Origin of the sequence: Arachnia propionica (assembly GCF_003859805.1) — a bacterium.
In the GTDB taxonomy this organism is placed as follows: Bacteria; Actinomycetota; Actinomycetes; order Propionibacteriales; family Propionibacteriaceae; genus Arachnia; species Arachnia propionica_C.
Window position 1 is genome coordinate 1 of the sequence record NZ_RQZG01000020.1, and the last position, 54,674, is coordinate 54,674.

A 54,674-nucleotide genomic window follows, 5' to 3' on the forward strand; every position below is an offset into this window, starting at 1 on the left:
AAGGTGAGCACGATCCCGGCGGCGAACAGGCCTCGTCCGGCTGCTCGGCCCCAGCCGGAGGTGCCGATCTTGGTGGTGACCGTGCTCTGGATGCCGGCACCGAGCTTCCCCTTGAAGAAAGTCTTGACCTCTGAGGAGAAGACATGGGGTCGGCCGTACTGGCCCGGTTTGGGGCCGAGGATCGTCTCGAAGAAGCCAGTGCGGATCTTCGTTCCGAAGTCCCCGGGGCCCACACGTCCAGCGTCGGTTCGGGAACATCTGACGTGTTTGGTGGCTTGGAGCGCTCCCCGGCCACCGACCACCCATCGGGCAGATCACAGCAGAACGACGAACCGTTCAGGCGCATCACGGACATCCTCGTTTTCACGGACTGGACAGCAGAGTACAAGCGGGGACTGGCGACGAACGTGGCCGAAGGAAGTCGGACATGGTCAAAGTGGTCCTCCAGATGGACGACGCAGCTGTGGCGTGAGGTCGTGATCTCAGGTCCACGTCAGCACGTGCGCTGATAAGCTCAAATTCATGGAGAAAATTCGTGTCTCCGCCGCTGCTGTGCTGCTCGGGGTCAGCGATGACACCGTGCGCCGGTGGATCGATGCGGGGCGTCTCGGTGTTGAGCGCGACAAGTCCGGACGACAGGTGATCGACGGTGCCCAACTGGCCCAGCTGGCGATGGAGCTGGCCGATGACTCCCTGGACGCCATGGATCAGGGCCTCGGGCACCGCTCGGCACGCAATCACCTCACCGGCCTGGTCACCAAGGTCACCTCGGACCAGGTGATGAGCCAGGTGGAGCTGCAGTGCGGCCGCTACCGGATCGTCTCCCTGATCTCCACCGAAGCGGTGGGTGAACTCGGGCTCGAGCCCGGGTGCATCGCCACGGCGGTCATCAAGGCCACCAACGTCACCATCGAGGGCGGACGCAGATGAGGGGTCTCGCCGTGCTGGTGGCGTCGTTGCTGGCCTGTGCCTGCAGTTCCCAGGACTCGTCGGTGGTCTCCAGCGCCTCGAAGACGGACACCACCGAGGTCGTCGTGTTCGCGGCCGCCTCCTTGAACAAGGTGTTCCCCGAGATCGCCCCGGCCACCTACTCCTTCGACGGCTCCTCCTCGCTGGTGGACCAGATCTCCGCCGGGGCCCCGGCGGACGTGTTCGCCTCGGCCGACCGGAGGACCATGGACAAGGCGGTCGGAGCCGGACTGATCGACGGCGAGCCCGTCATGTTCGCCACCAACCATCTGGTTCTCATCACCCCGGCCAACAACCCTGGTGGGATCACCGGGCTCGACACCTCACTGGAGGGGCGCAAGCTCGTGACCTGTGCCCCCGAGGTGCCGTGTGGTGCCGCGACGGTGAAGCTGGCGGAGAAGGCCGGGATCACCCTCCATCCGGTCTCGGAGGAGTCCAAGGTCACCGATGTGCTCGGCAAGGTCTCCTCGGGGGAGGCCGATGCAGGGCTGGTCTACGCCACCGATGCGGTCACCGCCGGGGCCGCGGTGGCAACCTTCGAGATCCCCGGGGCGGCTGCGGATCCCAACACCTACTGGATCGCGAGGGTCAAAGGGACCAGGAACGCATCCGGTGCGGACGCCTTCATCGCGCGGATCACCCAGGAAGGTACTGCTGTGCTGGCCGAACACGGATTCGGTCCCGCCCGGTGAACCGGTTCCCACGGTGGGCGTGGCTGCCCTTCGGCATCGGGGTGCTGCTGCTGGTCAGCCCACTGTTGGGGATGCTCACCCGGATCTCCTGGACCCGCCTGCCCGAGCTGCTCACCACACCGGGAGCTCGGGATGCGCTCAGGTTGAGCCTGGTCACCTGCTCACTGGCCACGGTGCTGGTCGTCGTCATCGGCACCCCGATCGCCCTGGTGCTGGCCCGCAGTCGGGCCTGGTGGACCTCGGTGGTGCGCACCCTGGTGACGGTTCCGATGGTGCTGCCACCGGTCGTCGCCGGTCTGGCCCTGCTGGTCACCTTCGGGCGACGCGGTCTGATCGGGACGTCCCTGGCGTTGCTGGGGGTCGAGATCGGGTTCACCACCCTCGCCGTCGTCATCGCACAGACCTTCGTCTCCCTGCCCTTCCTCGTGATCTCCCTGGAGGGAGCGTTGCGCTCCACCTCAGGACGCCACGAACGGGTGGCAGCCAACCTGGGGGCCACACCCAACCGGGTGTTCTGGCGGATCACCCTTCCCCTCCTGTCCCCCGCCCTGGCCTCAGGGGTTGCGTTGTCGTTCGCCCGTGCACTCGGCGAGTTCGGGGCCACCCTCACCTTCGCCGGATCACTGCAGGGCGTCAGCCGCACGTTGCCGTTGGAGATCTACCTGCTGCGGGAGTCCGACCCCGAGATCGCGCTGGCCCTGTCCCTGGTGCTGATCGCCGTCGCGGTGCTCATCGTGCTGCTCTCGACGAGGTTGCGTACCTGGGGGAACCATGACTGATCTGCTGCGGGTGGCTGCTGAGCTCCGGCAGCGCGACATCCGGTTGGAGCTCAACCTGTCTGAGGGGCAACGGGTGGCCGTGATCGGCCCCAACGGGGCGGGGAAGTCGACGCTTCTGGACCTCATCGCCGGGGTGCTGCGGCCCACCGCGGGGGCGGTGTGGCTACGGGGTGAGGAGATCTCCGGTCCGCACCGGCACCTGCCGCCGCACCGCCGTCGCATCTCCTACGTCGAGCAACACTCCCTGCTGTTCCCGCACCTCGACGTGTTGGGCAACGTCGCCTTCGGTCCACGGTCCCGAGGCGCATCGGTGAAGCAGGCGCGACGGCGTGCCCTGACGGAGCTGGCGGCCGTGCAGTGCGAGGACCTGGTCGGCTGCAGGGCCGACCAGCTCTCCGGCGGGCAGGCCCAACGGGTGGCCCTGGCCCGGGCGCTGGCCGTCGATCCTGACATCGTCCTGCTGGATGAACCATTCGCCGCCCTGGATGCCAGAGTGGCCCCCGAGCTGCGACGTCTGCTCCGGGAACGTCTCGCCGGACAGGCGACGGTGCTGGTCACCCACGATCTGATGGATGTGGTGGCACTGGCGGACCAGGTGGTGGAGCTGTCACGGGGCAGGGTGGTGGCCGACGGTGTGGTGGATGAGCTCATCCAGGCACCATCGACCCCGTTCCTGGCGGATTTTGTCGGGGTGAACCTGCTGCACGGCCGAGGTGATGGCAACCGGGTGTGGTTGACGGAGGGAGTCGCCGTCGTCGGGAGCGGGGACGTGGGGATGGGTCCGGCACGGGCGGTGTTCGCCCCCGCCGCGGTGGCGCTGTTCCCCCATGCCCCGCACGGCAGCCCGCGCAACCAGCTGACGGCCGAGGTCGTGGCGGTGGAGGACCGTCACCTCGGGCAACGCGTGACCCTGGAACTGGCGGGGCAACGATTCACCGCCGATGTCACGGCTGCAGCCGCGGCTGAACTGGGCCTGGCACCGGGTGGACGGGTGGTGGCGGTGATCAAGGCCACCGAGGTCACCGTCCACCCGGGCGGCGGGCCTTCGCGGCCTGCTCCCGGAAGTTGTGGTTGATGAGGTGGCCGAAGCCCTGCGCATCCATCCTGGCGACGAGGGAGGGCACGTCGATGCCGAGGGCCTGGGCGGCGGAGTCCAGGTGCCACTGGTGCTCGCCCAGCACCGACAGCAGGTGGGCGCGTCGGGTCTGCGCGGCGGACAGGCGCAGGGTGTTGAGGTGCAGCAGCTCGCCGTCGTCGCGCACGATCCGCTCCCCGATGTGGTTCGCCTGCAACAGTTCCAGCGAGGTGATGAACCGCTCCAGCCGCATCCCGGGCAGCGAGTAGACGGTCTCGGTGCGAAGTTCCCGGTCCCGCCAGTCGCCGAGCAGCACGTCGGTGGTGGCTGCCGCCCAGTCGCGCCGCAGGCTTTCCAGGCCACGCCGCAGCTCGGCGACGGTGGTCGCGTCCTGGAAGTGTGGAGTGGGGTCGATGATCCACCGCGTGGGCTGGTTGCACGCGTAGGCGAGCACGAGATCACCGTAGAGGCTGCTCAGCAGGGTGTGGTGCAGCGCCCGGTAGTCACGTGGTGAGGGCACGACGAAGGCTGCGGCGAGGGCGTCGGAGACGAGGACCAGCATCCCCACCTGGCGATCATGGATCTCGAAGGTCCGAAGTGCGGTGTCGAGGCCGGGGACGTCATGGCCGTCGATGAAGCTCTCCGCCCGGCATCCCAGACCGTTCCGCATGAAGCTCTCCGACAACTCCGGCCAGGCGATCGCCGGTGGGTTGAAGTGCATGGTGAGCAGGGCCTCGATGGCCATCTGCTGCGGCAGGAACCGCAACCGGTTCGAATCGAGCCGTTTGCGCTGCCGGTGGACGAGGACACCCTCACGGCCATGGTCCCTACGGCCCTTCAGCTGGGTGCCGAGGGTCACCCCCCACTCCAGGTGGAAGGCGTGGGGAACGAAGCCGACGTACACGGCATCCTTGTCGGGCACGAGCCGAGTGCCCGGCTCCCAGCCGGCATCCACCAGACGGAGGTCGTCGCAGTCGTGGTCCCGGAGCAACGGGATCAGACGAAACACCCCGCACACCTGCGACGGGGCTGGGGTCAACCCGGTCAGCTCCAGGGGTGCACCGAACTCAGGCATCCGACCCTCCTCGGATGAAGTGGTGGACCCGCTTGGCCAGGTAGGTCTCCAGCTCGATCAGGGAACCCTCCCCGATCACGTACCGGGCGAAACCGAGCGCGGTGGGCAGGTCCTCCGCACGGTGCAGGCCGATGGCGCGGGAATGTGCGGTGAGATTGGCCACCTCCAGTTCCTCGGGGTCGAAGACGGGATTGAGGTGCAGCACCTGGACGCCGGAGGGCAACCGCTTGGTGATGTGTTGGAACGCTCCGGCGGGGTCGTTCTCGATGCCGTCGGAGATCACCAGCACCGTCGTCGCACCCCATTCCAGTGCATCCAGCAGCCGCTCCGAGAGGTTTGACTGCCCACGCGGCCGGGGCAGCCCCTCCTGCGGCGAGGTCCAGAACCCCCGGTAGTCGGAGTGCCCGAGCCGGAGCAGCTGATCGGCGGCGAAGGCGACGGCGAGCGGACGGCCCCGTCGCTGTCTGGACGAGGTGGCGGAGAAGGAGTTGTCCAGCACGGCTGCGACCCGCCCGCTCAGGGCGAGGGGGCCGGAACGCTCCAGCACGGCCCTGGCGGAACGCTCCAGCCACTGCTGTTCCTGTTCCCCGAACTCCTCGCGGCTGAGCAGCCACGAGGTGAGCTCGGTCAGGGACAACCGTTCGGGCCGGAGCTCGACGCTGCTGTTGTGCCCGGCGGCCCGCAGGCGTTCCTTCTCGGTGAGGCGGTCCTTCATCCGTTCCACCAGCTTGTCGGGGTCCATGCCGTGCTTGGCCGCCAGGCCACGTGCGACGGAGTACGGCAGCCGGGTCACGGCCTGCTGGCTGTGGCGAGCCCCCCGGTAGGTCTCGAACAGTTCGGTGGCGAAGGGACGCCGGTGGTCGCCGAACAGGAAGTCGGGCATCTCGCCTGTGGGGTGGAGGTGGATGTGGCGGAGCGCCCCGGCCACCTTGCGGCGGTACTTGACGGCCTGGAACACCGGGTCGGGGTGTCGGGCCAGCCAGTCGCGGATCACGGCCCGGGTGCGGCGGTTGTTGACGCCGTCGCGGCGCAGCCTCGCGGTGAGCTTCCAGAACCGTTGCGGTGGCAGCCGTCGTACCCCCGCCCGGATCAGGGCGTTCTCCTCCTGCTGGAAGTCGGGTGGGGTCTCGCCTCCGGTGGACAGCAACCCGTGGATGATCTCGGCCAGGTTGTGGTCGTTGACGCCGAGCGCCAACAGGCGGGCGTAGAGCCGACGGTAGTTGCCACGCACGTACTCGTGCAGGAAGCCCAGACCGAGACGTTGCTCATCGGCGGTGGAGGAGAACTCCGCCTGTCCGGTGGAGACGAAGGCGGCGTTGAGAAAGGTCAGCAGGTCATCACGTGCCACCTCGTCGGCGGTGCGCATCCATCCTCCTTGCTGTGTGGGGTACCCGGGGAGGAGCAGGGTGATGTGGAAGTGGTTCCTGCATAGGGAAATTTCGGGAGTCACCCAGAAGTCCCACGGGTACCGCCGGTGATCGTAACAGCTGACGTGTGAAGCGCTGCACCTGTGCGGCGTGTTCTGGTTGGGAGCACTCCCAACGGCAACGCGTCGCACAGGTACGGCGCCGTGGGGCCGGACAGCAGGTGGGGCTCAGCCGTTCAGGAAGGTGACGGCCTCCCGGGCCGTGGCGACCGTGGGGAAGCCCTCGGGGGTGGGGCAACGTCGCACGACGATCACCGTCACGTCCAGCTCGGCGGCGGCCCAGAGCTTCGGCTCGGTCAGACGACCGCCGGAGTCCTTCGTCACCAACGCCGTGACCCCGGCCTCACGCAACAGGGTTCGCTCGGAGTCGATGTCGAAGGGGCCACGCCCCAGGTGCACCTCCCAGCTGGGGGGCAGGGGGGTCGATGGGAGCTCCACCATCCGGGCCAGGACCCGGGGAAGGGCCCGGTAGTGGTCGAGGGACTGGCGCCCCACCGTCAGCAGCACCCGGTCATGTCCGGCGGCTGCCCGCGCGGCCTCGTCGTGATCGGCCACCCACAGCCAACGGTTCGCCAGCCGGTGCTCGCTCCAGCTGGGACGTTCGATGCGCAGCAGGGGCACCCCGGCGGCCTGGCTCGCCGCGACGGCGTTCGCGCTGATCCGCTCCGCGAAGGGATGGGTGGCATCCACCACCAGGTCGACGCCCTCGGTCGTCAGGTGGGCGGTCAATCCCGGGATGCCGCCGAACCCACCGATCCGCACCGCACCGGCGATCTCAGCGGGTCGGGTGACCCTTCCCGCCAAGGAGGTGGTGACGTCGTGACCGGCCCGGTGCAGCAGCGCCGCCAGCTCCCGCCCCTCCCGGGTGCCACCAAGGATGAGAACCTTCATGATCGCCATTCAACCGCACCGTCCCAAGGACAGTAGTCTGGGGCCCATGAGTGTGAGCCTCGGCATGCCTGCCCCCGTCGCCAAGGTCCTGGCGCCCCGCCGCAAGACCCGCAAGATCAAGGTGGGCACCACCTGGGTGGGCGGCGACGCCCCCATCTCGGTCCAGTCGATGACCACCACCAAGACCACCGACATCAACGGCACCCTCCAGCAGATCGCGGAGCTCACCGCGACCGGCTGCGACATCGTGAGGGTGGCGGTGCCGTCGGCCGATGACGCCGAGGCCCTCCCGATCATCGCCATGAAGGCGAAGATCCCGGTCATCGCGGACATCCACTTCCAGCCCAAGTACGTCTTCGCCGCCATCGACGCGGGATGCGCGGCGGTCAGGGTCAACCCCGGGAACATCAAGCAGTTCGACGACAAGGTGGCCGAGATCGCCAAGGCGGCCTCGGAGGCCGGGGTGAGTCTGCGCATCGGGGTCAATGCGGGCTCACTCGACAAGCGGTTGCTGGCCAAGTACGGGTCACCCACCCCGGAGGCGCTCGTCGAGTCGGCGTTGTGGGAGGCCTCGCTGTTCGAGGAGGTCGGTTTCCACGACTTCAAGATCTCCGTGAAGCACAACGACCCCGTCGTCATGGTCCAGGCCTACGAACTGCTGGCGGAGAAGTGCGAGTACCCCCTCCACCTCGGGGTCACCGAGGCGGGACCCGCCTTCCAGGGCACGATCAAGTCGTCGGTGGCCTTCGGTGCGCTGCTCAGCCAGGGGATCGGGGACACCATCCGGGTCTCCCTGTCCGCCCCTCCCGCGGAGGAGGTCAAGGTGGGCAACAAGATCCTGGAGTCGCTCAACCTCAGGCCCCGCAAGCTGGACATCGTCTCCTGCCCGTCGTGCGGTCGCGCCCAGGTGGACGTCTACACCCTCGCCGAGCAGGTCACCAAGGGACTGGAGGGCATGACCGCGCCGCTCCGTGTCGCCGTGATGGGCTGTGTGGTCAACGGTCCGGGGGAGGCCCGTGAGGCGGACCTCGGGGTGGCCTCCGGCAACGGGAAGGGCCAGATCTTCGTCAAGGGTGAGGTCATCAAGACGGTGCCGGAGGATCAGATCGTGGAGACCCTGTTGGCCGAGGCCCACCGGATCGCCGCTGAGATGGACGAGGTCGGCGATCCCCAGGTGTCGGTTTCCTGACATGGGGGTCCGGGTCCGGGTGCTCGGCCCACAGGATGTCGGCCACCTCCAGGAGTTCCTGGCCGAACGCCCCGTCGAGAACCTGTTCTTCGCCTCGAAGATCGCGCAGAGCGGGATGAGTCGGCGCTCGTTGGGGCTGATCCACGGCTTCGAGCGTGACGGTGTCCTGACGGCTGCCTGCCTCGACGGCGGCACCCTGTTCCCGGCAGGGGCGGACCCGGAGGCCATCGCCCACTTCGTCGAGGCGGTCGGGAAGGAACGTTCCTGCGCGTCCATCCTGGGCAACTGCATCATGGCGCTCGGCGTGTACCTGGGGTTGTCCACCCGGTTCCGTGGGTCCTGGACCCGGGTGGTCAACGTGCGGCGACGACAGCCGCTCATGGTGCTGACCGGGCCTCCCCGGGTGGCCCCGGATCCTCGCGTGAGGCTGCTCGGGATGCGTGACTTCGAGTCCTATCTCGCTGCGTCGGTGGCGATGTACACCGACGAGATCGGGGTCTCCCCGTTCAAGTACGGCCCAGGCTACGGCTCCTTCGTCCGCAGCCGGCTGGAGCTGGGGGACGCCTGGGGGGTGGTGGAGAACGGCAGGGTGATCTTCAAGGCCGACATCGGACCGCGTTTCGGCAACCAGACCCAGCTGCAAGGTGTCTGGCTCGACCCGTCGCTGCGGGGCCAGGGCCACTCCGCCGCGTTGCTCTCCGGGATGCTCCTCCAGGTCCAGCAGCAGTTCCCCGTGGTCAGCCTCTACGTCAACGACTTCAACACCCCCGCCATCCGGGTCTATGAAAAACTGGGCTTCCAGGAGGTCGGCTCCTTGGCGACGGTGCACTACTGACCCGCCCCGGGGCCGCAGAAAGGGGTTGCCATGGAGGTCTATGAAGACGAGCAATCGAGCAAGGAGGACTTTTTTCCGGAGGCGACACTGGGACGCGGAATGTGGGTGGCGTCCATCTTGGCCCTCGTGATGTTCGCGTTGGAGGTCCTCTTCATATTCCATATGCGGCAGCTTCATGGAGTGGATGTGAAGTATGCGCGTGTCGGCGGTTCAAGTTTTGTATTCGGGGTATTCGTTGCCGGCTCGACTTTTTTTGCCGGGGTGGCCTTCGCTGGTTTGGTGCCTCGGCGCGGTATTGCCGGATGGGTCGCGGCTGAGATCATTGAGATTTCGCGAGATGTTTTCTTTGCCCTTGTGGTGCTCATCTTGTGGGTGGGTGTCGGGGAGTTCGCCCTTTCTCTCCCTTGGGTCTCGCGGAACCTCGTCGGTGTTGAAGCAGGATATTCATTTGGCATGATTCTTCCGATTATGTCCATCTTTGGTGCCTATTTTGTTCTCAAGCTGAGTTCTCGTCTGGTGGTTGGCCTTGAGGTTGCCAGGGGGAGGATTCAGCTCGAGGAGTTGCGATGTGAACGGCTGGCTCTTGCGGCGGCGTGGCTGGGATTCTCTGTTGGATCCTCCTCGAGGAGTGTTGCGGGGCATGTGGTGCCTTCCGGAGTGCGGGGGGCTGAGGGTAGGGAGGTTCGATCGTGGCTCGTGGTCCTGGGGCGATGGGCATGGTGGGGGCAGATGGTTCTCGCCCTGATGGGGGCACTCCTGGCTCTTTCGGCGAAGGCGTTCTATCCCGCGTTAATGTTCTTTCTTTCTGGGCTTTTGGGCTACTTCCAGCGTTTGGATCTCTCGGATGTGGTGGCGCACCGTGCGAGGCGTTTCATAGGGCTGCTTGGATTTGGAAGTGGTCCGCAAGCGACGGGTATTTTTGTGTTGCTCTCTATTGCACTCGGAATGGGTGGTGGAGTTTTGTTCTACGATCGAGCTGATGTCGGTAAGGGTCAGTATCAGTATCAGCCGTGGGGGTGGGGCGGTCCGGGCTGGGTGTATTGGGTCTTCGCTTTCCTGGCAATTGTTGTTGCCGTGTTGCAGCTCCTCTATGTGAGTTTGATCAAGGGCATTTGGTGTCGTGAGTCCGAGCTTGACCGTGTCGCCAAAGTTTGCGAAAACTGGCCTGTTGAGGGAAAAGTGAATGTGTCCCTAACGCGGGGTCAATTGCGTCATCTGGTTGCTCTGGCAAGGCTGTGTGACGGGGCCTTCTTGAAGCCCGAGAGGCTTGAGAAACAGTTGCAGTCCGTCTGGAAATCCTTGGATTCGTCGATTCAGGCTTGGGAGAGAGAGGCGAGATTCGCGATTGAACTCGAGGGAAAGAAGGCCAAGGAGCGAGAAGAAGAGCCGCCAGCAGCTACGCAGTCGCCCGATGCTTCGGCCGAGGTCACGAGGAAGAAGGGTGCATGGCCGGGACTCCTGGTGTCCGGTGCAGTTCTGGCGCTCGCTGCCCTCGTCCGGGCGTGGAGGTTCTGTCTTCGTCGTAGGTGAAGGGGCTGTCGCGAGTAGGATGCGGTGCAGCCGTCAGGAAGGACCTCCGCAGTGATCACTCGTCTCAGCCAGCTGTTCGTCCGGACCCTCCGCGACGACCCGGCCGACGCCGAAGTTGCCAGCCACCGCTGGCTCGTGCGCGCCGGGTACATCCGTCGCGTGGCCCCGGGGGTGTACTCGTGGCTGCCTCTCGGACTGAAGGTGCTGCAGAAGGTCGAGGCCGTCGTCCGCGAGGAGATGGACGCGATGGGGGCCCAGGAGGTGCGGTTCCCGGCCCTGCTGCCGCGCGACCCCTACGAGGCCACCCAGCGGTGGACCGAGTACGGCGACAACCTGTTCCGTCTCAAGGATCGCAAGGGCACCGACATGCTGCTCGGCCCCACCCACGAGGAGATGTTCACCCTCATGGTCAAGGACATGTACAGCTCCTACAAGGACCTGCCGCTGTCGCTCTACCAGATCCAGACCAAGTACCGCGATGAGGCCCGGCCCCGCGCGGGCATCCTCCGCGGCCGCGAGTTCATCATGAAGGACTCCTACTCCTTCGACGTCGACGACGCCGGTCTGCAGGCCAGCTACGACGCCCACCGCGAGGCCTACATCCGCATCTTCGACCGTCTCGGTCTCGACTACGTCATCGTCCAGGCCACATCCGGGGCCATGGGCGGTTCGGCCTCCGAGGAGTTCCTCGCCGTGCTGCCGGCCGGTGAGGACACCTTCGTGCGTTCCCCGGGCGGTTACGCGGCCAACGTCGAGGCCGTCGTGACCCCCGCCCCCGAACCGGTGGACCACTCGGATGAGCCCGAGGCCGTCGTCCTGGACACCCCGGACAGCCCGACCATCGCGAGTCTGGTCGACGTGTTCAACGCGCGACATCCCCGCCCTGACCGTGCCTGGAACGCCGCTGACACCCTGAAGAACGTGGTGCTCAAGGTCACCGACCCGGACGGCTCCAGCTGGCCGCTGGTCATCGGACTGCCCGGTGACCGTGAGGTCGACCCCAAGCGCCTGGAGGCCGCTCTGGCGCCCGCGGAGGCCGCCCCGTTCGAGGAGAAGGACTTCAATGAGCACCCGAGCCTGGTGAAGGGGTACATCGGTCCTCGGGTGCTGGGAGAGAAGTCGGTCTCCAAGGTGAGGTACCTCGTCGACCCGCGCGTCGTCACCGGGACCGCCTGGGTCACCGGGGCCGATGAGGTGAACCGGCACGTCGCCCATCTCGTCTGCGGTCGTGACTTCACCCCCGACGGGACCATCGACGTCGCGGAGGTCCGCGAGGGCGACCCGGCTCCGGACGGTTCCGGTCCTCTCACCCTCGCCAGGGGCATCGAGATGGGCCACATCTTCCAGCTCGGCCGCAAGTACGCCGAGGCCCTGGACCTCAAGGTGCTGGACAGCAACGGCAAGCTCGTCACGGTGACGATGGGCTCCTACGGGATCGGGGTCTCGCGTGCGGTGGCCGCCGTCGCCGAGGCCACCTGCGACGACAAGGGCCTCGCCTGGCCCGTTGACCTGGCGCCGTTCCAGGTCCACCTCGTGGTCACGGGCAAGGGAGAGGAGCTGTTCGGGGCGGCCGAGGAACTCGCCGGCCAGCTCTCCGAGGCCGGACTCGACGTCCTCCTCGACGACCGAAAGGCCAGCCCCGGCGTGAAGTTCGCCGATGCCGAACTGCTGGGCATGCCCATCACCGTCGTCGTGGGGCGTGGTCTCGCCGAAGGCGTCGTCGAGGTGCGCAACCGGGCGACGGGGGAGCGGCGGGATCTCCCGGTCGCGGAGGTCGTCGGCGCGGTGAGGGAACTCGCCGGGCGATGACCTCCCCAGGGCCTAACCTTGGGAGTCATGAACGCTGAACCCGTCGCGACGAGGACCTCGGGGCCGAAGAAGTCACGGCCGCACCGATTTCCCCTCGTCGTCGGTGCGATGTCCGTGGGGGTTGCCTCACTCCTCGTGGTGTGGTCCGGCTTTCATCCCCACGGGAACTTCGAGGCCTCCCTGCTCGGGCTGGGCGCCCTCGCCGTGGCTGCGCTCGCGTGGCTGTGGTTGCTCATTCAGTGCATCCGACGGGCACGCTTCCATCCCGGCCTGGTTGCCCTGCCGCTGACCCTTCTCCTCGCCCTCGGGGCGACCCGGCTCGGCGTGGTGAGGAACCTCGGCTGGGAGCTGGCCCGTCCGAGCCTGGAACATGCGGTCGCGGAGGGCACCTGCCCCGGCTGGGCAGGTCCGCTCCCCGTGAGCCGCTGCGTCTCCCTCGGCGACGGGGGCACCGCCTTCCACATCAGGAATGACGGCTTCCTGGTATCCGGGGGTTGGGCCCACATCGCGGACCCTAAGGTCGCCGCGGAGCTGTTGACCCGCTCACACTTGCAGAATGAGGGGTACCGGTTCAAGGAGATCGGGGACAGCTGGTACCTCTTCGAAGTGGTGTGGTGACTCCCACGTCGTGATCCCTGTTCGACTCCGGGTCGTCACTGACGATCGTCAGGATGCGATCCAGTGCGGCGTCCGCAGTCGAGGGTCGCGATCTCGGCCATGTCCCGGTCGTCGAGGACGAAACCTTCGATCTGCCGGTTGCTCCGCAGCCGATCCGGGTTCGTCGAGCGGGGGAGCACCGCCCCGCCGAGCTGGACATGCCATCTCACGATGACCTGGGCGGTGGACACCCCGTGACGTCTCGCCACGGCCCCAAGGACGGGGTCCTCCAACAGCCGACCACGACCCAGCGGACTCCAGGCCTGCGTGACGATGCCGTGCCTCGCGTGGAAGGCCCGCAGCTCGTGCTGGGGCAGCCACGGGTGGGTCTCCACCTGGTTGATCGCCGGAACCACCCCGGTCTCATCGATGAGGCGCTGCAGGTGGGCCTCGGTGAAGTTGCTCACACCGATGGTGCGCACTCGGCCACCGTCCCGCAGCTCGATGAGGGTGCGCCACACATCGACGTACTGGTTCCTGCTGGCCCGCGGCCAGTGGATGAGATAGATGTCCAGTCCGTCCAGGGCCCGTTCCGAGGCGTCGAAGGATCGCAGCACCGCGTCGCGGTCCTGGCTCTCCTCGCCCCAGAACTTCGACGCCACCCGGAGATCGCTGCGGTCCACCTGCGCCAGCGCCCGCCCGGCCTCCACCTCGTTGGTGTAGAACTCGGCCCCGTCCAGCAGCCGGTACCCGGCGGCCACCCCGTCGAGCACCACCTGCTCGGTGATCTCCGGTGGCACCTGGAACAGGCCGAACCCGACGGCGGGCAGCAGGGACGAGTCATTGAGCACGAGATCAGCGGTCATGGCCCGATTCTTCCATCCCACGACTTCCGGGGTGGCGGTTTCAGGCGACGGCGCGGAGCAGCCCGGACAGGTCCTCCACCGTGACCGCCACAGGATTCGGGGGAGTGCAGCCGTCGGCGAGGGCGGCCGCGGCGAGGGCGGGGATCTCCCGGTGCAGGTCCGCCGTCGCAACCCCGGCCTCACCCAGCCTGGTGGGCAGCCGGAGCTGTTCGGAGAGCCGCCGCACCCCAGCGATGAGGGTCATCACCGCTGCCCGCCCTGTCGACGACGGTGACAGGCGACGCCCCAGCCGGGCGTAGCGTTCGAACGCGTGACGGGAACGTTCCGCGTTGAACTCGATGACGTGCGGCAGCAGCATGGCGTTCAACCTGCCATGGGCGATGGGGTAGTGCCCGCCCAGGGCATGGGCCAGGGAGTGGGTGATCCCGAGCCCGACGTTGTCGAAGGCCATCGCCGCCATGCAGGCGGCATTGTGCATGTGGGTGCGGGCCTCCAGGTCGTCACCGTGGCTGTGGCATCGCGCCAGGTGGGCGAAGATCAACTCCGCGGCCTTCTCCACCAGGGCATCGGAGAAGTCGCAGGCGTCACGGGCGACGTAGGCCTCGACGGCGTGGGTCAGGGCGTCCATGCCCGAGTCGGCGGTGATGTGGGCCGGGGCCCCGATCACGGCGTGAGGATCGAGGATGGCCAGGCGCGCCACCATGTCGTCGGAGACGATGGGCACCTTGACGTGGGTCTCCTCGTCGGTGACCACGGCGAAGGAGGTCACCTCGGAACCGGACCCGCTGGTGGTGGGGATGGCGACGATCCCGGCCGGGGCACCGAAACCGGCATCGAGGGCCGCCTTGTGCATCACCTTCGCCGCATCCATCACCGAACCGCCACCGTAGGCCACCACCACGTGGGGTCTCGTGTCGACGTACTCGCGGACGCCGAGCCCGATCTCCTTGGTGGCGGGGTTCGGCAGCACCCCGGTGAACACGGTGACCCGGCTCCCCAGGTGCTCCAGCACCCGCGCGAAGACGGGGGTGCCGGTGAGGAACTCGTCGGTGACGAGGAACACCGGCTCGTCCCGGAACTGGTCCAGTGCGGTGAGGGCCTCCGGGCCCAACCTCACCGTCGTCATCAGCCGGAACTCCTTCACGGTCTGCTCCTTCCTTCTGGTGCTTCTGACATCCTCAGGTGGTCGCGCACAACGCCTCCGCCACCTCGTCGAACCCATCCCCCGTGATCGAGTCCACGGTCAGGATCGGTGTCGCCCCGGCCCGCTGCAGATGCGCGACGGCCTGCTCGATCTGTGCCGGTGAGGCGAGTCCTGTCTTGGTGACGACCCCCAGCACCTCACGGTTGAACGATGAGGCGAAGCCGGGTGGGTAGCGGGTGTCGTCGTTGTCGGCGGCCTGGATCAGGACCACGGTGTCCACGTCGTAGGAGGCCAGCATGAGGGCGTGCTTGTATCGGCCCACCTCGAGGTACTCACCCGGGGTGTCGACGGTGCTGCCGAAGGTCTCGATGGCCTGCGTCTTCGCGTACTCGATGGGCAGGCCCTGCAGGCGCTGTCGGAACGTGGTCTTGCCGGCCCCGATGCTGCCGACCAGCAGGATGTTCCTCATGTCCGGGTCAGCGGTGCCGGGGTGAAGGACAGGATCTCCTGCATTGTCGCGACGATCCCGGTCACCGCGGATTCGACATCGGCCAGCTGTCCGGTGATGAGGAGGGAGCCGGAGAAACGGTCGACGAAGGCCAGTTCGACACCCGCTGCCTTCGTGGCGATGTCCGCTGCGATGACGGCTGCCTCCCCGGGGGTGAGGGTGAGCACCCCGATCGCTCCTCGGGTCCCGGCGGGCAGTCCGATCTTCGGGTACAGGCCCTGGTCGGGATTCGCGATGACATGGGCGAGCGTGACCTGTTTGCCAGGCACGAATTCCTGGATGATCCGCTGCTTGTCGGTCCACTCGGTCATTGACCACTCCGTCTCGAGAAGGCTCTGATGTCCCGCCTCCAGCCACGATAGGCCCCGCCTCGTTCCCTGCGCAATGGTGCTGGGAGCCCGTGGCAACGGCTTTCGTGGTGGTCATGGTTTTCGTCGCAAAGTGGTCCACCACCGAGGTGGTGGACCGTCGTTACAGTTGAGCCGGAGGCAGCCAGCGACGACGAGGGGGCCCGCGACCATGAGTTCGACACCGAGCACGGCACACGGTTCACGGCCCCATGTGCTGGTGCTGTTCTCCGGTGGGCTGCTGGGTTTCGACGACGCCGTCAGGAGTCTTCGTCGGCTCACCTGTGCTGGTTGGCCACTCGACTGGATCCAGACACCGTCCGCCGGCCGCATCCTGGACCAGGAACTGATCGCCTCGATCGGCATGACCGCTGCCGGACCGGAGCTGGTCCGCACCCACGAGGCCCTGCTGCTGCCGACCATGACCGTCAACCTCGCCGCCAAGGTCGCTCACGGCATCGGGGACTGCCTCGCCTCCAACGTGATGGCCGAGTTCATCATGATGGGCAAACCGGTGGTTGCGGCTGTCGACGGCTCCTGCCCTGATTCGGCCGCCAAACGCAGCTGGTTCCCCGACATGCCTGCCGGGTACGCGACGATGTTGCGTGAGAACCTGGGGGGACTCGCCTCCTTCGGGGTGAGCCTCGTTCCGGCCGACCGACTCGATGAGGCGCTGTGTCGGGCCTTGCCCGGGGCGGCCGGGACGACTCCGGGCCCTGGGCATGTCGAGTACCACGATCAGGTGCTCACCGAGGCCGCGGTGACAAGACTCCCGAGGGGCGTGACGGTTCGACTCGCCCGGGGCACCCGAGTCACCGCACTGGCCCAGGATGCCGCACATGAGCGCGGCATCACGCTCAGCCGGTCGGACCGCTGACCCAGCCCGGCCAGGTCGGCAGCTGGGCCCCGGCGGCCTGCGCCTTCGACACCTGGGAGACGGCTGGGTCCACCCAGGAGTCCTGTGTCGCGGCCAATCCCAGCAGACCGCCGAGGACCGCCAGTTCCAGCCCGGCCCAGACGGGGCCGAACGTCGTCGCATCGATGGGTGGTAGCTCGTAGTGGGCGTCCTGGAGTGGCCGGTTCGAACCGATGGCCTCGGTGATCCGGTTCCGCAGCAGACGTACCTCACCACGCCGTGTGGCGACCTGCTCCTTGGCCGGGTCGTCCCGGCCCAGCAGTCCGAGGCCACGTTCCAGTCCCTGCAGCAGGGCCAGCACATGGCTCAAGGTCACGGGGAGCACCTGTGAGGTCGGGACGTCGACGAAACGGGCCGGGGCAGCACCATCGGTCACCGGGGGGAGCGCGGTGTTCCCCAGCCCCGTCGCCCCGGCCAGGATCGACAGGTGGAGCAACCGCATCGCCTGTCCCTCGGCACTCTCCGCAGCACGCAGCGCGGCTGTGGTCGTCGCGGTGAGTGCCTCTGCCAGGCCCTCGGTCGTCCCCGCGGTGGGGGCTGGGAAATGGGGGTCGCCTCCTTCCAACGGCTCGAGCAGGCGTAGTCGCTCCCCCCATTCCTCCACCTGGGCGGTCGCGGCGCCACGCCACGGGTCGGGTTCGTCACCGATGGCCCGTTGCAGTCCCGCCAGGGCGGTGGCGAGCTCGACCACGGCGGGGCCCTGGGTCGGCTCCGCGGGCGCGACGTGCGCCGGGTCGCCGTGGATCGTCGGATCAGGGGCGCATCCGGCGAGGGATGCGATGCCGAGCACGGTGAGCAGTTGGCGACGGTCTAGCGGCATGATCCGCAGTCTAACCACGTTGCGACGTAGGATTGTCGGAAAACCTGACCCACAACCGAATCGGAGTGCGACATGCAAGACAAAGAACTCGTGGCTCTCGTCGAGCCCATCCTGGCGTCTGCCGGGCTGGAGCTCGACAGCCTCGAAGTCACGCCCATCGGAAAGCGGCGCCTCCTGAGGATCACCGTCGACGGTGACGGCCCGATCGGCCGCGGTCCCCTGCTCGATGACATCTCGGCGGCCTCGGCCCAGATCTCGGCCGCCCTGGATGCCACCGACGCCGTCGGTGCTGCTCCCTACACCCTGGAGGTCTCCAGCCGGGGGGTCGGCAAGCCACTCACCGAACCCAAGCACTACCGCCGCAACCATGGACGTCTGGTGAAGCTGACCCTCGCCGATGAGGGGATCACCGGACGGATCGTCGGTGCCAGCGACGACGCCGTCCGACTCCGGGTCGACGGTGCAGAACGTGAGATCCCCCTGGACGACATCCGCAGGGCCGTGGTCCAGGTGGAGATGAATCCGCCGAAGGAATTCGCCCTGCCCGGGGACGACAACGAGGAAGAGGAGGTCTGACATGGACATCGACATGGCTGCGTTGCGCATCATCGAGCGTGACAAGGAGATCCCGATGGACTACCTGGTCAAGACGCTCGAGGACGCACTGCTGAACGCCTACCAGAAGACGGAACATCCGCTCAAGGGCGTCAAGGTCGAGGTGGAGCGCAAGTCCGGGAAGGTGGCCGTGCTCGCCCCGGAGTTCGATGACGACGACAACGTCATCGGTTACTACGACTGCACACCGGAGGACTTCGGTCGGGTTGCGGCCTCCACGGCCAGGCAGGTCATCTTCCAGCGGATCCGTGAGGCCGAGGACGACCAGAAGTACGGACACTTCTCAGGCTCGGAGGGAGACATCCTCACCGGTGTCATCCAGGCCGACCGGGACTCCCGCGCGGTGCGCGTCGACCTGGGAGCACTCGAGGCGATCATGCCGTTGGCCGAGCAGGTGCCCGGTGAGGACTACTCCCACGGGCGAAGGATCCGGGTCTACGTCGTCAGTGTCCGTCGCGAGGCCCGTGGACCACAGGTGGTGGTCTCCCGGACCCACCCGAACCTGGTCCGCAAGTTGTTCGCCCTCGAGGTGCCTGAGATCGCCCAGGGGGTCGTCGAGATCAAGGAGGTCGCACGGGAGGCCGGTCACCGTTCGAAGATCGCGGTGGTCAGTCACAACCCTGACGTCTCCGCGAAGGGGGCCTGCATCGGTCCGATGGGCCAGCGGGTCCGTGCCGTCACCAATGAGTTGAACGACGAGAAGATCGACATCGTGGACTGGTCGGAGGACCCGACGAAGTTCGTCGCTGCCGCACTGTCACCGGCGAAGGTGCTCTCGGTCACGGTCGTCGATCGGACCGCCAACACCTGCCGGGCCATCGTGCCGGACTACCAGCTGTCACTGGCCATCGGTCGGGAAGGCCAGAACGCCCGGCTCGCGGCGCGGTTGACGGGGTGGCGGATCGACATCCAGCCGGACGTCACGACCTGAGGTGAGTCGTGGGGACGCCGGCAGGGGGTGAACCGGCGTCCCCACGAGGTCTCCCAGGGGTCAGCGACGACCACCTCCTCGCACCTCGACGAGGCCGGCCTCGGCCGCCTTCGCGACGGCATCGGCCTCAGCCTGGGTCAAGGTGCCGCCCGTGACGGCCTCGTCGAGGGTCTGCTTCACCCGAGCGGCGCGATCGGCGTCGGCGGCAGCCCGGAGTTCGGACAGTGCCGAGGAGACGGTGGCCTCATCGAGGCCGAGCTTCTCGGCCAGGCCTTTCGCCAGGGCCGTCTCGCGGGTGCTCCTGTCCTCCTGCTGCGGCGGGGTGCCCTGCTCGCTCTTGTCCTGCTTCGTGGGTCTCAGGGATTCCAGGGCCTCCTGGACTGCCTGCTCCTCGACACCGAGCTTCTCGGCCAGGGCCTTGGTGTCGAGACCGCCCCGGTGACCACCTGGGTGGCCCTGTCGGTCACCGCCCTTGACCTGCGGTTTTCCGGGGGCGCTCGACTCCGTGGTGCCGGAGACGCTCGGTTCAGGTGTCGTGGTGGTGTCGGCACTGGCCAGCTGGGCTGCGCCGAGTCCGATCCCGGCGGTTGCCAGGACGGCGGCTCCGGTCATGACGAGCTTCTTCATGGTCGACATACCTCTTTCCTTCCATCAGGCGGTCTCTCCGACTGATGGTTCAACTCTTGACGGCGTTGTTGTGCGGAAGCTGTGCCCGAGCTGCAGAGGAGGTGTGAGATCCTGAGGGGGTGGAACCTCAACGCACCTGCATCGGATGTCGACGACGTGACGACCAGTCCGCGCTGGTGCGCATCGTGCGTGTCGGTGAGGAACTCGTTGACGCCACGCGGCCACGCCTGGAGGGGCGTGGCGCCTATCTGCACCGGGGCTGTCTCCCGGTGGCGCTCAAGCGGCAGGCCTTCCGGCGCTGCTTCGGTGGGGGAGTGAGGCTGTCGACCGCCTTGGAGCAGATGCTCCAGCAGGCCCCTCCGGTTGGCCTTTGACGCCCTTCGCGCGGTAGAATACCCGCTGGCCCTCGTCAAACTCCGCAGGGCCAGTCGTATGTGCAGCCCTGCTGCGCTCCCAGAAAGTGAGTTAACGCTCATGACCACTCGATGAAGTACATGAGATGACCCAGCAAACCAACTAGTGGGCCCTTGGACGTGTGTTCGGCGGCCCTGACACAAGGAGACAAGTGGCCAAGCCCCGCGTCCACGAGATCGCAAAAGAGATCGGGATCACCAGCAAGGAACTTCTCGGGAAGCTCAAGGAGATGGGCGAATTCGTCAGCAGCCCGTCATCGACCCTTGAGGCTCCCGTCGTGCGCAGGATCCGTGAGGCCTACGCCCCGGAGCCCGCGTCCGCCCCCACTCCGGAACCGGCGAAGCCGACGGCTGCCCAGAAGCCCGTTCCCACCCCGAAGGCACCCAAACCGTCAGCCCCTGCGAAGCAGGCTGCCAAGCCGTCGCCCCGTCCGGCTGCCCCGAAACCCGGGGTCGGCGCGGACCCCAGCGCTCCCGCCAAGCCGGTCGCCACACCCGGTGCACCGACGGTGAGTCAGACCGCCGACACCTCGCGACCCACCCCGGCCCCCCGGCCAGGGGCGAACCGTCCCGGTGGCAACCGCCCGGCGACCCCGGGACCGCGACCGACCCCGGGTGCGCCGCGTCAGGAGGAGGCCACCCCTCGTCCCGCGGAGACGGAGAAGACCCCCGCACCCCGTCCGGCGGCGCGTCCCGGACCGCGTCCGGGCCAGGCTCCCGGAGCAGGTGCACGTCGTCCCGGTACCCCACGGCCCGGGAACAACCCCTTCTCCGCGTCCCAGGGCATGGGGGTCGGGCGACCCGGTGCCCAGCGTCGACCTGAGGGCGGTGCGGCAGGCACGGCACCCCGTCCCGGTGAGCAGCAGCGGATGCCACGCCCCGGTGGGACCGGTGGTCTGCCACGCCCGAACCCGGCCATGATGCCGAAGACCCAGAACTCGAACCTCGGGCAGGCTGCCGTGCGGGGTTCCAACCGTCCGGCACCGGGGCGCGGTCGTCCCGGCGGTGGGGGCGGCGGTCGTCCCGGCGGTGGCGGTGGCTTCGGTGGTCCCCCGATGGGCGGCGGCGCGGGTCGTCCCGGTGGCGGCGGCCGTGGCCGTGGTGGATCCACCCAGGGTGCGTTCGGCCGCGGTGGTGCCGGTGGCAGGCGTGGCCGCAAGTCGAAGAAGCAGCGCAGGCAGGAGTTCGATCAGATGGAGGCACCGTCGATCGGCGGTGTGCGCGTCCGCAAGGGCGACGGCCAGACGGTTCGGCTGCGCCGCGGTGCCTCGCTGACGGACCTCGCGGAGAAGATCGGTGTCGAGCCGGCCTCCCTGGTCCAGGTGTTGTTCCACCTGGGTGAGATGGTCACCGCCACCCAGTCGGTCGCCGATGACACCCTGGAGGTGCTGGGGGCGGAACTCGACTACAACATCGAGGTCGTCTCGCCGGAGGACGAGGACCGCGAGCTGCTGGAGTCGTTCGACCTGGAGTTCGGCGAGAACATCGGTGATGAGGACGACCTCCGGGCCCGGCCGCCGGTCGTGACCGTCATGGGTCACGTCGACCACGGCAAGACGAAGCTGCTGGATGCGCTGCGTCACACCAACGTGGTGGCAGGGGAGGCAGGTGGCATCACCCAGGCCATCGGCGCCTACCAGGTGGAGACCGAGGTCGACGGCGAGGAGCGCGCCATCACCTTCATCGACACCCCGGGCCACGAGGCGTTCACCGCGATGCGTGCCCGTGGTGCGAAGTCCACCGACATCGCGGTGCTCGTCGTGGCAGCCGATGACGGTGTGATGCCCCAGACCATCGAGGCCCTCAACCACGCGAAGGCGGCCGACGTGCCGATCGTCGTGGCGGTCAACAAGGTGGACAAGCCGACTGCTGACCCGGTCCGGGTGCGCGGCCAGTTGTCCGAGTTCGGGGTCGTGCCCGAGGAGTACGGCGGCGACACCCAGTTCGTCGATGTCTCCGCGGTCACGAAACAGGGCCTGGACAACCTCCTGGAGGCCATCGTGCTCACCGCCGACGCGGCCCTCGACCTGCGGGCCAACCCGGACATGCCCGCCCAGGGCGTGGCCATCGAGGCCCACCTCGACAAGGGACGCGGCCCTGTGGCCACGGTCCTGGTGCATCGTGGGACCCTGCGGATCGGCGACTCCATCGTCGCCGGTTCGGCCCATGGCCGGGTCCGTGCCCTCATCGACGACCAGGGTGACAACGTCACCGAGGCCCCGCCGTCGATGCCCGTCCAGGTGCTCGGTCTGACCGCGGTTCCGGGAGCCGGTGACAACTTCCTGGTCGTCGAGGACGACCGCAAGGCCCGTCAGATCGCGGACAAGCGTGAGGCACGGATGCGGGCGGCCCAGCAGGCCAAGACGAGCCGTCGCAAGACCCTCGACCAGCTGTTCGACGAACTTCAGAAGGGCGAGACCCAGGAGCTGCTGCTCATCCTCAAGGGTGACGGCGCCGGTTCCGTCGAGGCCCTGGAGGACGCGCTGTCCCAGATCGACGTCGGCGACGAGGTCAGCCTCAGGGTCATCGACCGCGGTGTCGGTGCGATCACCGAGACCAACGTGTCGTTGGCTGCTGCGTCGAAGGCCGTCATCATCGGCTTCAACGTCCGTGCGACGGCCCATGCGGCCCAGCTGGCGGACCGCGAGAACGTGGACATCCGCTACCACTCGGTCATCTACGCCGCCATCGACGAGATCGAGGCAGCCCTCAAGGGCATGCTCAAGCCGATCTTCGCCGAGGAGATCCGTGGTCAGGCCGAGATCCGGGAGATCTTCCGCTCCTCCAAGTTCGGCAACATCGCGGGCTGCATGGTCCTCAGTGGTGCCATCAAGAGGAACCAGAAGGCCAGGCTGCTGCGCGACGGCATCGTCGTGGCGGAGACCTCCATCGCCTCGCTCCGGCGTGAGAAGGACGACGTCACCGAGGTCCGTGAGGGCTTCGAGTGCGGTATGACGCTGGGCGGATACGGCGACATCAAGATCGGGGATGTCGTCGAGACCTTCGAGATGGTCGAGCGCGAGCGCTCCTGACGGAAAGGATGAGATGCCCAATCCAAGGAATGCCAAACTTGCTGACCAGATCAAGGTGATCCTCGCCTCCGCCATCGAGCGGCGGGTGAAGGACCCGAGGCTCGGTTTCGTCACCCTCACCGATGTCAGGCTGACCGGTGACAACCGGGAGGCGACGGTGTTCTACACGGTGATGGGGGATGACTCCGACCGTGCTGGAACGGCTGCCGCGTTGACCTCGGCGACGGGGATGCTGCGATCGACCCTCGGCTCCCAGCTGGGTCTGCGACACACGCCGTCGCTCACCTTCGTGATGGATGCCACCCCTGAGGCGGCGCGCAGCATCGAGGACCTGCTGGCCCGGGCGGCCGCCCAGGATGCGGAGGTGGCCGCGCAGGCCGTCGGCAAGTCCTTCGCGGGTGAGGCGGACCCCTACCAGAGGCCACGCGAGACCGACGAGGACGAGTGACCTCGGCCTCCGGGATCGTCGTCGTCGACAAACCGGCGGGGTTGACCTCACACCAGGTGGTGGGGAGGCTCCGCCGGTTGCTCGGCACGCGGAGGATCGGTCATGCCGGTACCCTCGACCCGATGGCGACCGGGGTGCTGATCCTGGGGGTGAACCGGGCCACCCGGTTGCTCGGTCACCTGGCGCTCCATGACAAGCGGTACCTGGCCACCATCCGTCTGGGGGAGTCATCAACCACCGATGACGCCGACGGTGAGGTGCAGGTCGTCGCCGATGCCAGCGGGCTGGCACCGCAGGAGGTCGAACAGGCCCTGCAGCCGCTCAGGGGGGTCATCTCCCAGGTGCCTTCCGCGGTCTCTGCGATCAAGGTGCGGGGCAGGCGGGCCTACGACCTGGTGCGGCAGGGGGTGGAGGTGGAGCTGAAGGCCCGTGAGGTCGAGGTCTCACGTCTGGAGGTCCTGGCGTCCCGCCCCGGTGACGGTGTGCTGGAGCTGGACGTCGACGTGGAGTGCAGCTCCGGCACCTACATCCGGGCCATCGCCCGTGACCTGGGCGCCTCGCTCGGGGTGGGTGGTCACCTCACCTCGCTGCGTCGTACCCGCATCGGGGCCTATGACCTGTCGCTCGCCGTGGAGCTGGGGGAGGAACCCCCGGAGCTGATGGCGATGGCGACCGCCGCGCGGTTGAGTTTCCCCTGCCTGGATCTGGATGAGGCCACCTCGGCGGATGTCCGGTTCGGCCGTCGCATCACTCGATCGGTTCCGGCGGCCGTCACGGGACTGGTCTCACCGGAAGGTGAGCTGCTGGGGCTCTACCGTCCCGACGGCGAGGGTGCGCGCCCCATCGCGGTGCTGGTGTGACTCACAGTTCAGGTCTGAGGATCGCGTAGGCGCTGCGGATGTGTTCGTCCATCCGTTCAGCGGCGGTTTCCTGGTCACCATCACTGATGGCCTCCAGGATGCCGCGATGCTGACTGCAGAGCGTCGAGCGCAGGTCCTGCCAGTTGGGCATGGCGACGGAGGCGCGGTGGATGGGGTCCCGGAGGGCCAATCTGATGGCGCAGGTGAGATCGCCGATGAAGGAGTGCCGGGCGGCCTGTGCGATCTCGAGGTGGAACTCGGTGTCCAGCAGGTTGAACGGGGTGAGTTCGCACTCGTCGTCCATGCGTGCCATCAGCTCTGACATGCGTTTCAGGGCGGTGGTGTCCCGGTGCCGGGCTGCGAGGGACGCGGTGGCGCGTTCCAGGGCGCTGCGGGTCTCGGTGAGGTCGGCAGCCGAGGTGGTGGTGACCGCCAGGTGGAGGCGGAGGAGCCTGCCCAGGGCCTCGGTGTGGCCGGCGATGATGCGGGTGCCTCGGCCGGGGCCGGGCAGGGACTCGAGGATGCCCTGGGCCTGCAGCACCCGGATGGCCTCACGCACGGCACCACGGCTGACTCCCAGCTGTTCGGCGAGTTCCCGTTCCGAAGGCAGTTTCGTGCCGACGGGGTAGTTCCCCGTCAGCAGCTCGCTCTCGATGTGGTCGAGGGCGAGCTGGTGGGCCTTGCGTTCGTCAATGGACACGCTCTCATTCTGGCACCTCCGAGGTGCCTGATGCAGGCATGTGCGCAGGTCGGTCGGACCTTTTGCCACCCCGACAGCGTGTCGCGAAGCTGGAGATGTTAAGGTCGGACCAATTCGGGTCCGCGGTGGGCCCGGCGGACGATGGAGTTCAACCCATGTGGATCCTGCTGGAGGGCTTCCAACCCTCACTGAACCCGCTGGGGGCCCAATGGCTCTCGGCACTGGTGGCGCTCATCCCGATCGCCTGCATGCTCATCACGCTGGGCGCGCTCAGGTGGAAGGCACACGTGGCAGGTGCCGTCTCCTGGGCACTCGCGTTCCTCGTGGCCGTCCTGGCCTTCAAGATGCCCGCCCTCATGGCGCTGTCGACCAGCGTCCACGGTTTCATCTACGGCCTGTTCCCCATTGTGTGGATCCTGCTCATGGCGATCTGGATGTACCAGGTGACGGTCATCTCAGGACGCTTCGAGGACCTGCGCAACACCTTCTTCCTCATCAGCGACGACCCCCGGGTGCTGGGACTGCTGATCGCCTTCTGCTTCGGTGGTCTGCTGGAGGCCCTGGCCGGTTTCGGGGCTCCCGTCGCCATCACTGCGGTGATGCTCGTGGCCATCGGTTTCTCCAAGATCCGGGCGGCTCTGATCGCCCTGCTGGCCAACACGGTTCCCGTGGCCTTCGGTGCCGTCGGTCTTCCGGTGCTGATGGCCGCGAAGACCGGTGGGTTCGGGGACAACGTGCTGGCGATCTCGCCGATCACGGGTCAGATCACCGCGATGCTCTGCCTCGTGGTGCCCTTCCTGCTGCTGGCGGTCATGGACGGCAAGCAGGGGGTCACGCAGTGCTGGCCCGTCGGGCTCGTCGTCGGCATCACCTTCGGCGTGGTCAAGTGGATCGTCTCGGCCACCCCGCTGTACAACCTGACCGAGCTCATCGCCGCCGTGGTCACCGTCGGTGTGGCCATCGTCTTCACCCGCGTCTGGAAGGCCCAGGGTGGGGCGGAGGCCATCCCCCGCATCGGTCAGGCGGTCGATCCGGAACTGGAGACCGAGCCGGTCGAGGCCCAGGCACCCGACACCTCCAACCTCACCGGCGGCCGCATCTTCATGGCCCTCGTGCCCTACCTCATGGTCATCGTGATCTTTGGTCTGGCAGCCGTCCCGGCCATCAAGAGCTTCTTGAAGAAGGGGGACATCGCGTTCGCCTGGCCGGGGCTCGACGGGCTCCTCGACGTGAATGGCGCTGCTTCCTCGCACCAGAGCTACACCTTCGCCTGGGCATCGACCCCGGGCATCCTGCTCGCCCTGGTGGCGGTGTTGACCGCAGTGGTCTACCGGGTCTCGGTGTCGGACCTGTTCAAGGAGCTGTGGGTCAATGTCAAGAAGATGAAGTTCGCCATGCTGACCATCGGCTCGGTGGTGGCCCTGGCCTACGTGATGGGCGACTCCGGTCAGACGCTGGCACTCGGCATGTTCTTCGCCGGGGCAGGAGCCATCTACCCATTCTTCGCGCCTGTGCTCGGCTGGATCGGCACCTATGTCACCGGCTCCGACACCTCGGCCAACATCCTGTTCTCCAACCTCCAGTCCGGTGTGGGTCAGCAGATCGGTGATGCCTCGGCGCTGGGCGTGGAGAAGATGCGGGCCCTGCTCGTCGGCTCCAATGCCGCCGGCGGTGTCGTGGGCAAGATGATCTCGCCACAGTCCCTCGCGATCGCCGCCAGCGCAATCGGCCTGGCCGGCAGCGAGTCGGCCATCCTGCGCCGCATCATCGCCTGGAGCTTCATCCTGCTCATCCTGCTCTGCGTGATCTCCGGGTTGATGTCCACCCCGGTGCTCAGCTGGCTGCTTCCCTGAACCCCTACTGGACTGCCTCGTCAACAAGGAGAGAGACATGGCACCTGGAACCGGAAAGACGGTGGCCCTGTTCGCCACCTGTCTCAACGACACGCTGTTCCCCACCACCCCCATCGCGGTGGTCAAGGTGTTGGAGCGCCTCGGCTGCACGGTCGTGTTCCCCAAGGAGCAGACCTGCTGTGGGCAGATGCACACCAACACCGGCTACTTCAAGGAGGCCCTGACCTCCGTGAAGAGCTACGCCCGGGCCTTCGAGGGTTACGACTACATCGTCGGGCCGTCCGGCTCCTGCGTCGGTGCGGTGCGACACCAGCACCCGATGCTCGCCGAACGTGCCGGTGACGCGGGACTGAAGAAGACCGCGGATGAGCTGGTGAAGCGTTCCTACGACTTCACGGAGTTCCTCGTCGACGTGCTCGGTGTCACCGATGTCGGTGCGTACTTCCCGCACCGCGTCACCTACCACCCGACCTGCCACTCCGCACGTGTGGCGAAGGTGGGGGACCGGCCCTACCAGCTGCTCCAGGCGGTTCGGGGCATCGATCTGGCACCACTGCCCGATGCGGACCAATGCTGCGGCTTCGGTGGGACGTTCTCCGTCAAGAACCCCGATGTCTCCGTCGCGATGGGCTCTGACAAGGCCCGCAACGTCAAGTCGACGGGCGCGGAGTACGTCGTCACCGGCGACAACGCCTGCCTGATGCACATCACCGGCCTGCTCCACCGGATGAAGGCCGGGGTCAAGCCGATCCACCTGGCCGAGATCCTGGCCCACACGGAAGGAGAAGCAGCATGACCGTCACCGAGACTCGCAGGCGACTCACCCCGGCACCACCGTCCGGCACCTATCTGGGGATGCCCGCCTTCCCGAAGGCCGTCAAGAGTGCACTGGACAACCAGCAGCTGCGCAAGAACCTCCACCACGCCACCTCCGTGATCCGTGCCAAGCGGGCCACTCGCGCCTCAGAGGTGGCGAACTGGGAGGAACTGCGCGAGGCCGGGGAGCAGATCAAGAACCGGGTGGGGCGGCACCTCGACCAGTACCTGATCCAGGCCGAGGCCGCCATGACCGCCGCCGGCATCAAGGTCCACTGGGCCCGCGACGCCGAGGAGGCGAACCGGATCGTCATCGACCTGGTGCGCAGCAAGAACACCCAGGAGGTGGTCAAGATCAAGTCGATGGCCACCCAGGAGATCGACCTCAACGAGGCCCTGGAGGAGGCAGGGATCGCCTCCTGGGAGACCGATCTGGCCGAGCTCATCGTCCAGCTGGGCCACGACCGGCCGTCCCACATCCTCGTGCCGGCCATCCACCGCAACCGCTCCGAGGTCCGGGAGATCTTCCTGGAGGAGATGGGACAGTGGGGCACCCCCGCACCCGAGGGCATCAGTGACAACCCGCCGGAACTGGCGGGCGCGGCCCGCACGCACCTCAGGGAGAAGTTCCTGCGCGCCAAGGTGGCCGTCTCGGGCGGCAACTTCATCGTCGCGGAGACGGGCTCGCTGGTCATCGTCGAGTCCGAGGGCAACGGACGCATGTGTCTGACCCTGCCGGAGACCCTCATCTCCGTGGTGGGCATCGAGAAGCTCGTGCCGACCTTCGAGGACCTCGAGGTGTTCCTGCGGCTGCTGCCGCGAAGCTCCACCGGTGAGCGGATGAACCCGTACACCTCCATCTGGACCGGTGTCACCCCCGGCGACGGCCCGCAGGACCTGCACGTCGTGCTCCTCGACAACGGCCGCACCAAGGTGCTCTCCGACCCGGTGGGTCGGGAGGCGCTGCGCTGCATCCGCTGCTCGGCGTGCATGAACGTGTGCCCCGTCTACGAGCGGGTCGGAGGGCACTCCTACGGCTCGGTCTACCCCGGCCCCATCGGCGCCATCCTCACCCCTCAGTTGCGAGGGGTCGCCTCCGATGTCGACAAGTCCCTGCCCTACGCCTCCACGTTGTGCGGTGCCTGCAATGACGTGTGTCCGGTGAAGATCCCGATCTCGGACATCCTGGTCCACATGCGCAACAAGGTGGTGCAGAAGAAGACCGCACATCGCCCGACGGTCGAGTCGCTGATCTTCAAGGTGGTGGCCTGGATCTTCGCGAAGGGACGCAACCTGGCCTTCATCCAGTTCTTCAGCAAGATGGCGGGACGACTGTTCCGCAAACGGTCCCACTTCGGTCCACTGCCATGGCCGGCCTCCGGGTGGAGCAATGCCCGTGACCTGCCCGTACCACCGAAACAGACCTTCCGTGACTGGTGGAAGGAACGAGAGGAGGCCTCGAAGTGAGCGCACGTGAGGAGATCCTGGCCCGGATCCGTGAGGCCACCAAGGACATCAAGGAGAAGGACCCGGTCAAGGACGTCCCCGTCACCTGGGCCTACGACCAGCCCACCCCGCTGGAGGACGTCCTGGAGACCTTCGTCGAGAACATCCTCGACTACAAGGCCCGCATCACCCGCACCCCGGCCTCGGGCACGGGTGAGGCCATCGTCACCGCCCTGAAGGAACTGGGGGCACGCACCGTCGTGATCCCCGACGGTGCCCCTCAGGGCTGGGTCGATGCCGTGACGGTGGCGGGTCTGGAGGTGGTGCGCGACACCCAGCTGAGCCACCAGCAGCTCAACGACATCGACGCGGTGCTCACCGGCTCCGCGGTCTCGATGGCGGAGACCGGGACCATCGCGCTGGACCACTCGGCTGACCAGGGACGGCGTGCCCTGACGCTGGTCCCGGACCGTCACGTGTGCGTGGTTCGTGCCGAGACGGTGGTCTCGGACGTCCCCGAAGCGGTCCACCGGTTGAAGCCCGCCGTCGTCGCCGGTCAGCCCGTCACCTGGATCAGTGGCGGCTCGGCGACCAGTGACATCGAGCTGAGCCGGGTCGAGGGAGTGCACGGACCCCGGCAGCTGTACGTCGTGCTCGAGGAGGGCTGAGACGCTCGGACGAACGCCGCCCGGTACGACCGTACCGGGCGGCGTTCGTGCATGCGGGTGCGAGTGAGGTCCGCGCCAGCTAACGTATGGGCCGTGAATCGTGGAAACCGCATCGTGGCCATCGGCAACTTCGATGGTGTCCACCGTGGTCATCAGAGCGTCCTGCAGGCCGAGCGTGGTGATGACGAGCTCGTCGTCATCACCTTCTGGCCACACCCGTTGACGGTGCTTCGCCCGGAGGCCGCGCCGAAACTCGTGACCGGTCTCGAGCAACGCATCGATCTGCTCAAGGCTGCGGGAGCACGTGAGGTGCGGGTGGTGCGCTTCGACGAGAAGGTGGCCGCGATGAGTCCCGAGGAGTTCGTCGAGCGGTTCGTGGTGCCCCTGGAACCACGGGTGGTGGTGGTGGGGGAGAACTTCCGGTTCGGGCACCGGGCCGCAGGCGATGTCGCTGCCCTGCGTGAGCTGGCCGCCGGACGTTTCGAGGTCCGTGCCCTCGAGCTCGCGGCCCTCCATGAGCAGACCACGTGCTCCAGCCTGATCCGCAGCGCCCTGGACTCCGGGGACGTCGAACTGGTGGCCGAGCACCTCGGTCGTTGGTTCCGGTTCAGCGGGGTCGTGGTGGTCGGCGACCAGCGGGGACGGGAGCTGGGGTTCCCCACCGCGAACCTCATCGTCCCGGATGAGATGGTGGTGCCTGCCGACGGTGTCTACGCGGGGTGGCTGACCCCCCGGGGAGGGGAGCGACTGCCCGCGGCGATCTCCGTCGGCTCGAACCCGACCTTCGAGGGCGTCGACCGTCGGGTGGAGACCCATGTCCTGGACCGGGTGGACCTGGAGCTGTACGGGGTGCACATCGACGTGGACTTCGTGGCCAGACTGCGCGGTCAGGTGCGTTTCGACGGGGTCGAGCAGTTGATCGACCAGATGCAGCTCGACGTCGCGGAGTGCCGCAGGCTCCTCGGACTGTCGGAGGCGGGTCCGGTCAGCTCGTGAACAGGGACTTCCTGTAGATCGCGTAGTGGCGGCTGGGTTCCAGGCCCTCGACGACCTGGGGCACCTCGGGGGTCTCCACCAGGATGTGCTCCCCGGTGGGCAGGTAGTCCAGCGACACGTAGAGCGGGATCGCCTTCTCGTTGTTGGGGTCCACCGCCAGGTGGACCTCGCGGTACCCGGCGGAGCGGGCCTGGTCCTCGACCCAGGAGGTCAGGGCGCGTCCGGCACCGCGACGACGTGCCCGGGGCTGGACGAACATGTTGCGCAGCTCGGGCACCAGGGCCTCGGGGCCGAAGTCGAGCAGGGCCGTACCGAGCAGTTCCTCACCCTCGACGGCGACGGCGAAGATCAGGGTTCCGGCCCTGGCGGCAGCGAAGTGCTCGTCGACCAGGCCGAGTTCCGGGCGCACCTGCTGTTCCCGCAGCGCGGGCAGGTCGGCTTCGGTGACGGGGCGGACGATGACGGCCATGGCAGGGTCCTCTCGTGTGGAGCGAATAGCCGTCACCTTAGCGTCTGTCCTCATCGGGGTCAGCCGGATGGGCGACGATTGGGTGCCAGCGGCATCCGGTGATAGTCTGTCGTAGTTGCCGTAGATCGGCCACGGTCTTGTAAGAGCCCCGACAGCACCCGCGACGGGGGCGCCGTGCAGCGAACCGGAAGGAGCCCATGGACATGGATGCTGCCGAGAAGAAGAAGATCATCGAAGAGTACGCCAAGACCCCGGGTGACACCGGATCGCCGGACGTGCAGATCGCCCTGCTGACCAAGCGGATCTCCCACCTGACGGAGCACCTCAAGGTCCACAAGGGTGACCACCACAGCCGTCGTGGTCTGATGCTGATGGTCGGCCAGCGCCGCCGTCTGCTCAACTACGTGGCCCGTGAGGACGTCGAGCACTACCGCGAGCTCATCGCCCGCCTCGGCCTGCGTCGTTGATCTGAGCATCTCCTCAGCACCTGAAGTGGCAGCCCCACCCTCGTGGGGCTGCCGCTCGTGCATTCTGACGGGAAACCGGTAGGATTTCCGTTGAACAATTCCACGTCAAATCGTCTCAGCTGCTCGCCAGGAGGTCTCACCTGGTCCTCGGTAGTGGCTCTCGGGTCCGGTGACGGCCCCGCGCGCCTCGATCGAAGGCCGGTGGAACTGGCGGCCTGGCCGTGACCTGCGGGCAGCCAAACCACCGAAAGGAGCCAGCTTTGTCCATGGAAGGACCTGGTCTCGAATACACCGAAGCCGTCATCGACAACGGCAAGTACGGTCGTCACGTCATTCGTTTCGAATCCGGCATCCTCGCCCAGCAGGCCGATGGATCCGCGGCCGTGTACCTGGACGGCGACACGATGTTGCTCGCCGCGACGACCGCGGCCAAGGCGCCGCGTGACGCCATCGACTTCTTCCCGCTCACCGTCGACATCGAGGAGCGGATGTATGCTGCCGGGCGCATCCCCGGCTCGTTCTTCCGTCGCGAGGGACGCCCCGGCGAGGCCGCCATCCTGGCTGCCCGGCTCATCGACCGACCCCTGCGTCCTGCCTTCGTCAAGGGGCTGCGCAACGAGGTCCAGGTCATCGTCGACGTCCTGTCGCTGAACCCGAAGCACTACTACGATGTCGTGGCCATCAACGCGGCCTCGATGTCCACCACGCTGGCCGGGCTGCCGTTCTCCGGTCCCATCGGTGGTATCCGCATCGCCCTGATCGACGAGACCTGGGTGTGCTTCCCGACGGTCGAGCAGGTGGCCCGTTCCTCCTTCCAGATGGTGGTCGCGGGGCGGGTGCTGGCCGACGGCGACGTGGCGATCATGATGGTCGAGGCCGGTGGTACCGAGGCCACCTGGGAGAACGTCCGCGCCGGGAAGACCGCGCCCACCGAGGAGGTCGTCGGCCAGGGGCTGGAGGCCGCGAAGCCGTTCATCAAGATCCTCTGTGACGCCCAGTCGGAGCTGAAGGCCAAGCTGCCGAAGGAGACCTACGACTTCCCGGTCTTCCGCGACTACGAGGACGATGTCTTCGCCGCCGTCGAGGAATTGGCCTCGACGAGGATCGCCGAGGCCATGCAGATCCCCGGCAAACAGGACCGGGACGAGGCCACCCACGCCATCCGCGCCGATGTCACCGAGCAGCTCGCGGAGAGGTTCGAGGATCGGGGCAACGAGATCTCAGCTGCGTTGAAGTCGTTGACGAAGCAGATCGTGCGTCACCGCACCCTCACCGAGGGGATTCGCATCGACGGACGCGGCACCCGGGACATCCGTACCCTGTCGGCGGAGGTCGCTGTCATCCCCCGGGTCCACGGTTCGGCCCTGTTCCAGCGTGGCGAGACCCAGATCCTCGGTGTCTCGACACTCAACATGCTGGACCTGGAACAGAAGATCGACTCCCTGTCCCCGGAGACGACCAAGCGCTACATGCACAACTACAACTTCCCGCCGTTCTCGACGGGTGAGACGGGACGCGTCGGTTCCCCGAAGCGTCGTGAGATCGGTCACGGGGCACTGGCGGAGCGGGCCCTGTTCCCGGTGCTGCCGACCCGTGAGGAGTTCCCCTACGCCATCCGTCAGGTCTCCGAGGCACTGGGGTCGAACGGTTCCACCTCGATGGGGTCGGTGTGCGCCTCGACGTTGTCCCTGCTCAATGCGGGCGTCCCGCTGAAGGCTCCCGTCGCCGGCATCGCCATGGGTCTGATGAGCGAGGAGATCGACGGTGAGACGAAGTACGTGGCGCTCACCGACATCCTGGGGGCCGAGGACGCCCTGGGTGACATGGACTTCAAGGTGGCCGGCACCAAGGACTTCGTGACGGCGTTGCAGCTCGACACGAAACTCAACGGCATTCCCGCGGCTGAGCTGCAGAAGGCACTGCTCCAGGCCCGCGAGGCCCGCCACACCCTGCTCGAGGTGATGGGTGAGGCCATCGACACCCCGGATGAGATGAGCCCGTACGCTCCGCGCATCGTGACCATCCGCATCCCGGTGGACAAGATCGGTGAGGTCATCGGCCCCAAGGGCAAGGTCATCAACCAGATCCAGGACGACACGGGCGCGAACATCGCCATCGAGGACGACGGCACGATCTACGTCGGGGCCGAGACCGGCGAGGCCGCGGAGGCCGCCGTCGCCGCGATCAACGCGATCGCGAACCCGCACCTGCCGGAGAAGGGCGAGCGTTACCTCGGCACGGTGGTGAAGATCACCACGTTCGGCGCCTTCGTCTCGCTGCTGCCCGGCAAGGACGGTCTGCTGCACATCAGCAAGCTGCGTGCCCTGGCCGGTGGCAAGCGGGTGGAGGACGTCGAGGACGTGGTCTCGGTCGGTCAGAAGCTGCAGGTGGAGATCTCCGAGATCGACGACCGCGGCAAGCTGAGCCTGATCCCCGTGGTGGAGGAGTCCGAGGACTCCGAGAAGGAATGACGGTGTGACAGTGACGGCCGGGAGCGGGTGCGCTCCCGGCCGTCCTGCCTGTTCGGGTCCTGTGAGCCGTGAAAACTGGTTGACTGGTGCCCTGTCGATGATGGAAGGGAAGACAGATGGACAAAATCCTGGTCGGGATCTTCGGCTCGAGTGGACGGATGGGCTCGGAGGTGGTGCGGGCCGTGACCCAGGCACCGGACATGAATGCCATCGCCGGGGTGGACATCGGTGAGCCCCGTGAACAGATCGGCCGGGCCCAGGTGGCGGTGGACTTCACCCACCCGGACTCGGTGATGGGCAACATCGAGTGGTGCCTCGGACGGGGAATCAGCATGGTCATCGGCACCACGGGGTTCACCCCGGAGCGATTGGACCGGGTCCGGGAACTGTGCGCGGCGCATCCCGAGGTGGGAGTGCTCATCGCGTCGAACTTCTCCATCGGGGCGGTGCTGATGATGCAGTTCGCGGCGAAGGCGGCACCGTTCTACCCGAGTGTGGAGATCGTTGAGCTGCACCACCCGAACAAGGCTGATGCGCCGTCGGGTACGGCGACCTCGACGGCGCAGGGGGTCGCGGCTGCACGTGAGGCGGCGGGGATGGGCCCGGTGCCCGATGCCACGGTCCACGACGACGGTGCCCGGGGAGCCGTGGTGGATGGCATCCATGTCCACGGGGTGCGGTTGATGGGGCTCGTCGCCCATCAGGAGGTGTTGCTGGGCACGGCGGGGGAGACCCTCACCATCCGGCACGACAGCTACGACCGGGCCAGTTTCATGCCCGGGGTGCTGGCCGGGATCCGGCACGTCATCGCCCATCCGGGCCTGACGGTGGGGATGGAGTCAGTCCTCGGGCTCTGATCCGATCCGGGTCATCATGCGCACCTGCTTGATGGCCTCCGTCTCCTCCTCGAAGCCGAGGGCACGGTGGGCGCCATCGGCGGCCCACCCGCATTCGACGAGGAATCCGCGCAGGGCGTCGTCGTGGCTTCGGACCCACCAGGTGGCGGTCTCGTAGCCGTCGGCACGCAGGGTGTCGACGGCCGCGTTGACCAGGCGTCCGGCGTCGTCGGCGAGTTCGTCGCCGTCCACCACGAATTCGGCGATCATCCCGTCGTCGACGGCGGCGTCGGGGTCGTCGCTCGGGCCGGTGACGGCGAAGCCCACCACCTGTCCTCGGCGCAGCGCCACCAGGACCCGGCAGTGCGCCAACGGGGGTTTGACGATGGCCTCGTGCCAGGTGCGCACGGCCTGGTCGGCGGGGAAGGCCGCCAGGGCAGGTGCCATGCCGGGGGTCCGGGACCAGGCCTTGCGTTGCAGGCGGGCCACATCGACGGCCTCGGAGGGCATGGCCAGGCGCACGGAGTCGGGAGTGGACATGGCGGCCAGTGTAGTCACGCCGTGCGACCACCGAGTCGTCCCGAGACCCCGATGACTCAGCCCTTGACGGAGCCCTCGGTCAGGCCACCTCGCCAGAACCGCTGCAGCACGAGGATCAGGATGGCCAGTGGGATCACCGACAGCAGTGCGCCACCGACGGTCAGCTGGTAGAACTCTGGCAGTCGGTCGGTCTGGGCTCGCCAGTTGTCCAGGCCGAGTGTGATCGGGTAGAGCTTCTCGTCCGCCAGCATCACCAGGGGCAGGAAGTAGTTGTTCCAGATGCCGACGAACTGGAACAACACGATCGTGACGATCGCCGGGGTGAGCTGGGGCAGCGCGATCCGGTGGAAGACCCCCAACTCGCCCAACCCGTCGATGCGGCCGGATTCCAGCATCTCGTCGGGCAGGGCCGCGTTGGCGTAGATCGACGCGAGGAACAGGCCGAACGGGCTCGCCATGGACGGGATGAGGACCGACCAGTAGGTGTTGGTCAGGCCCAGGTTCGAGAACAGGAAGAACAACGGCAACGCGGTCGCGGTGCCGGGCACCAGGACACCGCCCAGCACCAGGGCGTAGACGAACCGGCGGCCCGGGAACCGGTACTTGGCCAGCGCATAGCCACCGGCGACGGCGAAATAGGTGGCCGCCACGGACCCGATGCCGGAGTAGATGAGTGAGTTCACCGCCCACCGGGAGAAGATGCCGTCATTGGCCGTGAGCACCGCGTGCATGTTGTCGAGGAACTGGAACGTGTTGCCGAACCAGAAGCCACTGGTCCCGAAGAGATCCTCGGTGTTCTTCGTGGCGTTGACGACGACCCAGTAGATCGGGACCAGGAAGTAGATCGCGACGATGGCCAGCAGTGAGGTGACGATGATCGTCGTGGTGGGTTTGCGACCAGCGGCCCGGGCGCCGGAGCGCTCGTCGACGCTGTGTCGGGGCCTGAGCCGGGTGTCAGCGGTGCTCATCGACGACGCTCCGTCCACTGTGAGATCCCCAGCGCCAGGGCCGAGAGGATGAAGGCCGAGACCGCGATGATGACGGCCTGTGCAGCGGCCATGCCGATCATGTTGTACTGGAACGCGTAGGCATAGGCCGACATGTTTGGGGTGTACTCCGAGGCGATGCCGGAGCTCATCGACTGCAACAGCCGCGGTTCCGCGAACAGCTGCAGGGTGCCGATGATCGAGAAGATGATCGTCAGCATCAGGGCGGGGCGGATCAACGGCAGCTGAATGTGACGAATGATGCTCGCGGAGCCTGCCCCGTCGATCCGCGCCGCCTCGTAGAGGTCTCCGGGGATCGACTTGAGCTGGGCGATGATGATGAGCATGTTGTAGCCGGTGTAGGTCCAGGTCACGATGTTCGCGATGGACCACAGGACGGTCTCGGGACCCAGGAAGTCAACCTCGATGCCGACCAGTCGCAAGGTGTCGACGATGGGGCTGAGACCGGGGATGTAGAGGAAGGACCACAGGATGGTCGCGATGACTCCGGGGATGCCGTAGGGCATGAAGTAGGCGGCACGGAAGAAGCCCGGCCAGCGGGCGCTGACGCTCTCCAGCAGCAGCGCGAGCAGGGTTGCCGCGATGATCATCACGGTGACCTGCACGACGCCGAAGAGGATCATTCGTCCGATCGAGGTGATGAAGTTCTGGTTGGCCAGGGCTGCCGCATAGTTCTCGAACCCGGCGAAGACGCTTTTCACTCCGGTCTCCCCGAGCAGGCCGGAACGTTCGACGCGGGTGAAGGAGTAGCCGACGGCCATGCAGATCGGCACGATCACGGTCCCGATGAAGACCACCAGGAACGGGCTCAGCAGGAGCCATGGGGCGGTTCTTGACCTCATCGTGCCTCCTCCGCGTTCAGGCCGAGTTCACGCATGATCGTCACGAGCCTGGCCTGTGAGTCGGCGAACATGTCGACCAGTGGTCTCTCGCCGTTGATCGCTGCGCTCATGCCGTCACCGATGAGTGCCATGGCCCGTTCCATCAGCGGCGCCCAGGTCCAATCCAGGTTCTGTCCGGCCGCCATGTCCTTGATGACCTCCTCGTTGTAGTTCTGTCCAGAGAAGAACTCGGAGGGCTGTTGCCGGGTGGCTCCCATGTGGTCGGCAGCCGGGGACCAACCGATGCCGGAGAACTCGATCATGGCGTCGATGCCCGCCGGGTCGGTGCACATCCAGGTGCAGAACTCGAGGGCTTCCGCTGGATGGGCGCTGGTGGAGATGATGGCCGCCGACGAACCGCCGTGCGCGCCGGAGGCGTGGCCGTCGGGCCAGACGGGCATCGGGGCCACGGCCCATTTGCCGGAGCCTCCCGGCACCGATTCGATGAGTGCGTCGCTCCATGACCCGCTGATGGTGGACAGCACCCTGCCCTCACCCGCGGCCGCCATCCAGGGCGTGGAAAATGCTCCGTAACCCGTGCTGACCAGCTTGTCCACGAGGATCTGGTCCCAGAACTGCGCCACCCGCATCGACGCATCGTCGGTCATGTCGACCACCCAGCCGTCTCCTTGTGGTCGGAACCACGTGGCACCGGACTGCATCGCCCACGACACGAGATATGACCCGTCCGTCGGGTCCAAGGAGATGAGGCTCCTCCCGCTGTCCCTGGCGGTACCGCAGATCTCGCGGAACTCATCCCAGGTGCGCGGCACCCGCAGACCGAGCTCCCCCTCGAGCACCTCGCGGTTGTAGAACATGGCGACGGGGCCGGTGTCCTGCGGGACCCCCCAGACCGAATCGCCGACCCTCGCCTGGGCCAGTGCCCCGGGGTCGAAGGCGTCGAAGTGGTCGCTGAAGCCGTAACGGTTCAGGTCCACCAGCGCACCGGCGAGTGCGAACTCGGGCAGGGTGCGAAGTTCGACCTGCGCGATGTCAGGGCCACCACCGGCTGCGACCGCGGAGAGGATCTTGGCGTAGCCGCCGTTGTTGCCGCTGGGGATCCACGTGGCCTCCACGCGGATCCGGTCCTGGGTGGCGTTGAACACGTCACAGACCTTCTGGAGGTCCTTGAGCCATGCCCAGTACGTGATCGTGACCGGTCCATCGGCCGGTGGCAGGGGTGGATCGGCATTGACCGCTCCCGGGTTGGGAGGAGCGCACGCGCTCAGTCCTGCGGCCAGTGCTGTACCTGCTCCCATCAGGGCGGAGCGTCGAGTGAGGGTGGGGTGCATTGTTTCCTCCTCGTCGAGATGCAATCTCGTCTGTCACCCTAACAACATTCCTCCCGCCGCGGGCGGCATCGGTGAGGAAACACCTCTTCTCGTCGTGTGTTGGCGTGTCGTCGATCCGGTCGGCCTCCAGGAATGGCGTCGTGTCGGGGGTCGAGGGGAGCAGGAGGGCTACCCTTGAGGGGTGAGTGAACTTCGCACGCCCCCAGAACTCAAACCAGGCACCCTTCGCATCATCCCGCTCGGCGGGCTCGGCGACGTCGGACGCAACAGTGCCTCCTTCGAGATCGACGGGGAGATCGCACTCGTCGACTGCGGCGTGCTGTTCCCCGAGGAACGCCACCCAGGGGTGGATCTCATCCTCCCGGCCCTGGACATCCTGGATGGTCGGCTCGACGACATCCGGGCCCTCGTGTTGACCCACGGCCACGAGGACCACATCGGCGCTGTCCCGTACCTGCTCAAGCAGCGCGCCGACATCCCGATCTACGGCTCCAAGTTGACCCTCGCGCTGGTGGCGGCGAAGCTCAAGGAGCACCGCATCCGGGGCTACCAGCTCCATCAGGTGAAGGAGGGGGAGCGGCACCGCGCCGGCAACTTCGAGCTGGAGTTCTTCGCCGTCAACCACTCCATCCCCGACGGCCTGGCCGTGGCGCTGCGGACCAGGGCAGGGACCGTCCTGCACACCGGTGACTTCAAGATGGACCAGCTCCCGCTGGACGGCAGGCTCACCGACCTCAGGGGTTTCGCCCGCCTCGCCGAGGAGGGTGTGGACCTGTTCATGCCGGACTCGACGAATGCCGAGACCCCGGGCTTCACCCCGCTGGAGAAGGACATCGAGCCGTCGATGGCCCGGGTCTTCGACCAGGCCCAGCACAAGCTCGTGGTCGCCTGCTTCGCCAGCCACGTGCACCGGGTCCAGCAGGTGCTGAACCTCGCGGTCAAGCACGGCCGGAAGGTGGCCTATGTCGGGCGTTCCATGGTGCGGAACATGGCCACGGCCAGGGATCTGGGCTACCTGCACGTGCCGGGCGACGTGCTGATCGAGATGAAGGACATCGACAAGTACCGCGACGACGAGGTGGTCATCATCTCCACCGGATCCCAGGGTGAGCCACTGGCGGCGCTCAGCCGGATCGCGAACCGGGAGCACCCGGTCATCGAACTCGGTCCCGGCGACATCGTGCTGCTGGCCAGTTCCCTCATCCCCGGGAACGAGAACTCCGTCTACCGGGTCATCAACGGCCTGACCAAGCTCGGTGCCCAGGTGGTCCACAAGGGCAATGCTTTCGTCCACGTCTCCGGGCACGCCTCGGCCGGGGAACTGCTGTACTGCTACAACATCCTCAAGCCTCGCAACGTGATGCCGGTGCACGGGGAGATCCGGCACCTCATCGCCAACGCCAAGCTGGCCATCGCCACCGGGGTGCCAGCCGAGAACACGGTGGTGTGCGAGGACGGCGACGTGGTGGACCTCGCCGATGGTCGGGCCCGCAAGGTGGGACGGGTCGATGCGGCCTACGTCTTCGTCGACGGCTCCACCGTCGGTGACATCACCGATTCCATCTCGGACCGGCTGATCCTGGGGGAGGAGGGCTTCATCTCGGTGGTCGCGGTGGTGAACTTCCACAGTCGGCGTCTCGTGGCCGGCCCGGACATCCACACCCGGGGGTTCGCGGAGGAGGCCTCCGTCTTCGAGGACGTCAAGCGGCAGCTCGTCACCGCCATCGAGCAGGCCCTGGCCGACGGGGTGGACGACGAGTACCGCATCCAGCAGGTGATCCGTCGCACCATCGGGGCCTGGGTCTCGAAGCGGCTGCGGCGGCGTCCCATGATCGTGCCCGTGGTCGTCGCCACCTGAGGGCGCTGTCGCGGCAGTTTGGGGTTCTGGCGCACTGCGGGTTATGATCTTCCGGTTGCCCGCACTGCGGGTGATGAGCGAAGAGTGAACCAGGCGCTTCGCGTCTGGCCCAAGCGACAAGGAGATTCCGATGGCTGCCGTGTGCGATGTCTGCGCCAAGGGACCCGGCTTCGGTCACAACGTGCCCTGGTCGAAGAAGAAGACCAACCGCCGCTGGAACCCGAACATCCAGCGCGTCCGCGCGACCGTTGACGGCACCCCCAAGCGCCTCAACGTGTGCACCTCCTGCATCAAGGCAGGCAAGGTGACCCGCTGATCCCAGCGCCCGTCGGTGCGGCCCGCAGCCATCATGGTTGCGGGCCGCACTGCTGGTTTCGGCAGAATTGTCGGTGTGGCTCGGTAGGCTCGGTTCCATGAGACGCGCCCGCACCGCCATCCACCGTGAGCTGAGCAACAGGCTCCGCGACGTGGTGGGAGGTGCCTCGGCGGAGGAGCTCGCCAAGCTCGGCCTGACCACCCTGGGGGACCTGCTGCGACACACCCCACGTCGGTATCTCTCCGGCACCGAGATGAGTGACTTCTCGACGCTGCGATACGGCGAGGAGGTGGCCGTGGTGGCGAAGGTGCGCAGCAGCGAGATCGTTCATGGGCGGGTGACCCGGCTCCAGGTGGTGCTCACCGATGGGCGGGGGGACCTCCAGATGGCACTGTTCGTCCCTGAGAAGCGTCCCTACTACGCCGACTACTGGGAGAAGCAGCTGGCACCGGGGACCCGGGGCATCTTCGTCGGGAAGGTGGGGGCGTTCAAGGAGAGGCTGCAGCTCACCCACCCCGACTTCGTGGTGATCGATGAGCACGGGGCCATCACCGGAGGCAAGAACCGCGGGATCAGGTCCGATGACAAGCGTGCCATGGCGAGGGTGACCCAGCGTTCCCGTCTGGTGGGTCTCTACCCGGCGACGGGGAAGATGGTCACCTGGCGGATCGCCGAGACCATCGCGATGGTGCTGCCGCCGGTGCTCTCACTCGGGGACACCCTGCCGGAATGGGTGGTGCAGCTGGCGGGGGTGCTCCCGCTGCCCGATGCCCTGCGGGAGGTGCACGAGCCGGTCAGCACTGAGGGTGCTGAACGCGGCGTGGCGCGCCTGAAGTTCGACGAGGCCTTCGGGATGCAGTTGGCGGTGGCCAGGCGTCGGGAACAGCGCGACAGCCGCAGGGCCATCCCGCGGGCACGGCGGGAGCAGGGCCTGCTCGATGCGTTCGACGCCGCCCTGCCGTACCGGCTGACACCGGGACAGCAGGAGGCGGGCGTGACCATCGCGGCTGCCCTGGCCAGACCCACCCCGATGAACCTGCTGCTGCAGGGAGAGGTGGGTTCCGGCAAGACACTGGTGGCGCTGCGGGCGATGCTCGCCGTCGTCGATGCCGGTGGTCAGGCGGCACTCCTGGCCCCCACGGAGGTCCTCGCCCGGCAGCACCATGCCGTGATCACCGCGCTGCTGGGTGAGCTGTCGGGCAGTGGTGCCCTCGACGATCATCCACTGGCCACCCGGGTGGAGCTGCTCACCGGATCACTCACCACGGCCACGAGGCGACGTGCCCTGCAGGCCGTCGCCTCGGGTGAGGTGGGCGTCGTCGTCGGGACCCATGCGTTGTTGAGCGAGGATGTGGAGTTCAGCGATCTCGGGCTCGTCGTGGTGGATGAGCAGCACCGCTTCGGGGTCGACCAGCGTGCGGCACTCGCCGCGAAGGCCGCGGTGCAGCCCCACACCCTGGTCATGACCGCCACCCCGATCCCACGTTCGGTGGCGATGACGGTCTTCGGCGACCTCGACACGTTCGAGCTGCGGGACCGCCCGACCGGAAGACAGCAGGTGCGCACCGTCTTCGTCGACACCGCACGCAATCCCCACTGGGTGGATCGGGCCTGGGAACGGATCCGCGAGGAGGTGGCGCAGGGGCGGCAGGCCTTCGTGGTCTGCCCGGCCATCACCGGCAACCGCACCGAGGGGGATCTCGAGGTGGGGCAGGGGATGAGCGCCGTCACCGACATCGCACCGATGCTCACCGACGGCCCGCTGGCAGGCCTCAGGGTCGAGATGGTGCACGGTCGTCAGTCAGCCCCTGAGCGCGCGCGGATCATGGCGGACTTCTCGGCCGGTGAGATCGACGTGCTGGTGGCCACCACGGTGATCGAGGTGGGGGTGGACGTTCCCAACGCCTCCGTGATGGTGGTGCTCGATGCGGACCGGTTCGGGATCTCCCAGCTGCACCAGCTGCGTGGCCGTGTCGGCCGGGGTGAGCACCCGGGGTTGTGTCTCCTGCTGGCGGCCCCTGAGGAGAACGCCTGGCTGGTGCAGGACCGGCTGCAGGCCCTGGTGGACTCCGACGACGGCTTCGCCCTGGCCGAGCGCGATCTGGAGCTGCGTCGTGAGGGGGACGTGCTGGGGGTGGCCCAGTCGGGGAGGTCCTCCCTGAAGCTGCTCCGGGTGCTGGCCGATCGTGCCGTCATCGAACGGGCCAAGGAGGTGGCGGCCCGGGTGCTGGCCGATCCCCGAGCCGCGACGGATCCGTTGCTGGCGGATCTCATCGATGCCGCCGAGGAGGTCTCGGCGGGGGAGTGGTTGGACAAGACATGACACGGATCATCGCGGGACGGGCGAAGGGGACACGGTTGAGTTCCCCGAGGTCAGGGACCCGGCCCACCAGTGACCGGGTGCGGGAAGCGCTGTTCTCCAGCCTCGTCACGTGGTTCGGAACCACTGATGAGGCGGCGGAGCGACATCTGGCAGGCGTTGCCGTGCTCGACCTCTACGCAGGGACCGGGGCCGTGGCCCTGGAGGCGGCCAGCCGGGGGGCGCGCCGCGTCGTCGCCGTGGACGTCCACAGCGCCGCCGTCATCAGGGAGAACGCTCGAAGAGCCCGGCTGGCGGTGGAGGTCCGGGCGACGAAGGTGGAGGCCCAGCTGCCAACAGGCCCCTTCGACCTGGTCTTCGCCGATCCGCCCTACGAGATGGCCGCTGCCCAGCTGGACCGGGTGCTGGGTGCGTTGTGCTCACCCGGGATGCTCGCCCAGCAGGCCCTGGTCGTGGTGGAGCGTTCCAGACGTTCGGCGCCACCTCGGTGGCCGAGTGGGTTCGACGAGGTCTGGAGTCGTGACTACGGTGAGACCACCCTTCATTTCGCCTCGAACCGACACGAGAACCCGGCAGGAGAGTCATGACGACAGTGTTGTGTCCCGGATCCTTCGATCCCATCACCAACGGCCACCTCGACATCATCATCAGGGCACGGGACCTCTTCGGTGAGGTGCTCGTCGGCGTGGGACGCAACAGCCTCAAGTCGAACTACCTGTTCGGTGAGCAGCGGTTGGATCTGGTGCGCCAGGCCACGGCCCATCTGGACGGGGTCAGGGCGGAGACGATGGAGGGGCTGCTCGTCGACTTCGCACACCAGCGCGGCATCACGACGGTGGTCAAGGGGCTGAGGTTCGGGGCCGATTTCGACTTCGAACTCCAGCTCGCCCACATGAACCACTCCCTGACCGGGTTGGAGACCGTCCTGCTGCCGGCTGCTGCGGGCAACGTGACACTCTCCAGCACCATCATCAGGGAGGTCCTGAAACTCGGTGGGGATGTCTCCTCCTACGTACCGCCCTGTGTGGTCGACGCTGCACGCCAGATTGACAATCAGAATCAATAGGGACAGGCTTGGTTGGTTGGACGGGGTGGGTTTTGATGATTCCATCCGCTCTGGGTAAAGTTGCACCTTGGTCATGACGAAGTCATGGTCGGTCGACGAAGGGAATCCAGCCATGAGCTCCTCGCCTCGTCACCCAGACCGCCGTTCCCCGTACGTCTTCGACGTGCTGGAACTGGGACGGCGTCCGGGTGCCCTGAAGGAGATCCGGGAGACGGTCCCTGCTCCGGCCGAGCTCGGCTACGACATGATCTCGGTGCCACAGGACTCCGATGTCGATCTCGCTCTCCGACTGGAGGCGGTCGTCGAAGGGGTGCTGGTGACGGGGACGGCGCACGCGGAGGTCCGTGGCGAGTGTTCACGTTGCCTGGAGCCGATCGAAGGGGACCAGTCCTTCGAGCTGCAGGAACTCTACTTCTACCCCGGCAACGAGGTGGACGAGGAGGAGAGTCTCGTGGTCGACGAGACGATCGACCTCGAGGAGGCCCTGCGGGATGCTGTGGTGCTGGAGTTGCCGTTCTCACCGCTGTGCGACCCCGACTGTCCGGGCCTGTGCCAGGACTGCGGGTTCAATCTCAACGAGGACCCCGATCACGGACATGCCGACAAGGTGGATCCGCGATGGGGGAAACTCGCCCAGCTGGATCTCGGCAGCGACACCTGACCGTATTCGTTCGAGGAGAAGATCGTGGCCGTTCCGAAGCGCAAGATGTCGCGCAGCAACACCCGTTCGCGCCGTGCGCAGTGGAAGACTTCCGTCGTCCCCACCGTCACCTGCGTGAACCCCGCCTGCCGTGAGCAGCACCTGTCCCACACCGCCTGCCCGTCCTGTGGCCAGTACGGTGCCAAGGGTGCCCGTCGTCAGGTCACCCAGGCCTGAGCAGGCTCGCTGACATCCTCGAGGAGCTGGGCGTCCCCATGGACACCCAGCTTTTCGAGCTTGCCTTCACCCACCGGAGCTTCGCCTTCGAGAACGGCCGGATCCCCAGCAACGAGAGGCTGGAGTTCCTCGGTGACGCGGTGCTGCAGATCGTGGTCACCGAGCACATCTTCACGAGTTTCCCGGAGCTCGCAGAGGGACAGCTGGCGAAGCTGCGCGCCTCCGTGGTCAGTGCCCATGCCCTGGCGGAGGTGGCGCGTGAGCTGGGGCTTGGCCCACTCATCCGGTTGGGTCAGGGGGAGATCCTGACCGGCGGCTCTGACAAGAGCTCCATCCTCGCCGACACGATGGAGGCCGTCATCGGTGCGGTCCACCTGAGTGCCGGGGCCCAGACCTCCGCCCGTTTCGTCCACGTCATCCTGGACGAGCGCATCGCCTCCCGGGAGCACGAGGGGCACTACACCGACTTCAAGACCGCGCTCCAGGAACACTGCGCCAGGCAGGGCTTCGAGCCTCCCCGCTACGACGTCACGGCTGTCGGCCCGGACCACCAGCGTGTGTTCACCGCCGTCGTCGTGATCGACGGTCGGCCTGCCGGGGAGGGTGAGGCCAGCAGCAAGAAACGGGCTGAACAGATCGCTGCCCAGCAGGCGTGGCGGGAGCTCGGTGCCGATGCCTGAACTGCCCGAGGTGGAGGTGGTGCGTCGTGGTTTGGAGACCCATCTGCTGGGCAGACGCATCGAGGCCGTCCACGTGCTCCATGACCGCCCGGTACGCTCCCACCCGGGTGGTGCGGACGGCTTTTCCGCCGCGCTGGTGGGACGCCGTGTCGATGCGGTCCGGCGTCGGGGCAAGTATCTGTGGTTCGCACTGGGCGATGACGCGGTGATCGCCCATCTGGGGATGAGTGGCCAGTTCCGGGTCAATGATCCCGCCGACCCGCACCTGCGTCACACCCGGGTGCTCTTCGGCCTCGACGACGGAACCCAGCTCAGGTTTCTCGACCAGCGGATGTTCGGCGGGTTCGAGGTGGTCGAGGCAGGTGCCCTGGACCCGGTTCCCCACATCGCCCTCGACCCTTTCGACCCTGACTTCGACCCTGCAGCGGTGGCCCGTCGGTTGCGTGCGCGACACACCACCGTCAAACGCGCTCTGCTGGACCAGCGGTTGGTCTCCGGGATCGGCAACATCTACGCCGACGAGGCCCTGTGGCGTGCCCGACTGCACTTCGAGCACCCGACCGAGGCCCTGTCCCAGCTGCGAGCCCGACAGCTGCTCACCCACGCCGGTGACGTGATGAGGGAGGCCCTGGCTGAGGGAGGTACCTCCTTCGATGCGCTCTATGTGAACATCAACGGTGAATCCGGGTATTTTGAGAGAGAACTGGATGCATACGGGCGCGAGGACCGACCATGTCGGCGCTGCTCGACCCCGATGGTCCGACGGAAGTTCACCAACCGGAGCAGCTTCCTGTGCCCGAAGTGCCAGCGGCTGCCACGAGACATCAGGACGAACGCATGAGAAAACTGCTGGACCGGCACGGCAACTCCTTGGTCCAGCTCATCCGCTTCGGCGTCGTGGGTGGGGCCGGGGTGTTCGTCAACATGGCTGTGCTCATCCTCGTCGCGAAGGTCTTTCCCCTGGCCTGGCAGAGCGCTGCGGTGCCCGAGGGTGAGGGGGTCTGGATGGCGATTCCGGCCACCCCGTTCAACATCCGCTGGTACCACGTGATGTCGGCGGTGGCATTCCTCGTGGCGAACCTGTTCAACTTCCAGCTCAACCGGTGGTGGACCTTCAAGTCGCACAACTCCGCCACCTGGTTCAAGGAGTACTGGCCGTTCCTGACCGTGGGGCTGGTCTCGTTGGCGGCGGGGCAGCTCATCATCACGGCCCTGATGCATCCACATTCACCGGTGTCCCTGCCGACGGACCTCTTCGATGGCTCCACCGGGCTGCGAAACCGCCACTACTGGGCGAATCTCATCTCCATCGCAGCGACGATCCCCATCTCCTTCCTCGTCAACAAGTTCTGGACCTTTCGGGCGGTCAGGACGTCGGACAAGGGTGAGGCATGTACCTCAAGCAGCTGACGCTGCGAGGCTTCAAGTCCTTCGCCTCCGCGACGACGCTCAACTTCGAGCCGGGGATCACCTGCATCGTCGGCCCCAATGGCTCGGGCAAGTCCAATGTGGTGGATGCCCTGAGCTGGGTGATGGGGGAGCAGGGCGCGAAGTCGCTGCGTGGCGGGAAGATGGAGGATGTCATCTTCGCGGGCACCGCGAAGCGTGCGCCCTTGGGCCGGGCGGAGGTCCAGCTGACCATCGACAACTCCGACGGTGCCCTGCCGATCGAGTACGCGGAGGTGACCATCACCCGGACGATGTTCCGCAGCGGCGGGTCGGAGTACGCGATCAACGGGGCCCCGGCTCGGCTGTTGGACGTCACGGAGCTGTTGAGCGATTCCGGTATCGGCCGGGAGATGCACGTCATCGTGGGTCAGGGGCAGCTCGATGCCATCCTGCAGGCCACGCCTGAGTCCCGGCGTGGTTTCATCGAGGAGGCGGCCGGGGTGCTCAAGCACCGCAAGCGCAAGGAGAAGGCGGAGCGGAAACTGGAGGGGACCCGTGCCAATCTGGAGCGGCTGCAGGACCTCATCAATGAGTTGCAGCGGCAGCTGGGACCCCTCGGTCGGCAGGCGGAGACGGCTCGCAGGGCTGCGGTGATCCAGGCGGAGCACAGGGATGCCAAGGCGCGTCTGCTGGCTGACGACCTGCAGCAGGCGGCGCAGGCGATGGCTGAGGCGGAGGCCGATGAGCAGGAGGCCGAGCAGGCCAGGCTGCGGGCGGAGGCCGAGGTGCAGGCCGCGGGGGCGGCGGAGCAGGAGGCCGAGCGTGTGCTGGCGGAGGCGTCGCGTTCCTTCGACCGCTGTCAGGAGAGCTGGTACGCGGCGGCTGCGCTGCGGGAGCGGGTCACGGCGACGCTGAGTGTCACAGCGGAGCGGATGCGGCTGGTCGACGCCCAACCGATGCTTGACGTCTCGGCCCGAGATCCGGAACAGCTCGAGGCCGAGGCGGCTGAGGTCCGTGAGCGGGAGACGGAACTGGGCGATCAGGCGGTGCAGGCGGCCGAGCGCCTGCAGGGTGCTTCAGCCGAACGCAGCACCGCGGAGGAGGCGCAGGCCGAGGAGGAGCGTTCCTACGCGGCTGCGCTCAGGGCATTGTCGGATCGGAGGGAGGGCATGGCCCGGCTGGCCGGGCAGCTGGCCTCGGTCACCTCCCGGTTGGAGGCGAGCCAGGAGGAGCAGGCCCGCCTCGGGGAGCGTCGTGAGGAGGCGCTGGCCCGGGCACGACGAGCGACGGCTGAGTACCAGGAGGCGGAGCTGCGTCTGTCGGGGCTCGGCAGCAGCGAGAGCGAGCTGGACGCGGCCCACGAACGGGCGACCGCCGCGGCCCGGGCACAGGCCGAGGAGGTGGCCCACCTGGCGGCGGAGGAGACCCGGCTGGCGCAGGAGCGTGCCGGCGTCGCGGCCCGGGTGGAGGCACTGCGGATGGCCACCAGCCAGCGTGACGGTTCGGCCGATCTGTTGGAGCACGGAGAGGTGCTGGGACGGCTGGGGGATCTCATCCGGGTGGAGCCGGGGTGGGAGCAGGCCGTGGCGGCTGCTCTGGGCGCGGGGGCCGAGGCGGTGGTCGCCGAAGGGCTGGATGCGGCCGTGGCTGCGGTACGGCACCTGGCGGAGCAGGATCTCGGACGTGCCCCGGTGCTGGTGGCCGGTGCCCCTGTCGGGGCCGGGTCTCCGGTGTTGGATCTCATCACCGCCCCTGACCTGCTGCAGGGCACCTTGGCCGGTTTGCTCGCCGGGGTCGTGGTCGTGGAGGACCTCGATGAGGCACGTCGTGTCGTCGGGACGGACCCGACTGTGGTGGCGGTGACCCGTGCCGGGGATCGGATGGCCTCCTGGCTGGTGGAGGGCGGTTCGACGTCCCGCCCGTCGTTGCTCGCCCTCAACGCGGAGCTGGAACAGGCTGAAGGAGAGCTGGTAGGCATCGAGGCCGATGCGGATCGCAACCGGTTCGCCCTGGAGCAGGCCCGGACCCGGCAGCTGGAGCTGGACGCGGAGACGGAGGCGACGCTGGCGGCCCTGCACGCCTCAGATGCCCAATTGACTGCGGTGGCTGATGCGCTGGCGGCTCACCGGCAGACCCAGGCGAGTGCGGTCAAGGAGGCGGAGCGGTTGGCCAAGGCCATCGAGGAGGCCCAGGCATCGCAGGTCGGGCTGGAGACCAGGCGTGAGGAGCTGGAGGGCCGTGTGGCGGCGGCCTCGACCGAGGATCTGGCGGAGCCGGATCCGACGCTCAGGGATGAGTTGGCGGTGCGGGCCCGGTTGGCCCGTCAGGCCGAGATGGAGGCCCGGTTGGCGTTGCGGTCGTTGGAGGAGCAGGTGAGGGCCTTGGCTGGTCGGGCTGACGGGTTGCTGCGTGCGGCGGCCGCGGAACGGCAGTCCAGGGCGAAGGCGGCTGCGAAGGCGGAGCAGCTGCGGCGGGAGGCTGCCGTCGCGGAGGCGGTTCACGGGGCGGCGACGAAGCTGGTGCGCCATGCCGAGGTTCTCGTGGAGCGGGCGGGCAGCGCGAGGCAGCAGGCGGAGCAGGAACGAGGGGATGCGGAGGCCGCGACGACGCTGGCCAGGCAACGTTCGCGGCAGGCCACCACCGTGCTGGAGGAGCTGGTTCGCGGGGCGCACCGTGACGAGCTCGTGCGGATCGAGCACCGGATGCGTCACGAGCAGTTGGTGGAGCGGGCGATGGCTGAGCTGGGGATGGAGGCGGAGGTGCTCGTCGCCGAGTTCGGGCCTGAGCTGCCGGTGCCGGTGTTGACCCGCCCGGATGGTTCGGCATTCAGTGAGGACGATGAGGTGCCGGAACCGGTGCCCTACGTGCGTGCCGAACAGGAGCGACGCCTGCGCCGGGCGGAGCGGGCGCTGACGGCGTTGGGGAAGGTCAACCCGTTGGCGCTGGAGGAGTACGAGGCGTTGCGGACCCGGCACGGTTTCCTGGCGGAGCAGCTGCAGGACCTGCACCGTACCCGGGCGGACCTGCTGGCGTTGATCGAGGACGTGGATCGGCGGGTGCAGGAGGTGTTCGAGGCGGCTTGGCGGGATGTGGAGGCCACCTTCACCCAGGTCTTCGCACGGCTGTTCCCGGGTGGGGAGGGACGCCTGGTGCTCACTGAGCCGGGGAACTGGTTGGAGACCGGGGTGGATGTCGAGGCCAGGCCTGCGGGCAAACAGGTCAAACGGCTCTCGCTGCTCTCGGGTGGGGAACGTTCGCTGGTGGCGGTGGCCTTCCTGGTGAGTCTGTTCATCGCCCGTCCCAGTCCCTTCTACATCCTGGACGAGGTGGAGGCGGCTCTCGACGATGCCAACCTCGGCCGTCTGCTCGGAATCTACGAGGAGCTGCGGGAGAACTCACAGCTGCTGGTCATCACCCATCAGAAACGCACGATGGAGATCGCAGACAGTCTCTACGGGGTCACGATGCGTGGTGACGGCATCTCCACGGTGGTCAGCCAGCGTCTCGCGGATCGTGCTGAATGATTCACGGTGTGGTGTTCTCAGCACATCACAGGCCGAAGCACGAGCAACAGCGAGCAGTCCGTGTCGAGACCAAGGGATGAACCCCGAGGAACCCGTGTGGGATCTTGACGATCGGAGGCTTGGGCGCCCCGGTGTGAGAAGTGCACCCTGTTGTCCGGGACAAGCCCCCACGAGTGCGATTGAGAGCGGTGCCGGGGTCAGAGTCCTCGTTGGCTGAGGTAGCGTTCGACTTCGGCGTATTCGGGGCTGTAGATGTAGCAGGAGAGAGAGGCTTTCCTTTTTGCGATGTCCACGCGGCACCCTTTGAAGAGGGTCAGCCAAGAAGCTTCATGGCTATTTTTGTTTCGACTGAGTTTTGGTTTGCCCCATGTTGCTTTTAGGGTATTGACATATCGAGTGAAAAGGTCGTTCAAGAGGAACTCGCGCTCCCGGGATTCTTCGTGAAGCACGTCCGATATCCAGAAACTCGCGAGACTCAGTTGTCTGTTTTCCAGGTTGACGCCTAGCGAAGCGATGTTGATTTTGAAGTCGTAGGGTGTGTTGAAATTCCCTTCTTCGTTTTCGGTCCAGTCGAGGTTGCGGCAGGCTTGTTTGGCCTGTTGCTCGGTGAGGGGCCAGTCCTGGTTGAGCCAGTACTGGATGATGTGGATGAGTTCATCCGGCGGAATGGATTTCAAAGCGGCTCCATGTTGTTCAAAACGGTGATCGCGATACTGTTTTCTTCTCATGTCGGACTGCTTGCTGCCGCTTGTGGTCCGGTGTGAGTAGCGGTGAGCGCCCTGAGTGATGCTCTCAGAGCCCCCGTTGGCTGAGGTAGCGTTCGACTTCGGCGTATTCGGGGCTGTAGATGTAGCAGGAGAGAGAGCTCATCGCGTTGGTGAGATCAATTCTGCTTCCGTTGGGGAGGTTTGGCCATGATGCGCGTCGGTAGTCCTTCATTCGTCGTGTGTTTGGTTTTCCCCATGTTTTCTTGAAGGCTGTGATGAAACTTGTGTACAGGTCGTTCAGTGTGGTGTCGCGTTCTGCAGTCTCCTCGAGGTCGACGTCGGAAATTCGAAAACTCAGTCGACTCAGTTGATTGGTTTTTCTGTTGACGCCAAGAAGAACGTAGTTGATTTTGAAATCGTAGGGTGTGTCGAAGTCTCCGTCTTCGTTTTCGGTCCAGCCGAGGTTGCGGCAGGCTTGTTTGGCCTGTTCCTCGGTGAGGGGCCAGTCCTGGTTGATCCAGTACTGTACGATCTCGATGAGTTCATCCGGCGGAATGGATTTCAAGGCGGCTCCTTCTGTCAGGGGAGTGTGATGTCGGGAAGCGTTGGTTTGGTGTCGAGGATGAATCGGGAGATCTCGATGGTACCATTGGCCTTGGCGTGGACGAGATCGTAGTTGATGGTCAGCTCTCCGTTCCGGATGGCCTTGATGAGGGCTTCGGCCCCGGGGCCCTCCCTGCGGATGAGGTCCTCCAGCCCCTGTGCAAAGCGAGGGTCATCCTTCATGAGCTGCTGAAGATACTCGCTGGTACCCTGCTGATACCGTTTCCCATCGATCTCGATATCGCCCAGATCTCCACCGATCCCCTTGGCCTCGTAGACAGTGATCGAGGGTGGGTCCAGTGTGACCCCAACTTGGTCCAACAACTTGGATCCCGATGTGGGGTTCGGGCCGTAGAGCGAGATCTCGCTCCGGATATTCACCAGTCCATCAGTAGCGCGCACACCCAGCCCCTCAGAAGCTGTTTGCAACTTTCCTAGAGAATCACGCTCAGTAAGAAACGCTTCTTCGATTTTCTTGGCCAAATCGTGGTTGAGCTTTCCAGAGTCAGCTAGTTTCTCCAAGTTTTTACTGATTGTATCGACTGTGAACCCCTTGATGCTGATATCTGCGTCTTTCACGAGAGTCTTCAGGGAGCGGAAGTCTGCCAGATGTTCCTGCTGGAGTTGGTTTCTGGTCTTGAGGTCCTCCGTATAGGTTGTCTGATGGTCGTCGGTGATGGTGTCGAGATGTTCGCGGTATCCCTCGGGATGGTCGCTGAGTTCTCGTCGAGATTCGATGAGGTCGGGTTTCTCCGGAGGGTTGGTGTCCGTGACGAAGCCGCCGTTCTTGTTCTGGAGTTTGCCCTCCACGTCACGGTAGGTGGATTCAGGATGGTGGTCGCCCTTCTCGTGGGGGTAGCCGTCCTCGTCGTACCACCAGTCGCGGTCTCCCTTGGGAACTGCTCGACGTTCTGCTCCGGGAGCGAGTTCCTCACCGGGCCACTGGTTCGGGTCCCTGACAGTGGTCGTTTCAGAACCCTCACCACTGGCGGTCTCGCGTGCAGCAGTTCCCTCACCACCATCGGGTTCGGTGGAACTGTGTCGCCCCTCAAGACCATCCACAGCGTCCCCAGCTTCCGGTGACCTACGGGCATCCACATCCACAGCATCATCGACGCCTCGCGTGCCAGCCTCCTGGGGCACCCGCTCTGCCTCCGGCACATCCGGGGACTTCCCAGCCCCAGCCTCGGGAGTTCTCGATGTCTCGATCTCAGGTGTCCTGGTCCCGCTCGCCTCAGGAGTCTTCGCAGCATCAGCCTCCGGTGCCCGGGACGCCTCCACATCCACTGTCTTCGCCCGATCCGGCTTCGGCAGCTTGGAGGACTCAACCTCTGGAGCCTTCGCGCCAGCCCCCTCAGGGGTTCGTGTGGTCTCGGCCTCAACACCCCGGCTTTCAGGGGTGTGAGGCGCCTTCGCGGAATCTGCGTCCGGCACCCGCGACGCCTCCGGCTCAGGGACCTTCACACGCTCCGGCTCAGGCATCCGGGACGAGTCTGCCTCGGGCGCCTTCGAGCCGGGTCCCTCAGGGCTCCTGCTCTCAGGCACCCGAGACGAATCCAGCCCGTCGGCAGGACCACTTGCCTTGGGCCGTTGTGGCGCAGTCGTCGGCTCCGCCCCTTCCAGCCCTTCCAGGGCTGTATCGACCTTGGGCGTCTTCTTGGTCCCTGCCTCACCTGCCAGGTCAGCCACATCACCCACCGGCGAGGCGGGCACCTTCGGAGCCTTCACATCCTGCATCAGGTTCGGCCCGTTGGTGACCACCCGATTCCCACCCGCAAGATCCAACGTGTTCGTCACCGGAGTGTGCGCTGCCGGTGCACCGGGCATCTTCGCTGGTTTCACCGCCGCGACGTCATCAACCCCACGCACCGTGTCCGCACCGGCATTGACCACCTTCGCCACACCCTCGACCAGGTGCCCGCCACCAGGAATCAGGTTGTCAGCCACCTTCACCGTCACCTTGGTGACCTTCGCCGCCACCGACGCCACCGTGGAGACCTTCGACCCGGCCAGGGCCACCTTCGTCCCGGCCAACCCCACCTTCGTCGCCGCACCGACCTGACCAGCACCCGGGATGAAACAGGTCCCGATGTTCAACACACTCTCCGTCAGCGCGGCAACACCGTCCTCCTTCCACCTGTGCCAACCATCACCCCCCTCCTTCGCCGCCTGATGGTCATACCCGACAAAACTCCCCAACGCGGTCTTCGCCACATCATGACGCTCGTCCACCCACCGGTCGACCTCATCCCCACCAAAGAACTTGATCCCCTGACTCAACACCGGAGACGCCAACAGTGCCGTTGACCCCACGAAATCAGCCACCCCCACCCACGTCGAGGCCAACGTGTCCACACTGAACCCCTCCGGCCCGAACCCGACCATCGCCTTCGCCCCATCCCACGTCGACTTCAGGAAGTTCCCAGCCCCATGAACCACCGACTCCCCACAATTGCGGTCCTTCTCCACCGGGGCACCCCACGGCATCATCTCCCCGC

At 66.8% G+C, this 54,674-nt stretch carries 54 protein-coding genes; 35 read left to right on the forward strand and 19 right to left on the reverse strand.

The window, feature by feature from the left end; all coding sequences use genetic code 11:
* The coding region (locus EII34_RS14010) for a hypothetical protein (RefSeq protein ID WP_148092635.1) at positions 1–233 on the reverse strand (233 nt) is incomplete at its 3' end.
* 289 nt (positions 234–522) lie between these two features.
* On the opposite strand from EII34_RS14010, the gene EII34_RS14015 reads away from it, so the two are divergent.
* From EII34_RS14015 to EII34_RS14030, 4 genes are read left to right on the forward strand one after another with little or no spacing between them, the layout of a single operon-like run.
* Complete coding sequence (locus EII34_RS14015) at positions 523–930, forward strand: TOBE domain-containing protein (RefSeq protein WP_124845798.1); 408 nt, start codon at positions 523–525, stop codon at positions 928–930.
* Positions 927–1,661, forward strand: a complete 735-nt coding sequence (gene modA, locus EII34_RS14020; RefSeq protein WP_124845799.1) for a molybdate ABC transporter substrate-binding protein — start codon at positions 927–929, stop codon at positions 1,659–1,661. Before EII34_RS14015 ends, modA begins: the two co-directional genes overlap by 4 nt.
* Complete coding sequence (locus EII34_RS14025; protein WP_260425172.1) at positions 1,658–2,440, forward strand: ABC transporter permease; 783 nt, start codon at positions 1,658–1,660, stop codon at positions 2,438–2,440. Before modA ends, EII34_RS14025 begins: the two co-directional genes overlap by 4 nt.
* Positions 2,433–3,515 carry a sulfate/molybdate ABC transporter ATP-binding protein gene (locus tag EII34_RS14030; protein ID WP_124845800.1) on the forward strand — a complete coding sequence of 361 codons (1,083 nt, stop codon included), beginning with the start codon at positions 2,433–2,435 and terminating at the stop codon, positions 3,513–3,515. Before EII34_RS14025 ends, EII34_RS14030 begins: the two co-directional genes overlap by 8 nt.
* Here the strand turns inward: EII34_RS14030 and EII34_RS14035 are convergent.
* The 3 genes from EII34_RS14035 to EII34_RS14045 all read right to left on the reverse strand — a co-directional run bounded on the left by EII34_RS14035 (position 3,460) and on the right by EII34_RS14045 (position 6,907).
* Positions 3,460–4,590 (reverse strand): ARPP-2 domain-containing protein, encoded by a 1,131-nt coding sequence (locus EII34_RS14035; protein WP_124845801.1) that lies wholly within the window; start codon positions 4,588–4,590, stop codon positions 3,460–3,462. The genes EII34_RS14030 and EII34_RS14035 overlap by 56 nt on opposite strands.
* Positions 4,583–5,956 carry a hypothetical protein gene (locus tag EII34_RS14040; protein WP_124845802.1) on the reverse strand — a complete coding sequence of 458 codons (1,374 nt, stop codon included), beginning with the start codon at positions 5,954–5,956 and terminating at the stop codon, positions 4,583–4,585. The genes EII34_RS14035 and EII34_RS14040 overlap by 8 nt, the downstream gene beginning before the upstream one ends.
* Before the next feature lie 228 nt (positions 5,957–6,184).
* Positions 6,185–6,907 carry a cobalt-precorrin-6A reductase gene (locus tag EII34_RS14045; RefSeq protein ID WP_124845803.1) on the reverse strand — a complete coding sequence of 241 codons (723 nt, stop codon included), beginning with the start codon at positions 6,905–6,907 and terminating at the stop codon, positions 6,185–6,187.
* Between the two features lie 46 nt (positions 6,908–6,953).
* On the opposite strand from EII34_RS14045, the gene ispG reads away from it, so the two are divergent.
* From ispG to EII34_RS14070, 5 genes are read left to right on the forward strand one after another with little or no spacing between them, the layout of a single operon-like run.
* Complete coding sequence (gene ispG / locus EII34_RS14050) at positions 6,954–8,096, forward strand: flavodoxin-dependent (E)-4-hydroxy-3-methylbut-2-enyl-diphosphate synthase (RefSeq protein WP_185711357.1); 1,143 nt, start codon at positions 6,954–6,956, stop codon at positions 8,094–8,096.
* A gap of 1 nt (position 8,097) precedes the next feature.
* The gene (locus tag EII34_RS14055; RefSeq protein WP_124845805.1) at positions 8,098–8,931 is read left to right on the forward strand and encodes a GNAT family N-acetyltransferase; all 834 of its coding nucleotides are present in this window, start codon (positions 8,098–8,100) and stop codon (positions 8,929–8,931) included.
* Between the two features lie 30 nt (positions 8,932–8,961).
* Complete coding sequence (locus EII34_RS14060; protein ID WP_124845806.1) at positions 8,962–10,461, forward strand: hypothetical protein; 1,500 nt, start codon at positions 8,962–8,964, stop codon at positions 10,459–10,461.
* 51 nt (positions 10,462–10,512) lie between these two features.
* Positions 10,513–12,270, forward strand: coding sequence for a proline--tRNA ligase (locus EII34_RS14065; protein ID WP_124845807.1), 1,758 nt, complete (start codon positions 10,513–10,515; stop codon positions 12,268–12,270).
* Positions 12,271–12,297: 27 nt separating this feature from the next.
* Entirely contained in the window at positions 12,298–12,888 is a 591-nt protein-coding gene (locus EII34_RS14070; protein WP_124845808.1) for a hypothetical protein, read from the forward strand.
* A gap of 35 nt (positions 12,889–12,923) precedes the next feature.
* Here EII34_RS14070 and EII34_RS14075 read toward each other — a convergent pair whose 3' ends face one another.
* The 4 genes from EII34_RS14075 to EII34_RS14090 are packed head-to-tail and all read right to left on the reverse strand — an operon-like array spanning position 12,924 to position 15,696.
* The gene (locus tag EII34_RS14075) at positions 12,924–13,733 is read right to left on the reverse strand and encodes an aldo/keto reductase (RefSeq protein WP_124845809.1); all 810 of its coding nucleotides are present in this window, start codon (positions 13,731–13,733) and stop codon (positions 12,924–12,926) included.
* A gap of 40 nt (positions 13,734–13,773) precedes the next feature.
* Positions 13,774–14,877, reverse strand: a complete 1,104-nt coding sequence (locus EII34_RS14080; protein WP_260425173.1) for a 1-propanol dehydrogenase PduQ — start codon at positions 14,875–14,877, stop codon at positions 13,774–13,776.
* A gap of 34 nt (positions 14,878–14,911) precedes the next feature.
* A complete protein-coding gene (locus tag EII34_RS14085) occupies positions 14,912–15,346 on the reverse strand; it encodes a EutP/PduV family microcompartment system protein (RefSeq protein ID WP_124845811.1) in 435 nt (144 codons plus the stop codon).
* Positions 15,343–15,696 (reverse strand): BMC domain-containing protein, encoded by a 354-nt coding sequence (locus EII34_RS14090; protein ID WP_124845812.1) that lies wholly within the window; start codon positions 15,694–15,696, stop codon positions 15,343–15,345. Before EII34_RS14090 ends, EII34_RS14085 begins: the two co-directional genes overlap by 4 nt.
* Before the next feature lie 208 nt (positions 15,697–15,904).
* Here EII34_RS14090 and EII34_RS14095 point away from each other — a divergent pair, with 208 nt between their 5' ends.
* A complete protein-coding gene (locus EII34_RS14095) occupies positions 15,905–16,609 on the forward strand; it encodes a flavoprotein (RefSeq protein WP_185711358.1) in 705 nt (234 codons plus the stop codon).
* Here EII34_RS14095 and EII34_RS14100 read toward each other — a convergent pair.
* Positions 16,590–17,468, reverse strand: a complete 879-nt coding sequence (locus EII34_RS14100) for a hypothetical protein (RefSeq protein ID WP_124845814.1) — start codon at positions 17,466–17,468, stop codon at positions 16,590–16,592. The genes EII34_RS14095 and EII34_RS14100 overlap by 20 nt on opposite strands.
* A 72-nt stretch (positions 17,469–17,540) precedes the next feature.
* Here EII34_RS14100 and rimP point away from each other — a divergent pair, with 72 nt between their 5' ends.
* Both rimP and nusA read left to right on the forward strand, forming a co-directional pair.
* Positions 17,541–18,044 carry a ribosome maturation factor RimP gene (rimP, locus tag EII34_RS14105; RefSeq protein WP_124845815.1) on the forward strand — a complete coding sequence of 168 codons (504 nt, stop codon included), beginning with the start codon at positions 17,541–17,543 and terminating at the stop codon, positions 18,042–18,044.
* 1 nt (position 18,045) lies between these two features.
* The gene (gene nusA, locus EII34_RS14110) at positions 18,046–19,014 is read left to right on the forward strand and encodes a transcription termination factor NusA (RefSeq protein WP_124845816.1); all 969 of its coding nucleotides are present in this window, start codon (positions 18,046–18,048) and stop codon (positions 19,012–19,014) included.
* Positions 19,015–19,074: 60 nt separating this feature from the next.
* Here nusA and EII34_RS14115 read toward each other — a convergent pair whose 3' ends face one another.
* Positions 19,075–19,650 carry a hypothetical protein gene (locus EII34_RS14115; protein ID WP_124845817.1) on the reverse strand — a complete coding sequence of 192 codons (576 nt, stop codon included), beginning with the start codon at positions 19,648–19,650 and terminating at the stop codon, positions 19,075–19,077.
* A 110-nt stretch (positions 19,651–19,760) separates the two neighbouring features.
* Here EII34_RS14115 and EII34_RS14120 point away from each other — a divergent pair, with 110 nt between their 5' ends.
* The 4 genes from EII34_RS14120 to truB all read left to right on the forward strand — a co-directional run bounded on the left by EII34_RS14120 (position 19,761) and on the right by truB (position 24,394).
* Complete coding sequence (locus tag EII34_RS14120; RefSeq protein ID WP_124845818.1) at positions 19,761–20,015, forward strand: YlxR family protein; 255 nt, start codon at positions 19,761–19,763, stop codon at positions 20,013–20,015.
* Between the two features lie 191 nt (positions 20,016–20,206).
* Positions 20,207–23,086, forward strand: coding sequence for a translation initiation factor IF-2 (infB, locus tag EII34_RS14125; protein WP_124845819.1), 2,880 nt, complete (start codon positions 20,207–20,209; stop codon positions 23,084–23,086).
* Positions 23,087–23,099: 13 nt separating this feature from the next.
* Positions 23,100–23,534 (forward strand): 30S ribosome-binding factor RbfA, encoded by a 435-nt coding sequence (gene rbfA / locus EII34_RS14130; protein WP_124845820.1) that lies wholly within the window; start codon positions 23,100–23,102, stop codon positions 23,532–23,534.
* On the forward strand, positions 23,531–24,394 hold the full coding sequence (truB, locus tag EII34_RS14135; RefSeq protein WP_124845821.1) for a tRNA pseudouridine(55) synthase TruB: 864 nt from the start codon (positions 23,531–23,533) through the stop codon (positions 24,392–24,394). The genes rbfA and truB overlap by 4 nt, the downstream gene beginning before the upstream one ends.
* 1 nt (position 24,395) lies before the next feature.
* Here truB and EII34_RS14140 read toward each other — a convergent pair whose 3' ends face one another.
* Positions 24,396–25,094, reverse strand: coding sequence for a FadR/GntR family transcriptional regulator (locus EII34_RS14140; protein WP_124845822.1), 699 nt, complete (start codon positions 25,092–25,094; stop codon positions 24,396–24,398).
* A 155-nt stretch (positions 25,095–25,249) separates the two neighbouring features.
* Between EII34_RS14140 and EII34_RS14145 the strand changes: the two genes are divergently transcribed.
* The 5 genes from EII34_RS14145 to EII34_RS14165 all read left to right on the forward strand — a co-directional run bounded on the left by EII34_RS14145 (position 25,250) and on the right by EII34_RS14165 (position 30,873).
* Positions 25,250–26,947, forward strand: a complete 1,698-nt coding sequence (locus tag EII34_RS14145; protein WP_124845823.1) for an L-lactate permease — start codon at positions 25,250–25,252, stop codon at positions 26,945–26,947.
* Between the two features lie 37 nt (positions 26,948–26,984).
* A complete protein-coding gene (locus EII34_RS14150; RefSeq protein ID WP_124845824.1) occupies positions 26,985–27,743 on the forward strand; it encodes a (Fe-S)-binding protein in 759 nt (252 codons plus the stop codon).
* Positions 27,740–29,230 (forward strand): LutB/LldF family L-lactate oxidation iron-sulfur protein, encoded by a 1,491-nt coding sequence (locus EII34_RS14155; RefSeq protein ID WP_124845825.1) that lies wholly within the window; start codon positions 27,740–27,742, stop codon positions 29,228–29,230. Before EII34_RS14150 ends, EII34_RS14155 begins: the two co-directional genes overlap by 4 nt.
* Positions 29,227–29,877 carry a LutC/YkgG family protein gene (locus tag EII34_RS14160; RefSeq protein WP_124845826.1) on the forward strand — a complete coding sequence of 217 codons (651 nt, stop codon included), beginning with the start codon at positions 29,227–29,229 and terminating at the stop codon, positions 29,875–29,877. The genes EII34_RS14155 and EII34_RS14160 overlap by 4 nt, the downstream gene beginning before the upstream one ends.
* Before the next feature lie 93 nt (positions 29,878–29,970).
* The gene (locus EII34_RS14165) at positions 29,971–30,873 is read left to right on the forward strand and encodes a bifunctional riboflavin kinase/FAD synthetase (RefSeq protein WP_260425174.1); all 903 of its coding nucleotides are present in this window, start codon (positions 29,971–29,973) and stop codon (positions 30,871–30,873) included.
* On the opposite strand, the gene EII34_RS14170 is transcribed toward EII34_RS14165, so the two are convergent.
* On the reverse strand, positions 30,863–31,342 hold the full coding sequence (locus tag EII34_RS14170) for a GNAT family N-acetyltransferase (RefSeq protein ID WP_185711359.1): 480 nt from the start codon (positions 31,340–31,342) through the stop codon (positions 30,863–30,865). The two genes, EII34_RS14165 and EII34_RS14170, sit on opposite strands and share 11 nt — an antisense overlap.
* Positions 31,343–31,545: 203 nt before the next feature.
* Here EII34_RS14170 and rpsO point away from each other — a divergent pair, with 203 nt between their 5' ends.
* From rpsO to dapB, 3 genes are all read left to right on the forward strand, one after another.
* Positions 31,546–31,809, forward strand: a complete 264-nt coding sequence (gene rpsO, locus EII34_RS14175; protein WP_124845849.1) for a 30S ribosomal protein S15 — start codon at positions 31,546–31,548, stop codon at positions 31,807–31,809.
* A 266-nt stretch (positions 31,810–32,075) separates the two neighbouring features.
* Positions 32,076–34,280, forward strand: a complete 2,205-nt coding sequence (locus tag EII34_RS14180) for a polyribonucleotide nucleotidyltransferase (RefSeq protein WP_124845829.1) — start codon at positions 32,076–32,078, stop codon at positions 34,278–34,280.
* Positions 34,281–34,396: 116 nt separating this feature from the next.
* Entirely contained in the window at positions 34,397–35,137 is a 741-nt protein-coding gene (dapB, locus tag EII34_RS14185; protein WP_124845830.1) for a 4-hydroxy-tetrahydrodipicolinate reductase, read from the forward strand.
* On the opposite strand, the gene EII34_RS14190 is transcribed toward dapB, so the two are convergent.
* From EII34_RS14190 to EII34_RS14205, 4 genes are read right to left on the reverse strand one after another with little or no spacing between them, the layout of a single operon-like run.
* Positions 35,120–35,656, reverse strand: coding sequence for a GNAT family N-acetyltransferase (locus EII34_RS14190; RefSeq protein WP_124845831.1), 537 nt, complete (start codon positions 35,654–35,656; stop codon positions 35,120–35,122). The genes dapB and EII34_RS14190 overlap by 18 nt on opposite strands.
* Positions 35,657–35,712: 56 nt before the next feature.
* A complete protein-coding gene (locus EII34_RS14195) occupies positions 35,713–36,624 on the reverse strand; it encodes a carbohydrate ABC transporter permease (protein WP_124845832.1) in 912 nt (303 codons plus the stop codon).
* Complete coding sequence (locus EII34_RS14200; RefSeq protein ID WP_124845833.1) at positions 36,621–37,505, reverse strand: carbohydrate ABC transporter permease; 885 nt, start codon at positions 37,503–37,505, stop codon at positions 36,621–36,623. Before EII34_RS14200 ends, EII34_RS14195 begins: the two co-directional genes overlap by 4 nt.
* Positions 37,502–38,836 (reverse strand): ABC transporter substrate-binding protein, encoded by a 1,335-nt coding sequence (locus tag EII34_RS14205; protein WP_124845834.1) that lies wholly within the window; start codon positions 38,834–38,836, stop codon positions 37,502–37,504. The genes EII34_RS14200 and EII34_RS14205 overlap by 4 nt, the downstream gene beginning before the upstream one ends.
* 181 nt (positions 38,837–39,017) lie before the next feature.
* Here EII34_RS14205 and EII34_RS14210 point away from each other — a divergent pair, with 181 nt between their 5' ends.
* The 11 genes from EII34_RS14210 to smc all read left to right on the forward strand — a co-directional run bounded on the left by EII34_RS14210 (position 39,018) and on the right by smc (position 50,866).
* Entirely contained in the window at positions 39,018–40,694 is a 1,677-nt protein-coding gene (locus tag EII34_RS14210; RefSeq protein ID WP_124845835.1) for a ribonuclease J, read from the forward strand.
* Positions 40,695–40,824: 130 nt separating this feature from the next.
* Positions 40,825–41,010 (forward strand): 50S ribosomal protein L28, encoded by a 186-nt coding sequence (rpmB, locus tag EII34_RS14215; protein WP_124845836.1) that lies wholly within the window; start codon positions 40,825–40,827, stop codon positions 41,008–41,010.
* A gap of 97 nt (positions 41,011–41,107) precedes the next feature.
* Positions 41,108–43,333 (forward strand): ATP-dependent DNA helicase RecG, encoded by a 2,226-nt coding sequence (locus tag EII34_RS14220; RefSeq protein ID WP_124845837.1) that lies wholly within the window; start codon positions 41,108–41,110, stop codon positions 43,331–43,333.
* Positions 43,330–43,917 (forward strand): RsmD family RNA methyltransferase, encoded by a 588-nt coding sequence (locus EII34_RS14225; RefSeq protein ID WP_124845838.1) that lies wholly within the window; start codon positions 43,330–43,332, stop codon positions 43,915–43,917. Before EII34_RS14220 ends, EII34_RS14225 begins: the two co-directional genes overlap by 4 nt.
* The gene (coaD, locus tag EII34_RS14230) at positions 43,914–44,396 is read left to right on the forward strand and encodes a pantetheine-phosphate adenylyltransferase (RefSeq protein WP_124845839.1); all 483 of its coding nucleotides are present in this window, start codon (positions 43,914–43,916) and stop codon (positions 44,394–44,396) included. The genes EII34_RS14225 and coaD overlap by 4 nt, the downstream gene beginning before the upstream one ends.
* Positions 44,397–44,508: 112 nt before the next feature.
* Positions 44,509–45,057: a YceD family protein gene (locus EII34_RS14235; protein WP_124845840.1), complete on the forward strand. Its 549-nt coding sequence runs from the start codon at positions 44,509–44,511 to the stop codon at positions 45,055–45,057.
* A 24-nt stretch (positions 45,058–45,081) separates the two neighbouring features.
* Entirely contained in the window at positions 45,082–45,273 is a 192-nt protein-coding gene (gene rpmF, locus EII34_RS14240) for a 50S ribosomal protein L32 (RefSeq protein ID WP_124845841.1), read from the forward strand.
* A 38-nt stretch (positions 45,274–45,311) separates the two neighbouring features.
* Positions 45,312–45,953 carry a ribonuclease III gene (gene rnc / locus EII34_RS14245; protein ID WP_221620313.1) on the forward strand — a complete coding sequence of 214 codons (642 nt, stop codon included), beginning with the start codon at positions 45,312–45,314 and terminating at the stop codon, positions 45,951–45,953.
* Entirely contained in the window at positions 45,946–46,794 is an 849-nt protein-coding gene (gene mutM / locus EII34_RS14250) for a bifunctional DNA-formamidopyrimidine glycosylase/DNA-(apurinic or apyrimidinic site) lyase (protein ID WP_124845843.1), read from the forward strand. The genes rnc and mutM overlap by 8 nt, the downstream gene beginning before the upstream one ends.
* Complete coding sequence (locus EII34_RS14255; RefSeq protein ID WP_124845844.1) at positions 46,791–47,363, forward strand: GtrA family protein; 573 nt, start codon at positions 46,791–46,793, stop codon at positions 47,361–47,363. Before mutM ends, EII34_RS14255 begins: the two co-directional genes overlap by 4 nt.
* The gene (gene smc / locus EII34_RS14260; RefSeq protein WP_124845845.1) at positions 47,345–50,866 is read left to right on the forward strand and encodes a chromosome segregation protein SMC; all 3,522 of its coding nucleotides are present in this window, start codon (positions 47,345–47,347) and stop codon (positions 50,864–50,866) included. Before EII34_RS14255 ends, smc begins: the two co-directional genes overlap by 19 nt.
* 197 nt (positions 50,867–51,063) lie before the next feature.
* On the opposite strand, the gene EII34_RS14265 is transcribed toward smc, so the two are convergent.
* The 3 genes from EII34_RS14265 to EII34_RS14275 form a co-directional block, all read right to left on the reverse strand.
* The gene (locus EII34_RS14265) at positions 51,064–51,594 is read right to left on the reverse strand and encodes a DUF6301 family protein (RefSeq protein ID WP_124845846.1); all 531 of its coding nucleotides are present in this window, start codon (positions 51,592–51,594) and stop codon (positions 51,064–51,066) included.
* Between the two features lie 64 nt (positions 51,595–51,658).
* Entirely contained in the window at positions 51,659–52,138 is a 480-nt protein-coding gene (locus tag EII34_RS14270) for a DUF6301 family protein (RefSeq protein WP_124845847.1), read from the reverse strand.
* A gap of 14 nt (positions 52,139–52,152) precedes the next feature.
* A partial coding sequence (locus EII34_RS14275; protein WP_148092636.1) for a hypothetical protein occupies positions 52,153–54,674 on the reverse strand: 2,522 nt, incomplete at its 5' end.

Coding starts and splice junctions, on each gene's coding strand:
- coaD (WP_124845839.1), top strand. CDS start 43,914: ATGACGACAGTGTTGTGTCCCGGATCCTTCGATCCCATCACCAACGGC.
- EII34_RS14195 (WP_124845832.1), bottom strand. CDS start 36,624: ATGAGCACCGCTGACACCCGGCTCAGGCCCCGACACAGCGTCGACGAG.
- EII34_RS14220 (WP_124845837.1), top strand. CDS start 41,108: ATGAGACGCGCCCGCACCGCCATCCACCGTGAGCTGAGCAACAGGCTC.
- EII34_RS14255 (WP_124845844.1), top strand. CDS start 46,791: ATGAGAAAACTGCTGGACCGGCACGGCAACTCCTTGGTCCAGCTCATC.
- smc (WP_124845845.1), top strand. CDS start 47,345: ATGTACCTCAAGCAGCTGACGCTGCGAGGCTTCAAGTCCTTCGCCTCC.
- EII34_RS14150 (WP_124845824.1), top strand. CDS start 26,985: ATGGCACCTGGAACCGGAAAGACGGTGGCCCTGTTCGCCACCTGTCTC.
- EII34_RS14040 (WP_124845802.1), bottom strand. CDS start 5,956: ATGCGCACCGCCGACGAGGTGGCACGTGATGACCTGCTGACCTTTCTC.
- rbfA (WP_124845820.1), top strand. CDS start 23,100: ATGCCCAATCCAAGGAATGCCAAACTTGCTGACCAGATCAAGGTGATC.
- dapB (WP_124845830.1), top strand. CDS start 34,397: ATGGACAAAATCCTGGTCGGGATCTTCGGCTCGAGTGGACGGATGGGC.
- EII34_RS14060 (WP_124845806.1), top strand. CDS start 8,962: ATGGAGGTCTATGAAGACGAGCAATCGAGCAAGGAGGACTTTTTTCCG.
- EII34_RS14170 (WP_185711359.1), bottom strand. CDS start 31,342: ATGGCCGTCATCGTCCGCCCCGTCACCGAAGCCGACCTGCCCGCGCTG.
- EII34_RS14100 (WP_124845814.1), bottom strand. CDS start 17,468: ATGCCGCTAGACCGTCGCCAACTGCTCACCGTGCTCGGCATCGCATCC.
- EII34_RS14235 (WP_124845840.1), top strand. CDS start 44,509: ATGAGCTCCTCGCCTCGTCACCCAGACCGCCGTTCCCCGTACGTCTTC.
- EII34_RS14055 (WP_124845805.1), top strand. CDS start 8,098: ATGGGGGTCCGGGTCCGGGTGCTCGGCCCACAGGATGTCGGCCACCTC.
- EII34_RS14015 (WP_124845798.1), top strand. CDS start 523: ATGGAGAAAATTCGTGTCTCCGCCGCTGCTGTGCTGCTCGGGGTCAGC.
- EII34_RS14190 (WP_124845831.1), bottom strand. CDS start 35,656: ATGTCCACTCCCGACTCCGTGCGCCTGGCCATGCCCTCCGAGGCCGTC.
- EII34_RS14205 (WP_124845834.1), bottom strand. CDS start 38,836: ATGCACCCCACCCTCACTCGACGCTCCGCCCTGATGGGAGCAGGTACA.
- EII34_RS14225 (WP_124845838.1), top strand. CDS start 43,330: ATGACACGGATCATCGCGGGACGGGCGAAGGGGACACGGTTGAGTTCC.
- modA (WP_124845799.1), top strand. CDS start 927: ATGAGGGGTCTCGCCGTGCTGGTGGCGTCGTTGCTGGCCTGTGCCTGC.
- EII34_RS14115 (WP_124845817.1), bottom strand. CDS start 19,650: ATGTCGACCATGAAGAAGCTCGTCATGACCGGAGCCGCCGTCCTGGCA.
- EII34_RS14030 (WP_124845800.1), top strand. CDS start 2,433: ATGACTGATCTGCTGCGGGTGGCTGCTGAGCTCCGGCAGCGCGACATC.
- nusA (WP_124845816.1), top strand. CDS start 18,046: ATGGACATCGACATGGCTGCGTTGCGCATCATCGAGCGTGACAAGGAG.
- EII34_RS14090 (WP_124845812.1), bottom strand. CDS start 15,696: ATGACCGAGTGGACCGACAAGCAGCGGATCATCCAGGAATTCGTGCCT.
- EII34_RS14200 (WP_124845833.1), bottom strand. CDS start 37,505: ATGAGGTCAAGAACCGCCCCATGGCTCCTGCTGAGCCCGTTCCTGGTG.
- EII34_RS14085 (WP_124845811.1), bottom strand. CDS start 15,346: ATGAGGAACATCCTGCTGGTCGGCAGCATCGGGGCCGGCAAGACCACG.
- EII34_RS14155 (WP_124845825.1), top strand. CDS start 27,740: ATGACCGTCACCGAGACTCGCAGGCGACTCACCCCGGCACCACCGTCC.
- rimP (WP_124845815.1), top strand. CDS start 17,541: ATGCAAGACAAAGAACTCGTGGCTCTCGTCGAGCCCATCCTGGCGTCT.
- EII34_RS14035 (WP_124845801.1), bottom strand. CDS start 4,590: ATGCCTGAGTTCGGTGCACCCCTGGAGCTGACCGGGTTGACCCCAGCC.
- EII34_RS14145 (WP_124845823.1), top strand. CDS start 25,250: ATGTGGATCCTGCTGGAGGGCTTCCAACCCTCACTGAACCCGCTGGGG.
- EII34_RS14075 (WP_124845809.1), bottom strand. CDS start 13,733: ATGACCGCTGATCTCGTGCTCAATGACTCGTCCCTGCTGCCCGCCGTC.
- mutM (WP_124845843.1), top strand. CDS start 45,946: ATGCCTGAACTGCCCGAGGTGGAGGTGGTGCGTCGTGGTTTGGAGACC.
- EII34_RS14180 (WP_124845829.1), top strand. CDS start 32,076: ATGGAAGGACCTGGTCTCGAATACACCGAAGCCGTCATCGACAACGGC.
- EII34_RS14070 (WP_124845808.1), top strand. CDS start 12,298: ATGAACGCTGAACCCGTCGCGACGAGGACCTCGGGGCCGAAGAAGTCA.
- rpsO (WP_124845849.1), top strand. CDS start 31,546: ATGGATGCTGCCGAGAAGAAGAAGATCATCGAAGAGTACGCCAAGACC.
- EII34_RS14265 (WP_124845846.1), bottom strand. CDS start 51,594: ATGAGAAGAAAACAGTATCGCGATCACCGTTTTGAACAACATGGAGCC.
- rpmB (WP_124845836.1), top strand. CDS start 40,825: ATGGCTGCCGTGTGCGATGTCTGCGCCAAGGGACCCGGCTTCGGTCAC.
- rnc (WP_221620313.1), top strand. CDS start 45,312: ATGGACACCCAGCTTTTCGAGCTTGCCTTCACCCACCGGAGCTTCGCC.
- EII34_RS14045 (WP_124845803.1), bottom strand. CDS start 6,907: ATGAAGGTTCTCATCCTTGGTGGCACCCGGGAGGGGCGGGAGCTGGCG.
- ispG (WP_185711357.1), top strand. CDS start 6,954: ATGAGTGTGAGCCTCGGCATGCCTGCCCCCGTCGCCAAGGTCCTGGCG.
- EII34_RS14095 (WP_185711358.1), top strand. CDS start 15,905: ATGAGTTCGACACCGAGCACGGCACACGGTTCACGGCCCCATGTGCTG.